50 protein-coding genes (2 of these 50 cut by a window edge) are annotated in these 57,160 nt (G+C 74.6%); 34 read left to right on the forward strand and 16 right to left on the reverse strand.

Annotation, left to right across the window (positions count from 1 at the left end; genetic code table 11):
- Together ACFYO8_RS14895 and pknB are read right to left on the reverse strand one after the other, a co-directional pair.
- A protein-coding gene (locus tag ACFYO8_RS14895) for a deoxyribonuclease IV (RefSeq protein WP_354870070.1) crosses the window boundary here: on the reverse strand, positions 1 to 752 show its 5' portion. Its footprint begins 118 nt before the window's first position; 752 of the gene's 870 nt are visible here — the first part of the coding sequence; it begins with the start codon at positions 750 to 752; its stop codon lies off the left edge, out of view.
- Positions 749 to 2,734: a Stk1 family PASTA domain-containing Ser/Thr kinase gene (gene pknB / locus ACFYO8_RS14900; RefSeq protein ID WP_354870072.1), complete on the reverse strand. Its 1,986-nt coding sequence runs from the start codon at positions 2,732 to 2,734 to the stop codon at positions 749 to 751. The genes ACFYO8_RS14895 and pknB overlap by 4 nt, the downstream gene beginning before the upstream one ends.
- A 141-nt stretch (positions 2,735 to 2,875) precedes the next feature.
- On the opposite strand from pknB, the gene ACFYO8_RS14905 reads away from it, so the two are divergent.
- On the forward strand, positions 2,876 to 3,256 hold the full coding sequence (locus ACFYO8_RS14905; RefSeq protein WP_354870075.1) for an Rv2175c family DNA-binding protein: 381 nt from the start codon (positions 2,876 to 2,878) through the stop codon (positions 3,254 to 3,256).
- 103 nt (positions 3,257 to 3,359) lie between these two features.
- Here the strand turns inward: ACFYO8_RS14905 and ACFYO8_RS14910 are convergent, their stop codons facing one another.
- On the reverse strand, positions 3,360 to 4,442 hold the full coding sequence (locus ACFYO8_RS14910; RefSeq protein WP_354870077.1) for a polyprenyl synthetase family protein: 1,083 nt from the start codon (positions 4,440 to 4,442) through the stop codon (positions 3,360 to 3,362).
- 63 nt (positions 4,443 to 4,505) lie between these two features.
- Positions 4,506 to 5,867, reverse strand: a complete 1,362-nt coding sequence (locus ACFYO8_RS14915) for a helix-turn-helix domain-containing protein (RefSeq protein ID WP_387189865.1) — start codon at positions 5,865 to 5,867, stop codon at positions 4,506 to 4,508.
- Between the two features lie 228 nt (positions 5,868 to 6,095).
- Between ACFYO8_RS14915 and metF the strand changes: the two genes are divergently transcribed.
- Positions 6,096 to 7,013 (forward strand): methylenetetrahydrofolate reductase [NAD(P)H], encoded by a 918-nt coding sequence (metF, locus tag ACFYO8_RS14920; protein ID WP_354870083.1) that lies wholly within the window; start codon positions 6,096 to 6,098, stop codon positions 7,011 to 7,013.
- Between the two features lie 44 nt (positions 7,014 to 7,057).
- On the forward strand, positions 7,058 to 7,747 hold the full coding sequence (locus ACFYO8_RS14925; protein ID WP_354870086.1) for a CDP-alcohol phosphatidyltransferase family protein: 690 nt from the start codon (positions 7,058 to 7,060) through the stop codon (positions 7,745 to 7,747).
- A 46-nt stretch (positions 7,748 to 7,793) separates the two neighbouring features.
- Here ACFYO8_RS14925 and ACFYO8_RS14930 read toward each other — a convergent pair whose 3' ends face one another.
- Genes ACFYO8_RS14930 through ACFYO8_RS14955 form a run of 6 tightly spaced genes read right to left on the reverse strand, consistent with a single transcriptional unit; the run spans position 7,794 to position 13,042 of the window.
- On the reverse strand, positions 7,794 to 9,281 hold the full coding sequence (locus tag ACFYO8_RS14930) for a phytoene desaturase family protein (protein WP_354870089.1): 1,488 nt from the start codon (positions 9,279 to 9,281) through the stop codon (positions 7,794 to 7,796).
- 12 nt (positions 9,282 to 9,293) lie between these two features.
- Positions 9,294 to 10,421 (reverse strand): glycosyltransferase family A protein, encoded by a 1,128-nt coding sequence (locus tag ACFYO8_RS14935; protein WP_354870091.1) that lies wholly within the window; start codon positions 10,419 to 10,421, stop codon positions 9,294 to 9,296.
- Positions 10,418 to 11,221: a carotenoid biosynthesis protein gene (locus ACFYO8_RS14940; RefSeq protein ID WP_354870092.1), complete on the reverse strand. Its 804-nt coding sequence runs from the start codon at positions 11,219 to 11,221 to the stop codon at positions 10,418 to 10,420. Before ACFYO8_RS14940 ends, ACFYO8_RS14935 begins: the two co-directional genes overlap by 4 nt.
- Before the next feature lie 56 nt (positions 11,222 to 11,277).
- On the reverse strand, positions 11,278 to 11,832 hold the full coding sequence (locus ACFYO8_RS14945) for a GNAT family N-acetyltransferase (RefSeq protein WP_354870095.1): 555 nt from the start codon (positions 11,830 to 11,832) through the stop codon (positions 11,278 to 11,280).
- A complete protein-coding gene (locus ACFYO8_RS14950) occupies positions 11,829 to 12,557 on the reverse strand; it encodes a monooxygenase (protein ID WP_354870098.1) in 729 nt (242 codons plus the stop codon). Before ACFYO8_RS14950 ends, ACFYO8_RS14945 begins: the two co-directional genes overlap by 4 nt.
- Positions 12,554 to 13,042 carry a YbaK/EbsC family protein gene (locus tag ACFYO8_RS14955; protein WP_354870101.1) on the reverse strand — a complete coding sequence of 163 codons (489 nt, stop codon included), beginning with the start codon at positions 13,040 to 13,042 and terminating at the stop codon, positions 12,554 to 12,556. Before ACFYO8_RS14955 ends, ACFYO8_RS14950 begins: the two co-directional genes overlap by 4 nt.
- A gap of 522 nt (positions 13,043 to 13,564) precedes the next feature.
- On the opposite strand from ACFYO8_RS14955, the gene ACFYO8_RS14960 reads away from it, so the two are divergent.
- The 9 genes from ACFYO8_RS14960 to ACFYO8_RS15000 all read left to right on the forward strand — a co-directional run bounded on the left by ACFYO8_RS14960 (position 13,565) and on the right by ACFYO8_RS15000 (position 24,065).
- Positions 13,565 to 14,068: an SAV_6107 family HEPN domain-containing protein gene (locus ACFYO8_RS14960; RefSeq protein WP_354870103.1), complete on the forward strand. Its 504-nt coding sequence runs from the start codon at positions 13,565 to 13,567 to the stop codon at positions 14,066 to 14,068.
- A 139-nt stretch (positions 14,069 to 14,207) separates the two neighbouring features.
- A complete protein-coding gene (locus ACFYO8_RS14965; protein WP_354870104.1) occupies positions 14,208 to 14,969 on the forward strand; it encodes a hypothetical protein in 762 nt (253 codons plus the stop codon).
- The gene (locus ACFYO8_RS14970; protein ID WP_354870107.1) at positions 14,966 to 16,636 is read left to right on the forward strand and encodes a DNA polymerase Y family protein; all 1,671 of its coding nucleotides are present in this window, start codon (positions 14,966 to 14,968) and stop codon (positions 16,634 to 16,636) included. The genes ACFYO8_RS14965 and ACFYO8_RS14970 overlap by 4 nt, the downstream gene beginning before the upstream one ends.
- 18 nt (positions 16,637 to 16,654) lie before the next feature.
- Complete coding sequence (locus ACFYO8_RS14975; protein WP_387257270.1) at positions 16,655 to 20,005, forward strand: error-prone DNA polymerase; 3,351 nt, start codon at positions 16,655 to 16,657, stop codon at positions 20,003 to 20,005.
- A gap of 96 nt (positions 20,006 to 20,101) precedes the next feature.
- Positions 20,102 to 20,281 (forward strand): hypothetical protein, encoded by a 180-nt coding sequence (locus tag ACFYO8_RS14980; RefSeq protein ID WP_355015114.1) that lies wholly within the window; start codon positions 20,102 to 20,104, stop codon positions 20,279 to 20,281.
- A 31-nt stretch (positions 20,282 to 20,312) separates the two neighbouring features.
- On the forward strand, positions 20,313 to 21,044 hold the full coding sequence (locus ACFYO8_RS14985; protein ID WP_354870115.1) for a methyltransferase domain-containing protein: 732 nt from the start codon (positions 20,313 to 20,315) through the stop codon (positions 21,042 to 21,044).
- Entirely contained in the window at positions 21,041 to 22,228 is a 1,188-nt protein-coding gene (locus tag ACFYO8_RS14990) for a nucleotide pyrophosphatase/phosphodiesterase family protein (protein WP_354870117.1), read from the forward strand. The genes ACFYO8_RS14985 and ACFYO8_RS14990 overlap by 4 nt, the downstream gene beginning before the upstream one ends.
- Positions 22,229 to 22,288: 60 nt before the next feature.
- On the forward strand, positions 22,289 to 23,548 hold the full coding sequence (locus ACFYO8_RS14995) for a DNA polymerase IV (protein ID WP_354870119.1): 1,260 nt from the start codon (positions 22,289 to 22,291) through the stop codon (positions 23,546 to 23,548).
- A 115-nt stretch (positions 23,549 to 23,663) separates the two neighbouring features.
- Positions 23,664 to 24,065, forward strand: coding sequence for a DUF3040 domain-containing protein (locus ACFYO8_RS15000; protein WP_354870122.1), 402 nt, complete (start codon positions 23,664 to 23,666; stop codon positions 24,063 to 24,065).
- 366 nt (positions 24,066 to 24,431) lie between these two features.
- Here the strand turns inward: ACFYO8_RS15000 and ACFYO8_RS15005 are convergent, their stop codons facing one another.
- The 3 genes from ACFYO8_RS15005 to ACFYO8_RS15015 are packed head-to-tail and all read right to left on the reverse strand — an operon-like array spanning position 24,432 to position 29,269.
- Positions 24,432 to 26,897, reverse strand: coding sequence for a DUF3488 and transglutaminase-like domain-containing protein (locus ACFYO8_RS15005; RefSeq protein WP_354870124.1), 2,466 nt, complete (start codon positions 26,895 to 26,897; stop codon positions 24,432 to 24,434).
- A gap of 16 nt (positions 26,898 to 26,913) precedes the next feature.
- The gene (locus tag ACFYO8_RS15010; RefSeq protein WP_355094826.1) at positions 26,914 to 28,212 is read right to left on the reverse strand and encodes a DUF58 domain-containing protein; all 1,299 of its coding nucleotides are present in this window, start codon (positions 28,210 to 28,212) and stop codon (positions 26,914 to 26,916) included.
- A 1-nt stretch (position 28,213) separates the two neighbouring features.
- Positions 28,214 to 29,269, reverse strand: a complete 1,056-nt coding sequence (locus tag ACFYO8_RS15015) for a MoxR family ATPase (protein ID WP_354870129.1) — start codon at positions 29,267 to 29,269, stop codon at positions 28,214 to 28,216.
- Positions 29,270 to 29,665: 396 nt separating this feature from the next.
- Between ACFYO8_RS15015 and leuS the strand changes: the two genes are divergently transcribed.
- Complete coding sequence (leuS, locus tag ACFYO8_RS15020) at positions 29,666 to 32,506, forward strand: leucine--tRNA ligase (RefSeq protein ID WP_357707353.1); 2,841 nt, start codon at positions 29,666 to 29,668, stop codon at positions 32,504 to 32,506.
- Between the two features lie 55 nt (positions 32,507 to 32,561).
- Here the strand turns inward: leuS and ACFYO8_RS15025 are convergent, their stop codons facing one another.
- From ACFYO8_RS15025 to ACFYO8_RS15035, 3 genes are read right to left on the reverse strand one after another with little or no spacing between them, the layout of a single operon-like run.
- The gene (locus tag ACFYO8_RS15025) at positions 32,562 to 33,245 is read right to left on the reverse strand and encodes a TVP38/TMEM64 family protein (protein ID WP_387188801.1); all 684 of its coding nucleotides are present in this window, start codon (positions 33,243 to 33,245) and stop codon (positions 32,562 to 32,564) included.
- Positions 33,246 to 33,274: 29 nt separating this feature from the next.
- The gene (locus tag ACFYO8_RS15030) at positions 33,275 to 33,997 is read right to left on the reverse strand and encodes a glutamine amidotransferase (RefSeq protein WP_354870138.1); all 723 of its coding nucleotides are present in this window, start codon (positions 33,995 to 33,997) and stop codon (positions 33,275 to 33,277) included.
- Positions 33,987 to 35,234, reverse strand: a complete 1,248-nt coding sequence (locus tag ACFYO8_RS15035) for a MurT ligase domain-containing protein (protein WP_387257294.1) — start codon at positions 35,232 to 35,234, stop codon at positions 33,987 to 33,989. Before ACFYO8_RS15035 ends, ACFYO8_RS15030 begins: the two co-directional genes overlap by 11 nt.
- Positions 35,235 to 35,589: 355 nt before the next feature.
- Between ACFYO8_RS15035 and mraZ the strand changes: the two genes are divergently transcribed.
- The 21 genes from mraZ to lspA form a co-directional block, all read left to right on the forward strand.
- On the forward strand, positions 35,590 to 36,021 hold the full coding sequence (mraZ, locus tag ACFYO8_RS15040) for a division/cell wall cluster transcriptional repressor MraZ (RefSeq protein ID WP_073831045.1): 432 nt from the start codon (positions 35,590 to 35,592) through the stop codon (positions 36,019 to 36,021).
- Positions 36,022 to 36,225: 204 nt separating this feature from the next.
- Positions 36,226 to 37,335 carry a 16S rRNA (cytosine(1402)-N(4))-methyltransferase RsmH gene (rsmH, locus tag ACFYO8_RS15045; protein ID WP_354870310.1) on the forward strand — a complete coding sequence of 370 codons (1,110 nt, stop codon included), beginning with the start codon at positions 36,226 to 36,228 and terminating at the stop codon, positions 37,333 to 37,335.
- Positions 37,332 to 37,916, forward strand: coding sequence for a hypothetical protein (locus ACFYO8_RS15050; protein ID WP_355094822.1), 585 nt, complete (start codon positions 37,332 to 37,334; stop codon positions 37,914 to 37,916). The genes rsmH and ACFYO8_RS15050 overlap by 4 nt, the downstream gene beginning before the upstream one ends.
- 3 nt (positions 37,917 to 37,919) lie before the next feature.
- On the forward strand, positions 37,920 to 40,133 hold the full coding sequence (locus ACFYO8_RS15055) for a penicillin-binding protein 2 (protein WP_357707356.1): 2,214 nt from the start codon (positions 37,920 to 37,922) through the stop codon (positions 40,131 to 40,133).
- Positions 40,134 to 40,185: 52 nt separating this feature from the next.
- Entirely contained in the window at positions 40,186 to 41,748 is a 1,563-nt protein-coding gene (locus ACFYO8_RS15060) for a UDP-N-acetylmuramoyl-L-alanyl-D-glutamate--2,6-diaminopimelate ligase (protein WP_357707358.1), read from the forward strand.
- Entirely contained in the window at positions 41,745 to 43,154 is a 1,410-nt protein-coding gene (gene murF, locus ACFYO8_RS15065; RefSeq protein ID WP_357707360.1) for a UDP-N-acetylmuramoyl-tripeptide--D-alanyl-D-alanine ligase, read from the forward strand. Before ACFYO8_RS15060 ends, murF begins: the two co-directional genes overlap by 4 nt.
- Positions 43,151 to 44,275 (forward strand): phospho-N-acetylmuramoyl-pentapeptide-transferase, encoded by a 1,125-nt coding sequence (mraY, locus tag ACFYO8_RS15070; RefSeq protein ID WP_354870151.1) that lies wholly within the window; start codon positions 43,151 to 43,153, stop codon positions 44,273 to 44,275. Before murF ends, mraY begins: the two co-directional genes overlap by 4 nt.
- An 88-nt stretch (positions 44,276 to 44,363) precedes the next feature.
- The gene (locus ACFYO8_RS15075) at positions 44,364 to 45,866 is read left to right on the forward strand and encodes an FtsW/RodA/SpoVE family cell cycle protein (protein ID WP_387188802.1); all 1,503 of its coding nucleotides are present in this window, start codon (positions 44,364 to 44,366) and stop codon (positions 45,864 to 45,866) included.
- The gene (murG, locus tag ACFYO8_RS15080; RefSeq protein ID WP_354870154.1) at positions 45,866 to 46,972 is read left to right on the forward strand and encodes an undecaprenyldiphospho-muramoylpentapeptide beta-N-acetylglucosaminyltransferase; all 1,107 of its coding nucleotides are present in this window, start codon (positions 45,866 to 45,868) and stop codon (positions 46,970 to 46,972) included. Before ACFYO8_RS15075 ends, murG begins: the two co-directional genes overlap by 1 nt.
- 31 nt (positions 46,973 to 47,003) lie before the next feature.
- Complete coding sequence (gene murC / locus ACFYO8_RS15085) at positions 47,004 to 48,485, forward strand: UDP-N-acetylmuramate--L-alanine ligase (RefSeq protein ID WP_355095553.1); 1,482 nt, start codon at positions 47,004 to 47,006, stop codon at positions 48,483 to 48,485.
- Positions 48,482 to 49,300 carry an FtsQ-type POTRA domain-containing protein gene (locus ACFYO8_RS15090; protein ID WP_355095551.1) on the forward strand — a complete coding sequence of 273 codons (819 nt, stop codon included), beginning with the start codon at positions 48,482 to 48,484 and terminating at the stop codon, positions 49,298 to 49,300. Before murC ends, ACFYO8_RS15090 begins: the two co-directional genes overlap by 4 nt.
- Positions 49,301 to 49,547: 247 nt before the next feature.
- A complete protein-coding gene (ftsZ, locus tag ACFYO8_RS15095) occupies positions 49,548 to 50,663 on the forward strand; it encodes a cell division protein FtsZ (RefSeq protein ID WP_354870162.1) in 1,116 nt (371 codons plus the stop codon).
- A 9-nt stretch (positions 50,664 to 50,672) separates the two neighbouring features.
- A complete protein-coding gene (locus ACFYO8_RS15100) occupies positions 50,673 to 51,419 on the forward strand; it encodes a YggS family pyridoxal phosphate-dependent enzyme (RefSeq protein ID WP_357707363.1) in 747 nt (248 codons plus the stop codon).
- A 193-nt stretch (positions 51,420 to 51,612) separates the two neighbouring features.
- Positions 51,613 to 52,311 carry a cell division protein SepF gene (locus tag ACFYO8_RS15105; RefSeq protein ID WP_354870167.1) on the forward strand — a complete coding sequence of 233 codons (699 nt, stop codon included), beginning with the start codon at positions 51,613 to 51,615 and terminating at the stop codon, positions 52,309 to 52,311.
- A 25-nt stretch (positions 52,312 to 52,336) separates the two neighbouring features.
- A complete protein-coding gene (locus ACFYO8_RS15110) occupies positions 52,337 to 52,642 on the forward strand; it encodes a YggT family protein (protein WP_354870170.1) in 306 nt (101 codons plus the stop codon).
- Between the two features lie 41 nt (positions 52,643 to 52,683).
- The gene (locus tag ACFYO8_RS15115) at positions 52,684 to 53,475 is read left to right on the forward strand and encodes a DivIVA domain-containing protein (RefSeq protein WP_354870173.1); all 792 of its coding nucleotides are present in this window, start codon (positions 52,684 to 52,686) and stop codon (positions 53,473 to 53,475) included.
- Between the two features lie 74 nt (positions 53,476 to 53,549).
- The gene (locus tag ACFYO8_RS15120; protein ID WP_354870176.1) at positions 53,550 to 54,308 is read left to right on the forward strand and encodes a hypothetical protein; all 759 of its coding nucleotides are present in this window, start codon (positions 53,550 to 53,552) and stop codon (positions 54,306 to 54,308) included.
- Between the two features lie 2 nt (positions 54,309 to 54,310).
- Positions 54,311 to 54,619: a DUF167 domain-containing protein gene (locus tag ACFYO8_RS15125; protein ID WP_354870179.1), complete on the forward strand. Its 309-nt coding sequence runs from the start codon at positions 54,311 to 54,313 to the stop codon at positions 54,617 to 54,619.
- Positions 54,620 to 54,641: 22 nt separating this feature from the next.
- On the forward strand, positions 54,642 to 56,147 hold the full coding sequence (locus ACFYO8_RS15130) for a potassium/proton antiporter (protein ID WP_387257272.1): 1,506 nt from the start codon (positions 54,642 to 54,644) through the stop codon (positions 56,145 to 56,147).
- A gap of 224 nt (positions 56,148 to 56,371) precedes the next feature.
- A complete protein-coding gene (locus ACFYO8_RS15135) occupies positions 56,372 to 56,791 on the forward strand; it encodes a TraR/DksA C4-type zinc finger protein (RefSeq protein WP_018785248.1) in 420 nt (139 codons plus the stop codon).
- 66 nt (positions 56,792 to 56,857) lie between these two features.
- Positions 56,858 to 57,160: the 5' portion of a signal peptidase II gene (gene lspA, locus ACFYO8_RS15140; RefSeq protein WP_354870183.1), read on the forward strand. 312 nt of this gene lie beyond the right edge of the window; the window shows 303 of its 615 coding nt (coding positions 1-303); it begins with the start codon at positions 56,858 to 56,860; its stop codon lies off the right edge, out of view.

Consider the following 57,160-nt stretch of genomic DNA (forward strand, 5'->3'; position numbering starts at 1 on the left):
AATGCCGGCTCGCCGATGGTGCCCTTGCCGATGTTCTCGTGCCGGTCCCGGGTGGAACCGCACAGGTCCTTCGAGTCGTTCGCGTGCACCAGCCGCAGCCGGTCCGCGCCCACCGTGGCGACAAGCGTGTCGAGCGCGGCGGTCATGCCACCCTCAGCGGCCAGGTCGTGTCCGGCCGCCCAGGCGTGACAGGTGTCGAAGCAGACGCCGAGCATCGGGTGCCGGTCGACCGCGTCCAGGTAGGGGCCGAGGTGCTCGACCCGGGACGCCAGCGACCGGCCGCCTCCGGCGCTCGGCTCGACCAGCAGCATCGGTCCGCCGATGGCCGCGACCTCGTCGAGCAGGGGGAGCAGCGCCTCGCGGACCTGCCGCAGGGCCGCCTCGGCGTGACCGGCGTCGACCGAGCTGCCGGCGTGGAAGACCACACCCTCGGCGCCGATCGCCCGCCCTCGCCGCACCGCGTGGGCGAGCGTCTCGGCCGACCGGGTGACAGTCGCCGGGGTGGGGGAGCCGAGGTTGACCAGCAGCGAGGCGTGGATGAACACGGGTAGGCCACGCTCGCCGCACCCGTCGCGGAACAACGCGTCCTGCGCCGGGTCGCCGGGCGGGAGCGCCCAGCCGCGCGAGTTCGAGACATAGACCTGCACCGCCTCGGACTCGGCCGCCTCCGCGTACGGCAGGGCCGCCCGGGCCAGGCCGCCGGAGGTGGGGGTGTGCGACCCCACCCGGCGGTGGCCGTCCGTCGCGCTCACAGGCACGTCACCGTCACAGTCGTACCCGGCGGCACCGGCGTGTTCTCGGCCGGGTTCTGGAGCCGGACGACGCCGTTCGGGTTGAGCTGGATGTTGACCGGGAAGCCCTGGCTCTCCAGCGTCTGCTTGGCCTGCTGGCAGGGCATGTCGATCACCCGGGGGACGGCCACCTGCGGCGGGCCCTTGCTGATCTCCAGCTTGACCTGGGTGCCCTTCTCCACGCCGGTGCCGTCGGCCGGGCTCTGGCCGAGGATCTCGTCCTTCGGCTTGTCGGAGTCCTTGACGGTCTCCACCGGCTTCAGCCCGAGCTGCGCGAGGATGGTCCGCGCCTCGGTGAGGCTCTTGCCGACCAGGTTGGGCACGGTGACCGGCGCACGGCCCTTGCTCAGGATCAACGTCACCTTCGCGCCGGGCTTGACCACGGTGCCCACCTTCGGGTCGGTGGCCAGCACCACGCCCGCCGGCAGGGCGTCGTCGTACCGGGAGGAGCCCTTGACCACGACCAGGTTGACGCCCTCCAACTCGGCCTGGGCCAGCGAGTAGTCCTTGCCCACCACGTCCGGCACCGGCAGCCGCTCCGGGCCGAGCGACAGGGTCAGCGTGATCGTGCCGCCCTTGACGATCCGCGCGGCCGACCCGGGCGCCTGCCCGAGCACCGTGTCCTTGGGGACCTTCTCGTCGTAGCGCGGGGCGGCGTACCGCAGCGTGAAGCCGCCGCGCTGGGCCTGCGCCTCCGCGTCGACCTTGGTCAGGCTCACGAGCTGCGGCGCGACCGTGTAGCGGCCCACCCCGAACCACCAGCCGCCGACCGCGGCGACCAGGCCGAGCACCACGACCGTCGCGGCGACGGCCAGCCGTCCGCGCGGCGAGCCCATGATCCGGGTACGCAGGGCGGCGAACCCGGTCCCCCCGGAGTCCTCCTCGGCGGCGCGGCGCCGGTGCGGGCGCGGGGTGGCGCCGCCCTCGGGCAGCCGGGCCCACGCCGGGCGCTCGACCGGCTGGAGCGCGGCCACCACCTGGGTCGGCTGGCTCAGGACCGCGGTCTCGTCGCTGAGCTGCGGCAGCACGGTGGTGTGCGCGTGCGGGTCGCCCAGTTGCTCGCGGGCGGCCTGCACCTCGCTCAGCAGCGCCGCGGCGTCGGCCGGCCGGCCGGCCGGATTCCGCCGGGTGGCCCGCGCGACGAGCGCGTCGAGAACCGGCGGCAGCGCCGGCACCAGCGTCGACGGCGCCGGTACGTCCCGGTCGACGTGCTGCCACGCGACCTCCACCGGGCGGTCGCCGTCGTAGGGGACCCGGCCGGTGAGCATCTCGAACAGCACGATGCCGGCGGAGTAGACGTCGGTGCGCGGGTCCGCCTGGCCGTGGGTGACCAGCTCCGGCGCCACGTACGCCACGGTCGCCATGAGCTGGTTGCCGTTCTCGTCCTCGGCGCTGGCCTCGACGGCCCGGGCCAGCCCGAAGTCGGCCACCTTGACCACGCTGTCGACCAGGTTGCGGCTGCCGCCGGTGGGCACCTCGGCGACGAGCACGTTCTCCGGCTTGACGTCGCGGTGCACCAGGCCGGCCCGGTGCGCGGCGGCGAGCGCGGCGAGCATCTGCTCGGTGATCGCGAGCGCCTCGTCCGGGTTCAGCCGGCGGCGCTCGGCGAGCACGTCGCGCAGCGTGCGGCCGCGGACGTACTCCATCACCAGGTACGGCAGGCCGGCGTGGATGCCCTGGTCGTAGACCGCCACCACGTTCGGGTGGGTCAGCCGGGCGATCGTCTTCGCCTCGTCGGTGAAGCGTTCGACGAAACCGGCCATCCGGGCCTGGGCCTGCGGCGCCTGGGTCGGGTGAATGATCTTGACCGCCACGGTGCGCTCCAGGCGCTCGTCGGTGGCGGTGTACACGGTCGCCATGCCGCCACGGGCGACGCGACCGCGAATGCGGTAGCGCCCCTCGATCAGCGAGCCCAGCAACGTGTCGGCGACCTGTGTGTCCATCGGCAGGCAGTCTATGTGTCGGAAGGGTGAAGGTAGAACAGGATGCTACCGCCGGGTTCCGACACGGGGGACCGCCGCGCTCCCGGCGGCGGCGCGGGGTGCCGTGCACCGGCCCCGGCGGTCACGTGGCAGGGTGGTCGGGTGACCGATTCCGTACCCACCGAGACCGGCCCCGACCTGGCCGGACCGGCCGACCCGGCCGGCTGGCTGACGCTGCCCGACGTGGCCGAGCACCTGGACCTGTCGATCAGCAAGGTGCACCAGATGATCCGCGATCGCGAGTTGCTCGCGGTGCGCCGCGACGGCGTCCGCCGAATCCCGGCCGACCTGGTGGCCAACGACACCGTGCTCAAGCACCTACCCGGCGTGCTCAACCTGCTCGCCGACGCCGGGTACGACGACGAGGAGGCGCTGCGCTGGCTCTACCGGGAGGACCCCGCGCTTCCCGGCACCCCCGCCGTGGCCCTCGGCGGCGACCTGGCCCGAGAGGTCAAACGCCGAGCCCAGGCAGCGGCCTTCTAGCCCACCACCCCGCCTGACCTCGTCGATCATGAAGTTGGCGGCACGATCGGAGATCGACTTCGCCGCCAACCTCATGATCGACGCCCAGAGGTCAGCCTCAGCCTCAGGCGGGGCGGCGGGTGGCGGCTATGGCGAGGTCGACCAGGGCCTGGTGCGCCTCGGTGTCCAGGTCGACAGCGGTGAGCGCGGCCAGGGCGCTCTCGGTGAGCGCGGTGATGTGCCGTTCGGCCCGCTCCAGCGCGCCGCTCGTGGTGATCAGCTCGCGCAGCCGGTCCACCCCGGCCGCGTCCAGGTCCGGTACGCCGAGCCCGGCCAGCAGCGCCTCCCGGCCGGCCGGGTCGAGCTTCTCCAGGGCCGCCGCCACCAGATACGTCCGCTTGCCCTCGCGCAGGTCGTCGCCGGCCGGCTTGCCGGTGCGCTCCGGGTCGCCGAACACCCCCAGCACGTCGTCGCGGAGCTGGAACGCCTCACCCAGCGGCAGCCCGTACGCCGAGTAGGCGGCGTGCACCTCGGCCGGCGCGCCGGCCAGCGCGGCGCCGAGCAGCAGCGGGCGCTCGACCGTGTACTTGGCCGACTTGTACCGGGCCACCTTGGCGGCCCGGTCCAGCGAGGTGTCCCCGGTGGCCTGGGTCAGCACGTCCAGGTACTGCCCGACGGTCACCTCGGTGCGCATCTCGTCGAAGACCGGCCGGGCCCGGGCCACGATGGCCGGCGGCAGGCCCGAGGAGTGCAGCAGCTCGTCGGACCAGACCAGGCAGAGGTCGCCCAGCAGGATCGCGGCGGCGTCGCCGAAGGAGTCCGCGTCGCCGCCCCAACCGGCCGCGCGGTGCCGGGCGGCGAACCGCCTGTGCATCGCCGGCTCGCCGCGCCGGGTGTCCGACCGGTCCATCAGGTCGTCGTGGATGAGCGCGCTGGCCTGCACGAACTCCAGCGCGGCAAGGGTGGCGACCACCTGGTCGGAGTCTACCCCGCCGGCGCCCCGGTAACCCCAGTAGCCGAACGCCGGGCGTAGCCGCTTGCCGCCGCCGAGCACGAACGCCTCGATGGCCTCGGCGACCGGCAGCAGGCCGTCGTCGACGGCGGTCAGCCAGCCGCGCTGGCCGGCGAGGAACTCGGTGAGCGCCTTGTCGATCCGTTGGCGCAGGCCGGCACGGTCGACGGGGGATACGGGAGCAGCGTCGGTCACGCCACGACGCTAGCGGTTCACACCCGATATCACCGCGCCCGGCGTCCCGGCGTGCCTCGTGGCTCACCGGCCCGGACGGTCCCGCCGGTGGCGCGGCACGCCGGCCGGCAGGTACGGGCGGGCCGCCGTGAGCAGTCGCGCGTACCCCCGGGTGGCCGGACCGGGCGCGGCGTGCGCCAGGCCGCGGCGGAACGCGGTGAGCTGGCCGACGGCCCGGGGGGAGCCGGACCGGACCGCGTCGAGCAGCGCCTCGCCGGCCACCGCGCACGCCTCGGGCACCGCACCCAGGCCCAGGTGCCCTCGGGCCAGCCAGGCGCCGTACACGGCGGCCCGGCGTGGACGGTCACGCGCGCCCACCACCGGCGTCAGCAGTGGCACGGCGGCGGCCGGACGGCCCTGCGCGACGAGCGTGCGACCGGTCATCGCCGCCAGCTCGGCCGCGTCGAGCCAGTAGAGCCAGGGCGGCTCCCGGCCGGGCTCCGGCGTACCGGCCCGATCCGCCCCGGCCAGCGCCCGCCCGGCGGCGCGGGGACGCCCGGCGAGCGCGGCGGCGAGCGCGACCCGGTGCAGCAGCAGCGCCCGCAGGCCGGGCGAGGCGGTGGCGCGGCCGGCGGCGTACCCGATCCGGGCCAGGACCAGCGCGCCGGCCGGGTCGCCGGCGCCGGCCAGCAGGTGACTGGCGGACGCGAGCACGTGCGCGGCCAGCGGCGGCTCCCCGGCGGCCACCGCCGCCCGCAGCGCCAGCCGGTACGCGACCAGGCCCCCGCCGAGGTCGCCCGCGTCGGCGGCCAGCCAGCCGGCGAGCTGCGCCGACTCGGCGAGCGCGGGGAGCATCGCGCGCCGGCCGGCGGGCCCGGCGCGACGGTAGCCGCGGACCGCCCGCCGCAGCCGGCGGGCGCCGTGCCCGGCGAGGTCCCCGCCGCCGAGCAGGTCGTCCCAGCGCCGCAGCGTGGCCAGCGTCACCCCGTCCGCCGGGTGCCACCCGTCCCCGGTGTGGCGGGCGTCGTCCGGCTCGGACGTCCCCGGTTCGCCGTCCGCCCCGGGCCCGGCGAACGGACCGGCCAGCGTGCGGCCGTCCGGGTCGGCGGCCCAGCGGTACGCGAGCGTGAGCAGGGCCAGCCGGGCGCGGGACCCGGCCGGGTCCACCGCCGCGGGCGCCACGCCCAGCCGACGGCTGCGGGCGGCGGCCTCGGCGATCAGCTCACCCGGCACCCCGAGGACGGTCGCCAGCCAGGCCGACCAGAAGTCGCCGGGAAGCCGGAGCTGGCGTTCCCAGCGGGACACCTCGTGCCGGGTCAGCGTGGGCACACCCGAGGCGGCGGAGAGTTCGGCGGCCATCCGCTGCTGGCTCCAGCCACGGGCGGCCCGCAACTGGGCCAGCAGCGGCCCGAGCAGGCGCGGGCCGGGCGGCGGGGACGGGATCATCGGAAACCTCCGGAGGCGACGGCGCGGATGGCGACGTGGACGCCCGGCCAGGTGGTGGCGCCGGCACGTCACCGTCGTGACGACCCCCGCGCGGGCCCCCGGGACGGCCGCCGGCGGCCCCTCCGCGCTGCCGTAGTTCTACCCCGGGGGTACGACGACGGGCCGGGCAGGTGTTCGCGGGCTGGGAAGATTTCCGGTACGGCGTGCCGTCCCGGTTACAGTCGGTCCGTGGCGCTCGGTCTTCCCTCGGTCCTTCCCAATCCCCAGCCGGCCATCGGGGAGCTGATCCGTGACGGCCGGCCCACCTTCTCCTTCGAGTTCTTCCCGCCGAAGACCCCGGCCGGGGAGAAGCTGCTCTGGCAGGCCATCCGCGAGCTGGAGTCGCTGCGTCCCTCGTTCGTGTCGATCACCTACGGCGCGGGCGGCTCGACCCGCGACACCACCGTTGCGGTGACCGAGCGGATCGCCACCGAGACGACGCTGCTGCCGATGGCGCACCTGACGGCGGTGAACCACTCCGTCGCCGAGCTGCGGCACGTGATCGGCCGACTCGCCTCGGCCGGGGTGCGCAACGTGCTGGCCGTGCGGGGTGACCCGCCGGGCGACCCGGGCGGCGAGTGGATCGCCCACCCCGAGGGCGTCCGGTACGCCGAGGACCTGGTCCGGCTGGTCCGCGACAGCGGCGACTTCAGCGTCGGCGTGGCCGCCTTCCCGTACAAGCACCCGCGCTCGCCGGACGTGGCGAGCGACACCGCGCACTTCGTCCGCAAGTGCCGGGCCGGCGCGGAGTTCGCGATCACCCAGATGTTCTTCGACGCCGACGACTACCTGCGGCTGCGTGACCGGGTGGCCGCGGCCGGCTGCGACACGCCGATCCTGGCCGGGGTGATGCCGGTGACCCAGATCGGCACCATCGAACGGTCGGTGCAGTTGTCCGGCGCGCCGTTCCCGCCGGCGCTGGCGCAGCGATTCGAGCGGGTGGCCGACGACCCGGAGGCGGTCCGCCGCCTCGGCGTCGAGCAGGCGAGCGAGATGTGCGAGAAGCTGCTCGACGAGGGTGTGCCGGGGATCCACTTCATCACGCTCAACCGGTCCACGGCCACCCGCGAGGTGTGGCAGCGGCTGCGCGACGCGGCACGGGTGTGACCACCGGCCACACGACACCCGCGCCGTGCTTCTACGGTTGATCCGTGGTGGGCACACAGCTGAACTGGGACCAGTACGCGACGGCATGGGCACGGCTGCACGGCGGCTTCGATCCGCGTACCGCCGCGCCGGTGGTGCGCGCCTGGCTGCGCTTCGCCTACCACGTGGGCTACGTGCTGGGCCGGCTGCGTGTCGGCCCGACCCCGGTGACCGTGTTCGGGGTGCTGCTCTGCTTCTGCGTACCGCTGCTTGTGGACCGGCCCGGCGACGGACCGTTCCTGGGCGCGTTGTTCGTGCTGCTGGCGGCGGTGGCCGACAGCGTCGACGGCGCGGTGGCGGTGGCCACCGGCCGCACCACCCGGCTGGGCTACGTGTACGACTCGGTCGCCGACCGGCTCGGCGAGGTGGCCTGGCTGATCGCGTTCTGGCTGCTCGGGGCGCCGGGCGCGCTGGTGGCCGCGGCCGGCGGCCTGTCCTGGCTGCACGAGTACGTACGGGCGCGGGCGGTCTCGGCCGGGATGCGGGAGATCGGCGCGGTGACGCTGGGGGAACGGCCGACCCGGGTCTCCGTGGCCCTGGTCGGGCTGCTGGTCGCCGGGCTCACCGGCCTGATCGACGTCGACCTGACCGCCGGCACCATCACCATGGCCACCACGGTCTGGGTGCTGCTGGCCGGATTCGGCCTCGGCCAGTTGCTCTCCGCCGTCCGCCGCGCCCTGGTCGACGCCGGCTGACCACCGCGCCCGCGCGGTGGTCAGCGGGTGTCAAGAAAGGGCCCCCTCACCAGGCCGGGCCGACCGCCTCGGCGACGATCTCCGCGGACAGCGTCACCATGGGCAGCCCGCCGCCCGGGTGGCTGGAACCGCCGACCAGCCAGAGCCCGGCCGCCGGACCCCGGTTGGCCGGGCGCAGCAGCCCGCCCGCGGTGCCGTAGATCGCCCCACCGGGCGCGCCGGTGGCCGCGTCCAAGTCGGCCGGGGTGCGGATCTCCCGGAACACCAGCCGGTCCCGCACGTCGGCGCCGCGCTCGGCCAGCACGTCGAGGATCCGGTCCGCGTACGCCTCGGCCAGGCCGGGCCGCCGCCAGTCCACGGCGCTCGGGGCGGTGCCGTGCCGGGGCGCGTTGACGAGCACGAACCACGCCTCGTGGCCGTCCGGGCGGACCGCCGGGTCGTCGGCGGCGGTGACGAACACGGTCGGGTCGGGCGCCGGGCGGGCCCGCACCCCGCGACCCGGGTCACCGAACACGGCGTCGAACTCGGCGTCGTAGTCGCGGGGGAAGAAGACGGTGTGGTGGGCCAGCCCGGAGTCGCCGCGTACGCCCAGCAGCAGCACGAACCCGGCCAGGCTGCGGTCGGTGAGCGCGGCCAGCCGGCGCGGGTCGGGCAGCAGGTCCCGGTAGACGGTGAGCGCGTCGACGTTGGCCACCACCACGTCGGCGGGTACCGGCACGGCCGACCCGGCCACGCGTACCCCGTGCACCCGCCCGCCCGCGGCGTCGATCCGGGTGACAGCGGCGTCGGTGCGCACCACCACGCCCAGGTCCAGACAGCGCGACAGCAGCGCGTCGGCGAGCGTGCCCAGCCCGCCGCGCAGGTACCAGCCGCCGTACGCCAGCTCGGCGTAGGGGACGGCGACGAGCGCGGCCGGGGCGCGGCGCGGGTCGGCGCCGGTGTACGTGGCGTACCGGTCCAGCAGCATCCGCAGCCGCGGGTCGGACAGGTGGCGGCGGCCCAGCCCGCGCAGGCTCCGGCCGGGGCCGATGGCGGCCAGGTCGCCCAGCCGCCAGGCCAGCGCGGCCAGGTCGCGGGGCGAGTCGACGGTACGGCGCAGGATGTCCCGGTGTGAGGCCGCCCACACCCGGTCGGCGCGCCGCCACAGGCCGCGCCAGTCGGCGGCGGACCGGTCGCCGAAGGCGGCGCCGATCCGGGCGGCGAACTCGTCCGGGTCGGCGCAGGAGTCGAGAGTGGGCCCGCCGCCGGGGAAGACGTGCCGCACGATCGGGTCCAGCGGGACCAGGTCCAGATATTCGTCGAGCTTCGCCCCGGTCGCCTCGAACAGGTCGTGGAAGACCTGCGGCAGGGTGAACAGACTCGGCCCGGTGTCGAAGTGCCACACCCCCTCCGGGGTGTGGTGGGTGTACCGGCCGAGCTTGCCCCCGACCGTGCCGGCCCGTTCGAGGACGGTGACCTCGTGCCCGGTGACCGCGAGCCGGGCGGCGGCGGCGAGCCCGCCCACCCCGGCGCCGATGACCACGATGCGCGCCATGGCGTGCCCCTCCTAGGTGACCGGGCGACCCCGCCAGGTGAGCCGGCGCCGCTTCCGCAGATGGTACGACCGGACGGTCAGCCAACCGAGGACCACGACCGACACGGGGTGGCCCAGCGCGTCGGGCCACGCCCGTCCGCCGGTGGCGCGGGCGCTGACCACCCGCCCGGCGACACCGGCCAGGTAGGCCAGGAACGCCACGGCCGCCACCGCCGGTGCGCCCGCGAGCAGCGCCCCGACGGCCAGCAGCGGCGGCGCGACGTAGAGCGCGAACAGCAGCGCCAGCACGGCCGCCGCGGCGGTGGGATGCCCGAACGTCGCCCACAGCGACTTGGTGTAGCCGTCGCGCAGCTGCGGCCAGGTGTCGTACATCCGGCAGGACGCCAGCTTGGATCCGTCGGCCAGCGCGATCCGCCCGCCGGCCCGTTTCACCGCCCGGGCCAGCTCGATGTCCTCCAGCACCTTGTCGGCCACCGCCGCGTGCCCGCCGGCCCGCAGGTAGCCGGCCCGGTCCACGACCAGGAACTGCCCGCCCGCAGCGGCCAGCGAGGGCCGCCGCGAGCGTTCCATCGCGCGCAGCGGCAGGAACGTCAGCCACAACCACTGCAACAGCGGCTGCACCAGCCGGTCGGCCGCCGTCCGCACCACGATCCGGGGGTACGGCGACAGCAGCGCCGCGTCGGCCGCGCGCAACTCGGTGACCGCCGCCGCCACCGCGTACGGGGTGAGCACCACGTCCGCGTCGACGAAGGCCAGCACCGTCGGCTCCGGGGCGGTCCGGGTGGCGAGCTGCCAGCAGGCGTGCGGCTTGCCCAGCCAGTCCGGCGGCGGGGCGACGCCGGTGAGCAGCGTGACCCGGGGATCGTCACCGGCCACCGCGCGGACCACGTCGGCGGTGCCGTCGGTGGAACCGTCGTCGAGCACCACGATCCGCAGGTCCGGCACCCCGCGCTGGGCCAGCAGCGCGCGCAGGCACGGGGTGACCCGCTCGGCCTCGTCGCGCAGCGGCAGCAGCACCGCCACCGGCTCGGTCACCTCGGCCGGGCCGGTGGCCGGGCGGCGCAGCCAGGCGAGCGCGTTGACGAGCGTGTGCGCGGTGAGCGCGGCGACCGCCACGGCCAGCGCGAGGGCGGCGATCATGCCGGGGCGTCGACGCGCGGCGCCGGCGCCGGCTCGGCGGCCCGGTCCCGGCGGGCCCGCCACAGCGTCACCGCCAGCGGCACCGCCGCCACCGCCATGCCGGCCGCGCCCCACAGCGCCGACGCCGGCAGCCGCAGGAACACCGCGTGCGCCAGCACGCTGGAGGCGTACGTCCAGAGGTAGAGCGCGAACATCGGGGCGTCCCGGCCGTCGACCCGGTCCACCGACGGCCCGGCGAGCGGGCGCAGCGCGACGGCCAGCAGCACAGCGAAGCCCAGCCAGCCCAGGTAGTTGCTGACCGGGATGCCGGGCAGCCCGGGCAGCGCCGGGGTGGCGTCGCGCCAGGTCCAGTAGCCCTCGGCCACCATCTGCGGGTCGAGGAACAGGTCCCAGGCGGCCAGCCCGACGGCCGAGAGCGCGATTCGCGCGACCCGGGAGCGGACCAGCCGGACCGCGGTGAGCCATGCCGGCCAGGCCATCCAGGTCCAGGCGAGCGGGATGATCAGCGGCACCCCGGCCAGCTTCGGGCCCAGCTCCCCGGAGTAGTCGTAGGTGCCGAACGGGAACCCGGTGGCCACGCCGATCGCCTCCACCGCGAACCCGCCGCCGGTGACGACCGCGACGAGCGCGGCGGCGGTACGGGCGCCCCGGGTGAGCAGCGCGTGGCCGACCGAGAGCAGCCAGCCGAGCACCACCGTGGCCACCGTGAGCCCGGCCCGGGTCGCGCCGCCGGTGAGCGGATAGCAGATCTGGGCGAGCACCAGCACGGCCAGCAGCGCCCAGGGCAGCCGAGCGCTCACGGTGCCCTCTTTCGTTCGCGACTGCGGGGCTCGCAGGCCCGGCTCACTCCTCGCGCTCACGGGGCGTCCGGCGGGGGCAGCGGCAGGTCCCGGCCGAGCACGCCGAACGGCCGCTCGTCGCCGGGGAAGTGGAAGTGGCGCAGGACGTCGACGAAGCCGAACCGGCGGTACAGCCGCCAGGCCCGGGACTTCTCCTCGTCGGCCTCCGGGGTGGAGAGCAGCGTGGTGTCGCCCTCGGCCACGGCGAGCAGCGCGCGCAACTGGCGGGCGCCCAGGCCGTGCCCCTGCGCGGGCGGGCGAACGTGCAGCTCCACCACCTCGAACGGGTGGGTCAGCCAGCGCTGCCGGGCCTGCGCGTTCAGCGCCCGGTGCACCTGGTCGTGCCACCACTGCCCGGTGGCGCCCCGGTAGCCGTACCCGAAACCGGCCAGGTGTCCCTCGTTGGTCAGGCTGGCGACGGCGCGGAAGCCGGGGCGGCGTACGTGGGTGGCGATGTAGCCGCGGCGGGCCTCCAGCAGATCGGGCCGGTAGCCCATCGCCTCGCCGTAGACGGCCACCACGTCGTCCAGCCGCCGGACCAGGTCGTCCGGGGTCCACCGCACCAGCCTCATGAGCGCCCTCTCACCGTCTCCGGGCCGCCCTCGGCGGCCCAGCCGAGCACCGTACGGTCGCCGACCACGTCGCCCACCGCGAACCGCGCGAACAGCTCCTCCGCGTACCAGCCCTCGGTGGGGGTGCGGGTGATCGCGGCGCGGTGCTCCGGGGAACGGTACGCGAACGCGACGAGGTCCGCCGGGTCGCGCCACACGCTCACCGTGCCCTGCCAGCCCAGCGGCGCCTCGCCGACGCCGAACCGGGCGAGCAGGCCGGGCGAGGTGTGCAGCGCGCCGGCGACCGGTGGGATCGCGCGCCAGAACGTGGCCGCCCGCCGGGCCCGCAGCCGGGCCCGGGTCAGCGCCAGCACCGGCCCGGTGACCCGCCCGCCGGACGGCGTGCCGAACGGCTCCCGGCCGGACCATCGGCCGCGGCTGGTCAGCGGGCGCAGGTCCACCCGTACCGCGGCGCGGGCGATCCGGGCCCAGGAGCGGGCGACCGGGGAGGCGTCGAAGCCGGCCGCGTCGGCGGGGGAGTCCCAGACCACGAGCGCGGCCCACCGGGTCAGGTCGGCGTCGCCGGGGCCGAAGCCGGTGCCGGTCCCGGTGCCGAGCAGCTTGGCGAAGCGGACGCCGGGTAGCCGGCGCAGCCGGGCCGGGTGGGTGGCCATCCGGGTCAGCACACCGGGTACGGCCCGCCGGGGCACACGCCACACGTGCAGCGTGACGAGTTCGGGGTTCACGCCACCTCGGCCGGGGTGCCGGTGGTGATCCGCAGCAGTTCCGCGTACGTGGTGGGGAACACCGCCCGGGGCACGCCGCCGGCCGCCCACACCTCGTCGTACCCGGCCAGCGCGGTGTCCACGACGGTGCGCAGCGGCGCGGGGTGGCCGACCGGGGCGACGCCGCCGATCACCTGCCCGGTGTGCCGCTTGACGAACTCCGGGGTGGCCCGGCGCAGGTGGGTCACGCCCAGCGTGGCGGCCAGCCCCGCGGTGTCCACCCGGTGCGCGCCGGAGGTGAGCACCAGCAGCGGCGCGTCGTCCGCGTCGAAGATCAGCGAGTTGGCGATGGCGCCGGCGGCGACGCCGAGCGCCTCGGCCGCCGCGGCGGCGGTGTGCACCGCGTCGGGCAGCAGTCGGACCAGGCTGGCCTCGCCCGATCCGTTCCGCGCGCCCGCCTCGTCGAGCGCGCGCTGCACCGCCTGCACGTTCGGGTGTGGCTGCATCCCCCCATTCTTCCCCCACCCGCGCGCGGGCCCGCCGGGGGCCGTTGTCCTCCCGTGCGTCGCGGCGCGTCACACGTTGCGTTTTCGTCGGTGGGGAGGTGTACTGTCAGGGTAGTTAGAACGAGTGTTCGATTCGGCTCGCAGTTTGATTCGGTTCAACGGCAAGCGGCTCAGCTCCCCGGCTGGCCCGGCCTGATCCGAGCCGGTCGCGCACCCGTCGAACGCTCCGGAAGCGGTGTTTCGCGGCACCGGCTTCCGGGAGGTGCGGCACCGCGGGCCGCACCGGGTCTCGGACAGTCGCGAGTCCGGGCCCGTCAGGCAGGTCGTCGTCCGCCGCCCACGACCCCCGGGCGGCGGACGACGGACCCGCCGGCACGCCGGCCGGGTGTGGGTGTGGGGAAGCGTCCACATCCGGCCGGCCGCCACAAGGTGCGTCTTCCTCCGCACCGACCGCTCCGGGCGACCGGGCGACGTTCCCCGTCGCCCGAGCGCCCGCCCCGGCCACACGCGGAGGAGAGACCCATGCCGACCAGTCCGGCCCAGGCGCCCACGGTGCCCGCGCACGTGCTGCCGCACCGCACCCCCACCCAGTTGCTCGCGGTGGCCCGCGACGGGCTGGCCGAGGCCGCCCGCACCCGTCCCGACGGCCTCCGGTACGCCGCCGCCCACCTCGCGGCGCTGCGCGCCGCCGCCGCCGTGCTCGCCGCCCGCGCCCGCCCCGCGCCCACCCGCCGGAACCGGATCACCAGCGTCTGGGTGCTGCTCGCCACCGTCGCCCCCGAACTGGACGAGTGGGCCGCCTACTTCGCCGCCGGCGCGAGCAAGCGGGCCGCCGCCGAGGCCGGCATCCCCCGCGTGGTGACCGCCCGGGAGGCCGACGACCTGCTGCGCGCCGCCGAGGAGTTCGTGACGGTGGTGGAGACCGCGCTCGGACAGGCCCACCAGCCGGTGCTCGACGGCCTGCCCCGCCCGCTGCGGCGCGGCGTCTCCGACACCCCGCCCCGGCCCGGAGCAGCAGCCGCCTGATTCGTGGCGCCCGGCCACCACCGGCGGGACTCCGGGTGGCCGGGCGCCACGCCCCGGCACACGCGTGCCGCGCACGACACGATCCACAGCACCATCCACGGGTGAGGCCCGTGGCGAAACACGACGGGGGGTTGGTCCGATGGCGGGCCGCATGGTGGTCGGTTCCGCCGCCCTGGCCGACCTGGTCCGTCCGGCGAGCACGCCCGACCCGGCCGGCGGCCACCGGGTACTGCCCGTCCGGGCCGAGCTGACCGGGCTGCTGCCCAACCGCGGCCTGCGGCGTGGCAGCACCGTAGCGGTCGGCGCCGGCCGGCCCCGGCGCAGCGGCGCCACCTCGCTGATCCTCGCGCTGCTCGCCGAGGCGTCCCGGGCCGGCTCGTGGTGCGCGGTGGTCGGCGTACCCACCTTCGGGGCCGGCGCGGCGGCCGAGGCGGGCATCGCCCTGGACCGGCTGGCCCTGGTGCCCGACCCCGGGCCGGAGTGGCCCACAGTGGTCGCCGCGCTCATCGACGGGGTCGACGTGGTGGTCACCGCCGTGCCGGCCACCGTCTCCGCCTCGGTCGCGACCCGGCTGGCCGCCCGCGCCCGGCAGCGCGGAAGCGTGCTCGTCCCGTACGGCAGGTGGGACGGCGCGGACGTCACGCTCCAGGTGGTCCGGGGCGTCTGGCAGGGGCTCGGCCCCGGTCGCGGGCGGCTGCGCCGCCGCGAGGTGACCGTCTCGGCCCGGGGCCGGGGCGCGGCCGCCCGCCCCAAGGAGATCAAGGTGTGGTTGCCCGGCGACGAGCTGACCCGGGTGATCCCCCACTCGGTCGGGCTCGGCGCCCCGTCCGCCGCGCCGTTGCGCCGGCTGCACGTGGTCGCCCCACCCGCCCGCACGCTCGCCGCTGCCGGTCCGGCGTGAGCGGCGTACCGCAGCGGACGCTGCTGCTCTGGTGCCCGGACTGGCCGGTCCTCGCCGCCGAGATCGTCGACGGGGTGCCCGCCACCGACCCGGTCGTGGTGCTGCACGCCAACCGGGTGATCGCCTGCTCCGAGCGGGCCCGCGCCGAGGGGATCCGGCGCGGGCTGCGCCGCCGCGAGGCGCAGGGGCGCTGCCCGCACCTCACAGTGGTCGACCACGACCCCGCCCGGGACGTGCGCGCGTTCGAGCCGGTGGTGGCCGCCGTGGAGGAGGTGGTCGCCGGCGTCGAGGTGATCCGGCCCGGCGTCTGCGCCACGGCGGCCCGGGGGCCGAGCCGCTACCTCGGCGGCGAGGAGGCGGCGGCCGAGCGGATCGTGGAGCACGTCGCGCAGAGTTGCGCGGTGGAGAGCCAGGCCGGCATCGCCGACGGGGTGTTCGCGGCCGGGCTGGCCGCCCGGGAGGGGCGGATCGTGCCCCCCGGCGGCACCCGCGAGTTCCTGGCCGGCCGCCCGGTCGAGGCGCTCGGCCGGCCCGCCCTGGCCGACCTGCTGCGCCGGCTCGGCGTACGCACGCTCGGCGACTTCGCGGCGCTGCCGGCCGGGGACGTGCTGGCCCGGTTCGGCTTCGACGGGGCGCTGGCGCACCGGCTCGCCGCCGGCCGGGACGACCGTCCGCTGGCGGTCCGGCAGCCGCCCGCCGACCTGACCGTCACCGCCGACCACGACGAGCCGATCGACCGGGTCGACGCGGCCGCGTTCGCCGCCCGCACGCTCGCCGAGCGGCTGCACGAGCGGCTGGCCGGCTACGGGCTGGCCTGCACCCGCCTCGGCATCGAGGCGGTCACCGCGCACGGCCAGGAACTGCACCGGGTCTGGCGGCACGATGGCCTGCTCACCGCCGCGGCCATCGCCGACCGGGTCCGCTGGCAGCTCGACGGCTGGCTCTCCGGCAGCAACGGCCGGGGCGGGACGCGTCCGGTCCGGCCCACCGCCGGGATCGTCCGCTTGCGGCTGGTGCCCGACGGGGTGCTCGCCCAGGCGGGCCTGCAACCCGGGCTGTGGGGGGAGACCGGAGAGGAGCGGGAGCGGGCGCACCGCGCGCTGAACCGGGTGCAGGGCATCCTCGGCCCCGAGGCGGTGGTCACCGCCGTGCTCGGCGGCGGACGTTCCCCGGCCGACCAGGTGCGCCTGGTCCCGTGGGGCGACGAGCGGGTGCCCGCGCGCCCCGGTCCGCCACCCCTGCCGCCCGCCGCACCGCCACCGGCACCGGCGTCCCCGGCCGTCGTACCCGCTGGGGGTGGTGCGGGGCGGCGGACCGGGCGGGGCCGGGCGGTGGCCGCGCCGCCGTGGCCGGGCCGGATCCCGCCACCGTCACCGGCCGTGGTGCTGCCCGCCCCGTTGCCGGCCGACGTGCGCGACGCGGCCGGGGAGCCGGTCGTGGTGAGCGCGCGGCTGGCGGTCAGCGCGGCGCCGGCCCGGTTGACGGTCGGTGACGGGCGCCCGGCCGAGATCACCGGCTGGGCCGGGCCGTGGCCGGTGGACGAGCGCTGGTGGGCGCCGGCCGAGGCGTGCCGCCGGGCCCGGTTCCAGGTGTGCCTGGCCGACGGCGCCGCGCTGCTGCTCGCGGTCGAGGGCGGGCAGTGGCTGGTGGAGGCGATCTATGACTGAGCGCCGGGGGAGCGCGGGATGAGCTTCCACAACCCGAAGATGCCGTGGTCGAAGCTGGAGCAGGTGCTCTCCGGGCGGGCCAAGGGCGAGCGGCACCTGCACGTGGTCGACCCGCTCGCGGTCGACGCCGACGGCGGCGACTCACCGGCGTGGAGCCGCAAGCGCCAGGAATACCGGTCGCCGGAGCTGGTCCGCCCGGACGACGTCGTGCCCTACGCGGAGCTGCACGCGCACTCCAACTTCAGCTTCCTCGACGGGGCCAGCCACCCGGAGGAGCTGGCCGAGGAGGCGGCCCGGCTCGGGCTGACCGCGCTCGCCGTCACCGACCACGACGGCTTCTACGGCGTGGTGCGCTTCGCCGAGGCGGCCCGCGCGCTGCGGCTGCCGACGATCTTCGGCGCGGAACTGTCCCTCGGGCTGCCCGGCCCGCAGAACGGCGAACCCGACCCGCTCGGCCGGCACCTGCTGGTGCTCGCGCACGGCCACGAGGGGTACGCGCGTCTGGCCGCCACCATCTCCCGGGCCCAGCTGCGCGGCGGGGAGAAGGGCCGCCCGGTCTACGGCGAGCTGGAGGAGATCGCCGCCGAGCTGCGCGACCACGTGCTGGTGCTCACCGGCTGCCGCAAGGGGCACGTGCCCGCGGCGCTGCTCACCGAGGGCGTCGACGCAGCGGCCCGGGAGCTGGACCGGCTCACCGCGTTGTTCGGCGCGGAGACGGTGGCGGTGGAGCTGACCGACCACGGCCACCCGGTCGACGCCGACCGCAACGACGCGCTCGCCGAGCTGGCCGCCACGGCCGGGCTGCCCACGGTCGCCACGAACAATGTGCACTACGCCACCCCGGGCCGGCGTCGGCTGGCCACCACCGTGGCAGCGGTCCGGGCCCGGCGCAGCCTCGACGAGATCGACGGCTGGCTGCCCGCCGCGGCCACCGCCCACCTGCGCAGCGGCGCGGAGATGGCGGCGCGGTTCGCCGCGTACCCGGGCGCGGTGGCGCGGGCCGCCGAGTACGGCGCGGAACTCGCCTTCGACCTTCAGCTCGTGGCGCCGAGGCTGCCGGCGTACCCGGTGCCGCCCGGGCACACCGAGATGAGCTGGCTGCGCCGGCTGACCATGGACGGCGCCCGCGAGCGCTACGGGCCGCCCGAGGCGCACCCGGAGGCGTACGCGCAACTGGAACACGAGCTGCGGATGATCTCCGACCTCGGTTTCCCCGGCTACTTCCTGGTGGTCTACGACATCGTCGCGTTCTGCCGCGCGCAGGACATCTACTGCCAGGGCCGGGGATCGGCGGCCAACTCGGCGGTCTGCTACGCGCTGCGCATCACCAACGTGGACGCGGTCCGGCACCGGCTGCTGTTCGAGCGGTTCCTCGCCCCGGAACGCGACGGCCCGCCCGACATCGACGTGGACATCGAGTCCGACCGCCGGGAGGAGGTGATCCAGCACGTCTACGCCCGCTACGGCCGGGAGCACACCGCCCAGGTCGCCAACGTCATCTCGTACCGGCCCCGGTCGGCGGTGCGGGACGTGGCGAAGGCGTTCGGTTTCTCGCCCGGCCAGCAGGACGCCTGGAGCAAGCAGATCGACAGGTGGGGCTCGGTCGCGGCGGTCGACGTGGCGGACATCCCGGAGCAGGTGGTCGCGTACGCGAACGAACTCCAGACGTTCCCCCGGCACCTGGGCATCCACTCCGGCGGCATGGTGATCTGCGACCGGCCGGTGATCGAGGTGTGCCCGGTGGAGTGGGGCCGGATGCCCGGGCGCAGCGTGCTCCAGTGGGACAAGGACGACTGCGCCGCCGTCGGCCTGGTCAAGTTCGACCTGCTCGGCCTCGGCATGCTGTCGGCGCTGCACTACGGCTACGACCTGATCGGGTCCCGCCTCGACCTGGGCGACATGGACCTGGACGACCCCGAGGTCTACGACATGCTCTGCCGGGCCGACTCGGTGGGCGTGTTCCAGGTGGAGAGCCGCGCCCAGATGGCCACTCTGCCCCGGCTCAAGCCGCGCGAGTTCTACGACCTGGTGGTGGAGGTGGCGCTGATCCGGCCCGGCCCGATCCAGGGCGGCTCGGTGCACCCGTACATCCGGCGCAAGAACGGCCAGGAGCCGGTCACGTACGCGCACCCGCTGATGCGCAACGCGCTGGAGAAGACGCTGGGCGTGCCGCTGTTCCAGGAGCAGCTCATGCAGCTCGCCATCGACCTGGCCGGGTTCGACGCGGCCGGCGCCGACCAGTTGCGCCGGGCCATGGGGGCGAAGCGCTCGGTGGAGCGGATGGCGCAGATCGCCGACCGGCTCTACGCCGGGATGGCCGAGCGGGGCATCAGCGGCGAGCTGGCCGACGACGTCTACCGCAAGCTCACCGCGTTCGCCAGCTACGGCTTCCCGGAGAGCCACGCGATGAGCTTCGCCTATCTGGTGTACGCCAGCTCGTGGCTCAAGCGCTACCACCCGGGCCCGTTCCTGGCCGCGCTGCTGAACGCCCAGCCGATGGGCTTCTACTCGCCGCAGACGCTCGCCGACGACGCCCGCCGGCACGGCGTCGAGGTGCGCCGGCCGGACATCAACGCCAGCGGCGCCAAGGCGGTGCTGGAATCCACGGCGGAAACCAGGTGGGGCAGCGTGCCCGGAGAGCCGCCGCACGCCTGGGGACTGGGCGGCCCGGCGGTACGGCTCGGGCTGGGCAGCGTCCGTACCCTCGGCGAGGACGTGGCCGAGCGGATCGAGGCGGAGCGGGCGGCGCACGGGCCGTACCGGGACATGCCGGACCTGGCCCGCCGCGTCGGTCTCACCGCCGCGCAGCTGGAGGCCCTGGCCACCGCCGATGCCTTCGCCTGTTTCGGGCTGACCCGGCGGCAGGCCCTCTGGGCCGCCGGCGCGGCGGCCCAGGACCGGCCCGGCCGGCTGCCCGGCACGGTGACCGGCGCGGACCCGCCCACCCTGCCCGGCATGGCCGCGGTGGACCGCCTGGTCGCCGACGTCTGGGCCACCGGCCTGTCCCCGGAGAGCCACCCGGCGCGGTTCATCAGGGATCGCCTCGACGCGCTGGGCGCGGTGCCGATCGCCCGGCTCGGCCAGGTGCCGCCCGGGCAGCGGATCCGGGTCGGCGGGATCGTCACCCACCGGCAGCGCCCGGCGACCGCCGGCGGCGTCACGTTCCTCAACCTGGAGGACGAGACCGGGATGCTGAATGTCACTTGCTCCCCGGGGCTGTGGCAGAGATACCGTCGAATCGCCCGTACCAGCGGAGCACTCGTGGTGCGGGGCCGGCTGCAGCGGCACGAGGGCGTCACGAACCTCACCGCGGACCGGCTGGACTCGATCGAGCCCCCCGTCACACCGGCATCCAGGGATTTCCGTTGATGGAGTGATCCACATTACGGTTTCTCCGAGCCGGAGACGGGAGACTCCCGACGCGGGTGGGCAGAGTGGCCCACCCGAGGTATGGGGGATGAACCGATGACCTTTCACCGCACGAACGCCAGTGGCGTAGCCAATGCCCGGCGGACCCGCCTCGGTGCCGACTGGGCGCCCACCCACGAGGCCGAGCCGCGGGAATACCAGGTGACCGATGGCCCGGTGGCAAACAACCAGCGCTCCCGCGCCGAGGACGACCCCGCCGGAGGCGGCGAGTCCTGAACCCGGGCCGGGGGGTGACTAGGCTCGGCGCGTGGAGCAGATCCGAACCCTCACCCCCCGCACCGCCGTCATCTGGTCGGTGCTCCGGGCCGAGCTGGACCGGCGGGCCGGCGAACGACTCTCCGTGCTCGACGTCGGCGGCGGGACCGGCGGCTTCGCCGTCCCGCTCGCCGAGGCCGGTCACCAGGTCACGGTGGTCGACGCCAGCCCCGACGCGCTCGCCGCGCTGACCCGCCGGGCCGCCGAGGCCGGGGTCGCCGATCGGGTACGCGCGACGCAGGGCGACGCCGACGCCCTCACCGGACTCGTCGAACCGGCCACCGTCGACCTGGTGCTCTGCCACTCCGTCCTCGAGGTGGTCGACGAGCCGGAACCGGTGATGTCCGCGTTGGTCGCCGCGTTGCGTCCGGGTGGCGCGGCGAGCGTGCTCGTCGCCGGCCGGGCCGCCGCCGTGCTCGGCCGGGCGATGAACGGGCAACTGGACGCCGCCGCCGCGCTCGCCGCCGACCCGAACGGCACCACCGGCGGCCGGGACACGCTGCGCCGCCGCTACGACGCCGCCGACGCGAGCGCCCTGCTCACCGCCGCCGGCCTCGTCGTGGAGGAGATCCACGGGGTACGGGTGCTCGCCGACCTGCTGCCGGCCGCGGTGGCCGACGGACAGCAGGCCGCCCTGGTGGAGCTGGAGCGCGCCCTGGCCGCCCGGTCCCCGTACCGCGACCTCGCCGCCCAGCTGCACCTGTTCGCCCGCCGCCCGGCATGACCGGTCCGGCTCCCGATCCGGCGCCCGTCCCGGATCCCGGCCCGCTGGACCGGGTGGCGCCGCGCTACGACGGCGGCGCCCTGACCGACGTGCTGCCCAGCGCGCTGGCGCTGCTCGGCGTACCGGGCGCGGCCGACCGGCTCGGCCTGGCCCCGGGCCTGACCGGGGTACGCCGGATCGCGGTGCTGCTCGTCGACGGCCTCGGCTGGTACCAGATCCCCGTCGCCGCCCCGTACGCCCCGACGCTCGCCGGCCTGGCCGCCACCGTCGGCCGGCCGATCACCACCGGCTTCCCGTCCACCACGCCGACCAGCCTGGTCAGCCTCGGCACCGGCACCCCGTCCGGCGCACACGGCGTACTCGGCTTCACGGTCCGGGTGCCCGGCACCGACCGGGTGCTCAACCACGTCGACTGGGCCGGCGACCCGGACCCGGCGAGCTGGCAGCCGGTGCCCACCTGGTACCAGCGAGCCCGCGCCGCCGGGGTCGCTGTCACAGTCGTCAGCCGCCCCGAGTTCGCCGGCAGCGGCCTGACGCTCGCCGCCAACCGGGGCGGCGACTACCGGGGCGCGGCGGGCGTCGACGCGCTCGCCGCCCGGATGCTGGCGGCGCTGGCCGCCGGGGACGGGCCCACGCTCGTCTCCGGCTACCACCCCGACCTGGACCGGCACGGGCACCTCAGCGGCGTTGACTCCGCGCCCTGGCGGACCGCCGCAGCCGACGTGGACGCACTGCTGGCCCGGCTCGTCGACGGGCTGCCGCCGGACGCCGCGCTGCTGGTCACCGCCGACCACGGCCAGCTCGACGTGCCCGCCGGGCACCGGATCGACCTGGACACCGACCCCCGGCTGCGGGCCGGGGTACGGGTGGTCGCCGGTGAGCCCCGGGTCCGCTACCTGCACGTCGAGCCGGGCGCCGAGGCCGACGTGACGGCCGCCTGGACCGAGGTGCTGGGCCCGGCCGCGCAGGTGCTGACCCGGGCCGAGGCGGTGGCGACCGGCTGGTTCGGGCCGGTGCCCGAGGCGCACCTGACCCGGATCGGCGACGTGGTGGTGGTCTGCCGGGACACGTACGCGGTGGTCGCCACCCGCTCCGAACCGCCGATGGCGTCGCGGCTGGTGGCGTACCACGGCGCGGACACCGCCGCCGAGATGACCGTCCCGCTGCTGGTGGTCCGCGGCTGAGCCCGGTTCGTCCGGGCCGGCGGGCGGTGGGTTGTCGGACCGGCGGGCTAGCCTGCTGGCATGGGCCGCAGCCAGTCGTTGCCCCGAGGCGGTGATCCGCGCTTCGGGCCGGACGCCGACGACACCGGCTGCACCGTCCTGCACGTCGACATGGACGCGTTCTACGCCTCGGTGGAGGTGCGCCGCCGCCCCGAGCTGCGCAACCGGCCGGTGGTGGTGGGCGGCGTCGGGCCGCGCGGCGTGGTCAGCTCCGCCAGCTACGAGGCCCGGCGATACGGCGTCCGCAGCGCGATGCCCACCGCCCGCGCCCGGGCGCTCTGCCCCGGCGCGGTCTACCTCCCGCCCGACTTCGCCGCCTACACCGAGGCCTCGCGGGCGGTCATGCAGATCTTCCGGGACGTCACCCCGCTGGTCGAGCCGCTGTCGCTGGACGAGGCGTTCCTCGACGTGGCGGGCGCCCGCCGACTGTTCGGCCGGCCCGCCGACATCGCCGCGCTGATCCGCCGCCGGGTCGCCGAGGAACAGCGACTGACCTGCTCGGTGGGGGTGGGGCCGAGCAAGTTCGTGGCCAAACTCGGTTCCACCCGGGCAAAACCCGACGGCCTGCTCGTGGTCCCGGCCGCCCGGGTGCTGGACTTCCTGCACCCGCTGCCGGTGTCCGCCCTGTGGGGCGTGGGGGAGCGCTCCGCGGACGCGCTGCGCCGCCTCGGCCTGCGCACCGTACGCGACCTGGCCGAGGCGCCGTCCGGCCTGCTGCGTCGAGCAGTGGGCGAGGCGTCCGCCACCCAACTGCACGAGCTGGCCCGGGGGCGTGACCCGCGCGCTGTCACGCCCGAGCAGGTGGAGAAGTCGATCGGCGCCGAGGTCACGTTCGACACCGACGTGAGCGACCCGGTCGAGATCCGGCGCTCCCTGCTCGCGCTCGCCGACAAGGCCGGCGCTCGCCTGCGCGCGGCCGGACAGGTCGGGCGCACCGTGTCGCTCAAGGTCCGCTTCGCCGACTTCCGGACGATCAGCCGCTCCCGCACCCTCGCCGTGCCCACCGACACCGCCCGGGAGATGTTCGACACGGCCTGGGCGCTGTGGACCGCGCTCGCCCCCGGCGAGCCGATTCGGCTGGTCGGTGTCCGGATGGAAGGTCTCGCCCCCGCCGGGGAGACGCCGCAGCAGCTCACCCTGGGCGCGCCGGAGCGCGGCTGGCGTGAGGCGGAGGCGGCGGCCGACGCGGCGGCCGCCCGATTCGGGCGGTCCGTCATAGGTCCGGCCAGTCTTCTCGGCCGTCGTGATACACGACAAGTCGAAAAACCGGCCCGGCCGTAGGTCGTCCCGCTTTCCGACGCGCGGGGGCCCTCGTAGACTTGCGGGTAAGCAGCCGGATGGCTGCCACGGTCTGTCGGCCCGCCCGGGCCGACCAACGTGACCGGGGAGGAGTGCCGTGCCGCTCTCGGAGCACGAGCAGCGGCTGTTCGAGCAGATCGAGCGGTCGCTTGCCGAGGACCCCAAATTCGCCTCGGCCGTGCGCGCCAGCGACCCGCGTTTCCACGCGCGGCGTCGCGTGCTCGTCGCTGCCGGCCTGGTCGTCGCTGGTCTGGCCCTGTTGATCTACGGTGCCGTGATCAAGATTCCCGTGGTGGCAGTGGCGGGTTTCGTCGTCATGCTGGCCTCGTTGATCTTCGCGGCGCAGTCGCACCGCAGATCTCAGTCGCCCGACCTGCACGTGGTCGGCGGCACAACGAGCCGGCGTCGTTCCCGTGGCCGCAGTGGCGGTGGCCGCCGGGGCTCCTTCCTCGACCGGATGGAGGACCGCTGGCGGCAGCGCCCGGAGGGCCACCGCTGACCACGTCCCGCCCCTGATCTCAGGGGGGCGGGAGACCGGCGGCACTCATCGCAGGCGCCGCCGGGGCGACCTGCTGCCGGTCGCCGTGGCGCACGCGGCTGAGGGCGCTCTCTCGGCCATGCCCGCTCCCGGCCCGTTCGCGGGGGTGAGCCGTCCCGCCGGTCGGCGTGCGCCGCCGCGTCCCCCTCTGCACCTGTTGTGCCTGGGCCGCGCGCGCCAGAGCTGACGCTGCTGCTGGTTAGGCCCGCCATCGGGCTGCTTCCCGCTCGCCCTCCGGGGGCGGGCCGGATGTGGACACAAACTCCTTGACCACCGCTGTGACGCACGGGCGGGGCGGACGGGGGAGCGGGCGGGGAGAGGACGGGGTCAGCGGGCGGCGCGGCCGGCCAACAGGCGGCGAGGGCTCCAGCGCGTCAGGTGCTGCCGGACCTGGCCGCTCGTGGTCACCACCCTTGCCGACCATTCGGCCAGGCCGGTACGCCAGCGCAGCAGCACCGACGGGGGCAGCAGCGCCGCCATCAGCCGGGTACGGCGGTCCGCGCCGGCCGCCAGCGCGCCCCGCACCGTACGCAGCGCCGGCTGCAGGTCCGCGTCGGTCAACGGGTCGCGGGCGTACCGGGCTCGCTCCTCGGCGCGGCCGAGCAGGCGTACCCCGGTCGCGGCGTCTCCGCCTTCGGTGAGCGCCTCCCGGGCCAGCCGCTCGGCGGTCGCCCGCGGGGTCTCCGTGCGGTCCACCCGGACCTGGAAGTCGACGAGCGTGTCGAGCAACTCGTCCCAGGCGGCATGCGCGTCGGCGCGGGCCGCTTCGGCGTCCACGCCGACGGCCACCTCCCGCGTCTCGCCGCGCTGGCCCGGCACCGGCAGCGCGGTGGCCGCGGGCGTGGCCGTCCGGACGCGCCGGCGGCGCAGGGCGGAACGGCGCAGGGCCGGTACGGCGAGCAGCGCCAGCAACGCCAGCAGACCGCCGGCCAGCCACCACGGCCAGACCGGGCTCTCCTCGGCCGGGCCGCCCTGGTTCAGGGTCAGGCCCTGGTCGGTCTCCTTGTCCAGCCGGTCCGCCTCGTTCGGTCCGGCCGACGGGCCAGCCGCGTCGGGAGCGGCGGTGCTGCCGGCCGAGGGGGTGACCTCCTCGGGGGCGTCGATGTCCGGCGCCCAGGCCGAGCGGACCGAGCCGGCCACCGCTGCCGCCGGGGTGGCGTCGAACGGCACCCAGCCGATCCCGCCGAAGTAGACCTCGCTCCAGGCGTGCAGGTTCTGGTTGGTCAGCACGTAGGTGCCGCCGTCTGCCCTGCTGCCGTTCGTGAACCCGACCGCCACCCGGGCGGGGATGCCGGCGGCCCGGACCAGCCAGGCCATCGCCGCGGCGTACTGCTGGCAGTAGCCGACCTTGGTGGCGAGGAAGTCGGTGATGTCCTCCCCGCTGCTGCCGTTGCGGGTGGACAGCGAGTAGGTGAAGCCGTTCTCCACCGAGAAGTAGTCGTAGATCGCCCGGACCTTGTCGTAGTCGTTCGGCTTGCCCTTCACCAACTGCGCGACCAGTTCCTCGACGGCCGGGACCGACGGCCGCTCGGTCTGCTGCCGCATCACCGGGCTGTCCGAGGGAAGCGACGGGGCCGCGCGCAGCGCCGTGGGGCTGAACGTGGACCGGACGTAGTCGAACGAGTAGCTCTTGCCGCGGGCGTTGTCCCGGTTGGAGAAGACGACCTGCTGGTTCGGGTCGTACAGCCAGTTGCCGTTGAGGTCGTCGGTGTCGACCGGCTCGGCGTAGACCGGCAGCAACGGCATGTTGAGGTTCTTCGTCACCTCGACCGTGGCGCGGTAGCGCCGCTGCTCCACGCCGCGCGTGGCGCGTTCCCCCGGGTCGGGCAGCGGGCGGCTGATCGGCCGCCCGGTAGGCACGCGTGCCTGGAAGCCGCTCGGCCGCAGGTCGTCCACCACGCCCAGGCGCAGGTAGAACGGGGTCGTCTCGTCGGTGCTGACCTTGACCAGCTCGACTTCCTGACTCTGGTTGAGCTGGCCGCTGAGCGCCGCGAACAGGTCGACCCGGCCCGAGGTGCCGCCCTGGCCCGGCCGCCCGCTGCCGTCGCCGGGCCCGTTGCCGACGTTGTTCATCAGCCCGCCGGTCATCCCGGGCACGGCCAGCGGCAGCGCCACCGCCACGATCACGCCGACCACTGCGAGCCGTCGTCCCGCCGCGGCCAGCGGGGACGCCTCCCAGACGTCCACGTCGCGCCCCTCACCGGTGAACCGGCGGCCGAACCGGCGTACCCGGTCGACGTTGTCGGTGACCAGCAGCCAGAGGTAACCGGCGGCGCCGAGCACGAACGGGGTGGCCGGGACGCTGTCCACGTACACCGCGACCGGCACCGAGTAGATGGCGAGCATCGGCAGCCCGGCCAGCGCGGGCCGGCGCAACCCGACCGCGAGCACGTCCACCACCACGGCCACCGCGCCGATGCCGAGCACCGCGAGGAACAGCAGCGAGTCGACGTCCGGCACCTCCACGCCGTACGAGCGCATGTCCTGCAACGAGGACTGGAGCAGGTCGCCGAAGTGGGTGAACGTGGCCGGGGTCGGCACGAAGGCGAGCAGTTCGGTGCCGCCGGGGAAGACCCACGTCAGGCCCAGGGTCAGCCCGGCCAGCATGGCCAGCACCTGCCCCCACAGCGGGAACCGGCCCAGGCGGCTCAACGCGGCCGAGCCGGCCACCACGGCGACCACGATGGCGGCCTGGATCAGCCAGGTCCAGCGTTCGAAGATCGCCGACAGCGGGGCCGCCGCCAGCAGCGTCGCCGCCGCGGCGACGAACCCGATGTTGCGGTGCGGGGTCACAGGGGCATCCTTCCGGTCATCGTCGTCCGCCGGCCACCGTCTCGGCCATGGCCGCCCGCAGTGCGAAACCCTGCGAGCCCCGCCCGGCCTGCGGCCACACCATCGGCAGCCGGGTGCCGTGCTCCACCCCGATGACCCGCCAGCCGCTCTGCAGCAGCGCGAGCGCGGCGGCGCCGTGTGCCCGCTCCGCCTCGGCCCGGGCGTTCGGTGGCAGGTTGAGCCAGGTGTTGCTGTCCAGCAGGAACGCCACGCAGGTGGCGCCGTTGCCGCGCAGCCCGGCCAGCAGCTCCGCCTCGGCGGCGCCGAGCGTGCCGAGCAACGCGATGATCAGACCGCCGTCGGCCCGCTGCCGGACCTGCTGCACCAGCGTGGTGATCTCACCGCGCCGGTCCAGGTGCACGTCGGCGAGATGGTCGAGCAGCAGTCCCTCGCCGCCGGCCTCGGTGGCCCCGACGTCGGCGCCGTTGCCGGTGACCAGCCGCAGCTTGTAGCCGGCCTCCCGCAGGTGCACGGTGATGCTGGCCGCGGCCGAGACCGCCCACTCGAAGCTGGCCGTCGGGCCCTCGCCCCGGTGCCCGCCGGCACGGGTGTCGAGCACCACGGTGGCGCGGCTCTCCCACGGCTGCTCCTCGCGGCGCACCATCAGCTCACCGGTGCGGGCGGTGGACTTCCAGTGCACCCGGCGCAGGTCGTCGCCCCTCCGGTACTCCCGGGTGGCGGCGTCGTCCTCGCCGTGCACGGCCACCGAGCGGGCCCGGCTGTCGCCACTGCCCGCGTACTCACCGGGGAGTCGCACCGACGGCAGCGGGGTGACCTGCGGGATCACCGTGAGGTGGTCGGTGCTGGGGAACGACCGGGTCAGTTCACACAGCCCGAACGGGTCGGTCAGCCGGATCACCAGCGGCCCGACCTCGTAGCGGCCCCGCACGTCCGCCCGGACCGTGTACGCCACGGAGCTGGCCTGGTGCGCGCCGAGCCGTTCCAGCACCACCCGGGGCCGGCTGCCCAGCGCGTACGGCAGGCGGTCCTCCAGCAGCAGCGTGCCGGTGGGCAGCCGGGACAGGTTCTGCAACCGCAGCACCACCCGGGAGCTGGCCCCGACCGGCACCCGGTGCGGCTCCAGCGACCGGTTGCAGGCCAGCTTGTACCGGCTGCGTCCGACGTACGCGGCGGCCAGCAGGGGCAGCACGGCGAGCAGGACCGCCACCCGGAGCAGGTCCTTCTCGCCGAGGATGCCGGCGGAGATCGCGGCGGCCACCGCGGCCGCCAGGAACGAGCGGCCGCGGGTGGTCAGCCCACGCAGGCCGTCGCGCACGTCACGGCCTCCGCGGCTCGTACGGCCCGCGGCCGTTGTTGCCGCCGCCGGGCCGGGTGTCGTACGGCGAGCGCTGCCGGTCGTGCGGGAGCGTCAGGCGGTGCACCAGCTCGGAGACGATCGCGTCGGTGGTGCGCCGGGCCAGTTGCGCGTCGGCGGTGGGGATGATCCGGTGCGCCAGCACCGGCACCGCGAGGACCTGGAGGTCGTCCGGCAGGACGTAGTCGCGGCCCTCCAGGGCGGCCACCGCGCGGGCGGTGCGCAGCAACTGGAGCGTGGCGCGCGGGGACGCGCCCAGGCGCAGGTCGGGCGCCTCCCGGGTGGCGGTGACCAGGTCGATCGCGTACTGCTTGACGGCGTCGGCGACGTGCACCTGCCGGACGTGGCCGATCAGCCGGCGGACGGTGGCCGCGTCGGAGACCGGCCGCAGCCCCGGCAGCGGGTCGGTGGCGGCGTGCCCGTCGAGCATCGCCAGCTCGGCCCGCGGGTCCGGGTAGCCCATGGCGATCCGGGCGGTGAACCGGTCCCGCTGCGCCTCGGGCAGCGGGTAGGTCCCCTCCATCTCGATCGGGTTCTGCGTCGCGATCACCATGAACGGCGTCTGCAACTGGTAGGTGACCCCGTCGACTGTGACCTGCCGCTCCTCCATGCACTCCAGCAGCGCCGACTGGGTCTTCGGGGAGGCCCGGTTGATCTCGTCGCCGACGACCAGGTTGGCGAAGACCGCGCCGGGGCGGAACTCGAAGTCGTGCGTCTCCTGGTTGTAGACGCTGACGCCGGTGACGTCGCTGGGAAGCAGGTCGGGGGTGAACTGGATCCGCCGGACCGAGCAGTCGATGGACCGGGCCATCGCCTTGGCGAGCTTGGTCTTGCCGACGCCGGGCACGTCCTCGATGAGCAGGTGACCCTCGGCCAGCAGCACCGCCAGGGCGAGCCGGACGGTGGCGGTCTTGCCCTCGATGACCTGCTCGATGTTGGCCACGATGGCCTCGCTGGCGGCGCGGAACTCGTCGTGCGGCAGCAGACCGCCCACCTCGTCCCAGGTCTGTTGTGTCACGGGCCTCCTCCTCGTCGCCTGGACGGCAGCTCTTTATAGAGCACCTGGACCCGCCGTTGGGTTCGCGACGCCGAGCCTCGTCTGCCGCAGTAATCTCACTGGCCTCTCAGGCTAACCATGTTTGTCGTTATCGCCGACTCCCGCAGGTGGTCGGTCGGTTACGCCCGGAATATTCGCCAGACCGGGGGACCGGACGACCGGCCGGAACGGGCGCGCCGACGCCGAGGGGGGCGAGGTACACTGCGTGCATGGCCGGGTTCTTCCTGCTTCTTACCGAGCCGTGTTGATGCGCTGAAAACGCGCGACAGCACGGCCGCCCCTCCTGCGCGAGGGGCTTTTTTGTGCCCGCAGCAGACCGCCCACATATTTCGTATCGATCCGCGCCGAGGAGACGCCATGAGTGAGGCAGCCGCACCGGCGACCGACATCCCCCCGTTCCGGTACACCGCCGCCCTGGCCGACGAGATCGAGCACCGCTGGCAGGACACCTGGGAGCGGGACGGCACCTTCCACGCGCCGAACCCGACCGGGCCGCTGGCCGACCCGGGTCACCCGCGCGCCGACGCCGAGAAGCTGTACGTGCTGGACATGTTCCCGTACCCGTCCGGCGCGGGCCTGCACGTCGGGCACCCGCTGGGCTACATCGGCACCGACTGCTACGCCCGCTACCAGCGGATGGCCGGGCGCAACGTGCTGCACGCGATGGGCTTCGACGCGTTCGGCCTGCCCGCCGAGCAGTACGCGGTGCAGACCGGCACCCACCCCCGGACCACCACGGTGGCCAACGTCGAGCGGTACCGGGAGCAGCTGCGCCGGCTGGGCCTGGGCCACGACGAGCGGCGCTCGGTGGCGACCATCGACACCGACTTCTACCGCTGGACCCAGTGGATCTTCCTGCAGGTCTTCAACTCCTGGTACGACGCCGAGGCCAGGAAGGCCCGCCCGATCGCCGAGCTGATCGCCGAGTTCGAGGGCGGCACCCGTGCCACCCCCGACGGGCGTCAGTGGGCCGAGCTGACAGTGGGGGAGCGGCGGCGGATCGTCGACGACCACCGCCTGGCGTACGTCTCGGAGGCGCCGGTGAACTGGTGCCCGGGGCTGGGCACCGTGCTGGCGAACGAGGAGGTCACCGCCGACGGCCGCTCCGAGCGCGGCAACTTCCCGGTCTTCAAGCGCAATCTGAAGCAGTGGATGATGCGGATCACCGCGTACGGGGACCGGCTGCTGGAGGACCTGGACACACTGGACTGGCCCGAGCCGATCAAGCTGCAGCAGCGCAACTGGATCGGCCGGTCGACCGGCGCGCACATCGACTTCCCGACCGGCGCGGCCCCGGTGCGGGTGTTCACGACCCGGCCGGACACCGTCTTCGGCGCCACCTACATGGTGCTGGCGCCCGAGCACGAGCTGGTCGACGTGCTGACGCCGGCCGCCTGGCCGGAGGGCACCCGGGACGCCTGGACCGGTGGGCACGCCGGCCCGCGCGAGGCCGTCGAGGCGTACCGGAAGGCCGCCGCGGCCAAGACGGACGTGGAGCGGCAGGCGGACAGCAAGGAGAAGACCGGCGTCTTCGTCGGCGCCTACGCCATCAACCCGGCGACCGGTGGGCAGATCCCGATCTTCATCGCCGACTACGTGCTGGCCGGGTACGGCACCGGCGCGATCATGGCAGTGCCCGCCCAGGACGAGCGGGACTGGGACTTCGCCGAGGTCTTCGAGCTGCCGATCGTGCGGACCGTGCAGCCGCCGGAGGGCTTCGACGGCAAGGCGTACACCGGGGACGGCCCGGCCGTCAACAGCGCCGCGCCGGAGCGCGGCATCGACCTGGACGGCCTGGGCGTGGCCGACGCCAAGGCGCGCATCATCGGGTGGCTGGAGGCGAACGGGCACGGGGCCGGCGCGGTCACCTGGCGGCTGCGCGACTGGCTGTTCTCCCGGCAGCGCTACTGGGGCGAGCCGTTCCCGATCGTGTACGACTCCACCGGCGCGCCGATCGCGCTGCCCGAGTCGATGCTGCCGGTCGAGCTGCCCGAGGTGGAGGACTTCTCGCCGAAGACGTTCGACCCGGAGGACGCCGGCAGCAACCCGGAGACCCCGCTGTCGCGGCGGCGCGACTGGGTGGAGGTGGAGCTGGACCTGGGTGACGGGCCCAAGCGCTACACCCGGGAGACCAACGTGATGCCGCAGTGGGCCGGCTCCTGCTGGTACGAGCTGCGTTACCTGGACCCGACCAACTCGCAACGCTTCGCCGACCCGGAGAACGAGGCGTACTGGATGGGGCCGCGCGGCGCGGGCGACTGCGGGGGCACCGACCTGTACGTCGGCGGCGCCGAGCACGCCGTGCTGCACCTGCTGTACGCCCGGTTCTGGCACAAGGTGCTGTACGACCTGGGCCACGTCTCGTCGTTCGAGCCGTTCCGCCGGCTGTTCAACCAGGGCATGATCCAGGCGTACGCGTTCGTCGACCCGCGCGGCGCCTACGTGCCCGCCGAGGAGGTCGTCGAGGTCGACGGCCGCTGGTTCCACGGCGAGACCGAGGTCCGGCGCGAGTACGGCAAGATGGGCAAGTCGCTGAAGAACGTGGTCACCCCGGACGACATGTGTGCGGCGTACGGGGCGGACACGTTCCGGGTGTACGAGATGTCGATGGGCCCGCTGGAGGTGTCCCGCCCGTGGGAGACCCGGGCGGTGGTCGGCTCGTACCGCTTCCTGCAGCGCGTCTGGCGCACCGTCGTCGACGAGCAGACCGGTGAGCTGCGGGTCACCGACGAGCCGGCCGACGACGCGACCCGGCGGCTGCTGCACAAGGCGATCGACGGGGTCCGCGCCGACATGGACGGGATCCGGTTCAACACCGCCATCGCCAAGCTGATCGAGCTGACGAACGGCCTGACCCGGCTGGCGCGTACCCCGCGTGAGGTGGCCGAGCCGCTGGTGCTGATGGTCGCGCCGTTCGCCCCGCACATGGCCGAGGAGCTGTGGCACAAGCTGGGCCACGAGGACTCGCTGGCGTACGCGGACTTCCCGGTCGCCGACCCGGCCCTGCTGGTGGCCGAGTCGGTCACGTACCCGGTGCAGGTCAACGGCAAGGTCCGCGGCCGGGTCGAGGTGCCGGCCGACGCGACCGAGGAGACCGTGCGCGCGGCGGCGCTGGAGGCGGTGGCCGGCGCGCTGGCCGGCAAGGAGCCGCGCAAGGTGATCGTGGTGAAGGGGCGGATGGTCTCCGTCGTCGCCTGAGACCGCGGCGTGGGCGTGCCGATCCGGGTGCGCCCCCGCCGGGTCGCCGGCCGGCTCAGCCCTGGTCGAGGCGGCGGCGCCGTTCCGCCCGCCACCAGCGGTGGATGAGCAGCGCGCTGGCGATCAGGCCGAGGCTGGCCGGCGCGGCCGCGTACCAGTTGATCGAACCGGGACTGGTGGCGGCCGCGCCGATCGCCGCGTAGCCGATCGCGGTCGGGGCGGAGGCGATCACGCTGCCGGCCAGGAACGGCAGCACCCGGGCGGCGGTGGTGCCGTAGCCGTAGCTGACCAGACCGAACCCGGCGATCGGCAGCAGCCGCACGGTGACCACGCCGACGACGCTCTGCCGGGCGAACCAGCCGTCGAGGCGGGCCAGCCGGCCGCGTACCCGCTCGGCGACGAAGTCGCGCCCGAGCACCCGGCCGACAGTGAAGCCGATGGCCGCCGCGAGCAGCGCCGCGCCGAGCGCGTACGCGGCGCCCTGCACCGGGCCGAAGATCGCGCCCGCGGCGAGCGTGACGAACGTCCGCGGCACCAGCGCCACCAGCAGCAGCGCACCGCCGATCACCGCCGCGGGCGGGCCGTAGCCGCCGAGCGAGTCGGCGAGCCGGGGCAGGGCGGCCGGATCCGGCCGGGGCGCCAGCAGCAGCGTCACGCCGAACCCGGCGAGCAGCAGCAGAAGCAGCCCGAACCGGCGCGCCGAGGGCTGCCGCAGCAACCCGGCGAGCCTGCGGGCCACCGGTCGCCGCCCCGGCCGGGCGGCGTCGGTCACGGCCTCGGTGCGGCGGCCACCGCTGCGCGGCGCTCGGAGCGGAGCCGGTCGGCCCAGGTGTCGTCGAGCGGGGGGAGCTGGTGGATGCCGGTCGCCCAGCGCAGCAGCAGGTCGGCCAGGTCCGGGTTGCGGGCCAGCGCCGGGCCGTGCGAGTAGGTGCCGAGCAGCTTGCCCCGCCACGCGCCCTCGGTGGCCCCGTCGTTGCCGACCCCGGCGGTGACCCGGGCCAGCGGGGACACGCCCGGGCCGAGGTGGGTGCGGCCGCCGTGGTTCTCGAAGCCGGACAGGTGCGGGATGCCCAGCCGCGGGTCGACCTCGCCGGCCAGCTCGCCCACCGCGCGGGTGGGGCCCCGGTCGGAGGAGAGGTCGAGCAGTTCCAGCCCGGTGCATCGGGTGCCCTTGGCGAAGAAGGAGGTGCCGAGAAGCTGGTAGCCGGCGCAGACGCCGAACACCACCGAACCCTGGGCCACCGCCCGGTGCAGGCCGCCGTCGGCGATCAGGCGCTGGGCGCCGAGCGCCTGCGGGCCGTCCTCGCCGCCGCCGATCAGGTAGATGTCGGCGGTGGCGGGCAGCCGCTGGTCGGAGCGGACCTCGAGCACCTCGACCGGCATGCCGCGCAGCTGGGCCCGGCGGGCCAGGATCAGCATGTTGCCCCGGTCGCCGTAGGTGGACAGCAGGTCGGGATAGATCCAGACGATGCGCAGGCTCTCAGTTGACACGGTCCAGCTCCGCTCGGATGTCCTGGAAGGCGGTGTAGTTGGCGATGACCTCCAGCCGGCCCGGCGGCACCGCGCGGACCGCCTCGTCGAAGCTGCGTACGTGCTGGAACGGCACGCCGTTCACCTCCAGCCGCACCGCCAGGTCGTACGCCCGGTCGCCGGTGATCAGCACCTGTCGGCCGATCAGTGGGGAGAAGTCCACGTCGAACAGCCAGGAGGTGTCCAGCCCGTCGGGGTCGCGGGCGTTTATGGACAGCAGTGTCGGCGCGACGTCGGCCATGTCGAACGCCTCCAGCCAGCTCGCCGGGTTCTTCGCCAGCAGCAGCCGGATGTTGCGCCCGTCGCGGTCCACCTGGGCGTAGCGGCCGGCCACCGAGGTGACGCTGCCGAGCCGGGAGACCGCGTCCACCGGGCGTACGCCGAACTCGGCGGCGACGGCCAGGGCGGTGGCCGCGTTGCCCAGGTTGACCTTGCCGGGGAGCTGGAGCTGGATCTTGTGCCAGGCCCCTGTGGGGTCGAGCACGCCGTCGTCCTCGACCGTCCAGTTCGGCTCGGGACGGCGCAGCGGGCAGCCGGTGCACCACCACTGCTCGCCGGAACGCTGGATGGTGGAGCCGCACTCGGGGCAGACCCAGGAGTCGTCGTGCCAGCGCTGCCCGGCGCTGAACCAGGTGACGTGCGGCGGCACGTGGCCCTGGGCCGGGTCGGCCGGCGGGCAGGCGGCCCACACCACCATCGGGTCGTCGGCGTTGGCGACCACCCGTACCCGCGGGTGCCGGACCAGGGCGGCGCGCCAGAGCTGCGCCATCATGGCGACCTCCTTGGCGCGGTCGAGCTGGTCGCGCGAGAGGTTGAGCAGCGCCACCACGTGCGGCTCGGTCGCCGCCAGCACCTGGGCGAGGTAGTGCTCGTCCACCTCCAGCACCGCGTACGGCGTGCTGCCGGCCTTGGCCAGCGCCGAGGTGTGGCCGGTGGGCATGTTCGCGCCGAAGGAGTTGGTGGCGACCCGGCCGAGCACGCCGACCGCGGCGGTGGTGAGCCGGGTCGTGGTGGTCTTGCCGTTGGTGCCGGACACCAGGGCGATCGCGCGCCCGGCCGAGAGGTGGGCGAGCAGGTCCGGGTCGATCTTGAGGCCGATCCAGCCGCCGATCACCGAGCCGTCGCCACGGCCCGCGGCCCGCGACAGCGCCGCGGCGGTGCGCGACACAGAGCTGGCCACCTTCGCCCGCAAGGGCATCTTCGCGTCCGTCACCCGAGCGAGGTTACCGGACCGCCACCTCCACCAGATCGCCGCCGACGGCGAACCGTTCGGCCGGGGACGGCGCGGCGGACGGCCGGAGCGCGTGGGGCCGGACGGCGGCGGTCGATGTCGGGTAGCGGACGGTGCGGCGGGCGCCCTGCCCCCTCCACTCCGCCCCACCCGGGTTGACGTGCGGTTTTGCGCGCGGAAACGCCACGCCGCGCGGGCGATTCTGGTTGCAGGTGGAGGGAAGTGGAGTAGAGTGGGGCGCGATGGTGAGGCCGGGAGGGCCGCACCGGCCCGGGGGGTCAGCGGCGCCGCGAACGCCGCTCAGGGCGAGGGGGTTGGGCCGATGTTCCTCGGCACCCACACTCCGCGCCTGGACGACAAAGGCCGGTTGATCCTTCCGGCGAAGTTCCGGGATGAGCTGGCGGGGGGTGTCGTGATCACCAAAGGGCAGGAGCGCTGCCTCTACGTCTTCCCGATGCCCGAGTTCCAGCGCATCGCCGACCAGTTGCGCGCGCAGCCGATGACGAGCAAGGCGGCCCGGGCCTACAGCCGGGTCTTCTTCGCCAGCGCGCACGACGAGGTGCCGGACAAGCAGGGGCGGGTCACGATTCCCGGCCACCTGCGGTCGTACGCGGCACTGGACCGGGATCTGGTCGTGATCGGAGCGAGCACCCGGGTGGAGATCTGGGACAGGGCGGCCTGGGAGGCCTACCTCGCGGAGAGCGAAGACGACTTCGCCGACATCGAGGAGGGGGTGCTGCCCGGCGGTCTGTAGGGCGTGACGGCGCCCGACGTACTGCGAGATCTCCAGCCGCTTTCGAGTTCCTGGCACCCCTTCCCCGGTGCCAGGCGCACGATCCGACACGGAGGGCCTCGGCCTCCGGCGGGCGGGAGCGGATGGGGATCTGGCGGTATGGCGAGGCGTCGTGGCGACGACGGACACGTGACCGAACGGCTGGCGAACGGGGTGGGGGTCGACATGGGGGAGCTACGCGGCACGCACGTGCCGGTGCTGCTCGAGCGGTGCCTCGAGCTGCTGGCCCCCGCACTGGGCCGGCCCGGTCGCACCGTGCACGTCGACGCCACGCTCGGCCTGGCCGGACACGCCGAGGCGGTGCTCACGGCGCACCCGGACACGGTGCTGATCGGCCTGGACCGGGACACCGAGGCGCTGGCCCACGCGCGGGTCCGCCTGGCCCGGTTCGCCGACCGGATCCACCTGGAGCACGCCGTCTACGACGAGCTGCCCGAGGTGCTCGACCGGCTCGGTTACCCGGCGATCGACGGGGTGCTGTTCGACCTCGGCGTCTCGTCCCTGCAACTCGACGCGCCCGACCGCGGGTTCGCGTACGCGCAGGACGCGCCGCTGGACATGCGGATGGACCAGACCCGGGGGGTGACCGCCGAGGAGGTGGTCAACACCTACTCCCACCCGGACCTGGCCCGCCTGCTGCGGGTGTACGGCGAGGAGAAGTTCGCCGGAAAGATCGCCTCGGCGATCATCCGGGAGCGGGAGCGGACCCGGATCACGTCCTCGGCCCGGCTGGCCGAGCTGGTCCGCGACGCCATTCCGGCCCCGGCCCGACGAACCGGTGGACACCCGGCGAAGAGAACGTTTCAGGCTTTACGGATCGAGGTAAACAGAGAGCTGGCAGCGCTGGAGACGGCGCTGCCGGCTGCTCTGGACAAGCTCACAGTGGGCGGCCGCATGGTGGTCCTGTCCTACCACTCGCTGGAGGACCGGCTCACCAAGCAGGCGCTCGCCGACCGGGTCCGCAGTAAGGGCCCGATCGACCTCCCGGTCGAGCTGCCCGGGTCGGGCCCGACGTTCCGGCTGTTGAGCCGGGGCGCCGAGCTGCCCGGGGAGACGGAGGTGGCCGCGAACCCGCGTGCCGCCTCGGTGCGGCTGCGAGCAGCGGAACGCCTCGACCCGGAGGCGGCCCGGCAGGGGCGTACCGACCGCGAACGGTACCGCCGCCGGGCGAAGGCGATGCACCAACCGGGGACGGGGTCACCGGGGTCCGGCGAGGACCCGCGGTCGGCCCCGGGAGACGCGAACGGGACGGACGAGGAGGGGGAGGGGACATGAACGTCGAGAAGCGCGACGGCCGGGGAGCCGTCGGGCAGCGCGCACCGCGGTCGGGGGGCCGGACCGCGGCGCAGCGCACCACGCGAGACACGACGGCGGCCGGCGGCCGGGAGGACACTCGCGCCCGGGGGGCGGCGCGCGAGTTCCCGACCCAGGGCAACGCCGCCCTGCGGCCGGCCGAGCGTACCCGGGTCACCGGCACGCCGGCGCCGCGCCTGCGGGTCGCCCCGCCGGCGCCGATCCGGGTTCCCCGGGCGCCCTTCGTCGCGTTGATCCTGGTGCTCGTGGTCGGCGGGGTGCTGGGCATCCTGGCCGTCAACACCAAGATCAACGAGAACGCCTTCAAGCTGGAGAAGCTCCAGCAGCAGCAGAACAAGCTCAACGTCGACGAGCAGGAGCTGAAGAAGGAGATCGCCGAGCAGAAGGCGCCCGGCAACCTGACCGCGAACGCCCGCAAGCTGGGCCTGGTCGAGTCCGAGGACCCGGCGTACATCCGGCTGCCGGACGGGCAGACCATCGGGGTGCCGCACCCCGCGCAGGGCGCCCCGTCGGTCACCAGCCAGCAGGGCAACGGAGGCTGAGCGATGCCGCCGAGATCGGAGGATCCGCGCCGGGACGCCACTGGCTCCCGGCGCGGATCGTCGCGGGGGTCGGAGCCGCGCGAGCCGGGCCTCGGCGGGATCTCCGACGCCCGCGCGTACACCCCGCGCGGGCGGACCGTGCGTGAGGGCGGTGGCGCCGAGCAACGGCGTACCCCCCGGAGCAACCGGTCCGGCGACCCGTTCCGACCCGCGTTGCAGGTGCTCGACGGCGGCCGGGCCGGGCGGGCCGGCACACGCGAGCCCGCCACCGACGGCGCCCGGTCCGGCCGCCGGTCCACCGCCGCGGGCAGCCGGGCCGGCGTGGTGCGGACTGTCTCGTCCCGGCCGGTGCGGGAACCGTTCGACGACGAGGACGACGCACCGCCGCCGCGCCGCCGGTCCCAGCCGCGCCGCCCGGCCGCCCAGCCCCGCCGCCCGGTCCGCAAGCCGCGCCGGCCGCCGCGGCTGGGCGACCCGCGCCGGCGCCTGCGGCTCGGCACCCTGCTGGCGCTGACGCTGTTCGCCAGCATCGGCGTGCGCCTGGTCTACCTCCAGACCGTGGACACCCCGGCATACGCCGACGGCGGCCTGCCCAACCGGCTCGCCGTGGTCGAGCTGCCCGCCGCGCGCGGGGCGATCCTCGACCGCAGCGGCGAGCCGCTGGCGCACAGCGTCGAGGCCCGGTACGTGTTCGCCGACCCGACCCGGGTCAAGGACCGGTTCGCCGCCGCGCGCCTGCTCTCCCCGCTGCTCGGGATGCCCGCCTCCGACCTGGCCGAGAAGATGCGCAAGCGCACCCTGCCCGGCACCGACACCCCGTTGCAGTTCGTCTACCTGGCCCGTGGCGTCGAGATCGGCACCGCCAAGCGGATCATGGCGCTCGAACTGGCCGGCATCAACGTGCACCGCGACGAGCGTCGTGAGGTGCCCGGCGGCGACCTGGCCGCCAACCTGATCGGCTTCGTCAGCCAGGACATGAACGGCCTGGAGGGCTTGGAGGCCAAGTACGACGACGTGCTGCGCGGGCAGGCGGGTAAGCGGACCTACGAGGTGGGCCTCGGAGACCTGGCCGCACCCATCCCGGGCGGCTACAGCCGCACCACCCAGCCGCAACCGGGCAGCTCGCTGAAGCTCACCGTCGACCGGGACCTGCAGTTCATGACGCAGCGGATCCTGGCCCGGCAGACGGCGAAGGTGAAGGGCAGCGTCGGCGCGGCGGTGATCATCGAGGTGCCGAGCGGTGAGGTGCTGGCGCAGGCCAGCCAGCCCACGTACGACGCGGCCAACCCCACGAAGGTCGGCTCGCCGGCCGACCGGGACGACGCGGCCACCACCTTCGTGGTCGACCCCGGCTCGATCCACAAGGCGATCACGTACGGCGCGGCGCTCCAGGAGGGCGTGATCACGCCGGACACCTCGTTCCCGGTGGCGAACACGATCGTGCGGGGCGGCATCACCTTCCGCGACACCCACCCGGTGGGCGGCCGCACCATGAGCATCCCCGGCATGCTCGCCTACTCGTCGAACGTCGGCACCATCGAGGTCGCCGAGAAACTGGGCAAGGAGCGGCTGTTCGACTACCAGAAGCGGTTCGGGCTGGGCCAGGCGACGGGCGAGGGCATGCCCGGTGAGGCGCCCGGCCGGCTGCTGCCGCCGGACCAGTGGAGCGGCTCGGCGTACGGGTCGGTGCCGATCGGGCACAGCGTGGACGCCACGCCGCTGCAGATGGCCGCCGCGTACGCCGCCATCGCCAACAACGGCACGTACGTGCAGCCGCACCTGGTCAAGGAGACCATCGGCGCGGACGGCGCGCGCAGCCCCGCCGCGGCGCCCACCACCCGTTCGGTGCTCAGCCCGGCCAACGCGGCGGCGCTGCGCCAGATGATGGAGGCGGTCACCACGGTCGACGGCCCGGAAGGCCCGGCGACCGGGCTGGCCGCGGCGGTGCCCGGCTACCGGGTGGCCGGCAAGACCGGCACCGGGCTGCGCTACGACGGCGGCAAGCTCCAGCCCGGCGAGGTCGGCTCGTTCATCGGCATGGCCCCGGCGGAGAACCCCCGGTACGTGGTGGCGGTCTTCGTGTGGAGCCCCGGCGGCGGTGGCGGCGCGGTCGCCGCGCCCGCGTTCCGGGAGATGATGGGCTTCACTCTCCGCCACTACCGGGTGCCGCCGTCGCTCACGAACAAGTCCCCGAAGTTCGAGGTCTTTCCGCGCTGAGCGGGGACGGCGGGACATCATCGGTGAGTGGCGACGAACCACCGGGGCGGCTGTGCGGTCGGAACCGGACGACCGGGTAGGGTCTGACGCCGTGCCCGGCAATCCACGTCCCACAACCGTGCGTCCCGTACGGCTCGGCGACCTCGCCGCCCGCCTGGCGGCGACCGTGCCGGAGGAGGCCGCCGAGCCGGCCGTCACCGGCGTGACCCACGCCAGCCAGGAGGTACGCCCCGGCGACCTGTACGCCGCCCTGCCCGGCGTCCGGCGCCACGGCGCGGAGTTCGCCGCCGCCGCCGCCGAGGCGGGCGCGGTGGCGCTGCTCACCGACCCGGCAGGCGTGGCGCTGGCGGCCGGCACGGACCTGCCCGTGCTCGTCGTCGACGACCCGCGCGACGCGCTCGGCGAGGTGGCCTCGACCATCTACGGCGACCCGACCGCCGGCCTGGCCGTGATCGGGGTGACCGGCACCGCCGGCAAGACCTCCACCAGCTACCTGGTGGAGTCCGGGCTGCGCGCCGCCGGGCACGTCACCGGACTCATCGGCACCGTGGAGACCCGCCTCGGGGACCTGGTGATCGACAGCGTCCGGACCACACCGGAGGCCACCGACCTGCATGCCATGCTCGCGGTGGCCCGCGAGCACGGGGTGGACACCGTGGTCATGGAGGTGTCCAGCCACGCCCTCGCCATGGGCCGGGTCGGCGGTGTCCGGTTCGACGTCGGCGGCTACACCAACTTCGGCTCCGACCACCTGGACTTCCACGCCGACGAGGCGGACTACTTCGCGGCCAAGGCCAGGCTGTTCGACGGCCGCTGCCGGGTCGAGGTGCTCAACCACGACGATCCGGCGCTGCGCCCGCTGTACAAGCCGGGCACCGTCACCTACTCGGCGGCCGGCGACCCGGACGCGACCTGGTGGGCCGACGGCGTCGACGGCGAGGGGTACGCGCAGCGCTTCACGCTGCACGGGCCGGACGGCCTGATGTTGCCCACCGGCGTGGCGCTGCCCGGCCGGCACAACGTCGCGAACGCGCTGCTGGCCGTCGCGCTGCTGGTCGCCGCCGGGGTGGACGCGGAGACGGCGGCGCGCGGCGTGGCCGCCTGCGGTGGCGTGCCGGGCCGGCTGGAACTGGTCAGCGGGGACGCCCCGGTGCGCGGGGTCGTCGACTACGCCCACAAGGCCAACGCGATCGAGGCGGTGCTGACCGCGCTGCGCGGCCTGACCACCGGCCGGCTGATCTGCGTGCTCGGCGCCGGCGGCGACCGGGACCGGGGCAAGCGGCCGGTGATGGGCGGCGTGGCCGCGCGCGGCGCCGACGTGGTGCTGGTGACCGACGACAACCCGCGGACCGAGGACCCGGCCGCGATCCGGGCCGAGGTGCTGGCCGGCGCGTACGCCGCCGCGACCCCGGCCCGCGTCATCGAGGTGCCCGGACGGCGGGCGGCGATCGAGGAGGCGGTCCGGGTGGCCGAACCGGGTGACGTGGTGGCCGTGCTGGGTAAGGGCCAGGAACGCGGACAGGAGATCGGCGGCGAGGTGCTGCCGTTCGACGACCGGGTGGAGCTGGCGGCGGCGCTGCGCGCCCGCTTCGGTGACCTGGTGGGTCAGCGGTGATCCCGCTGACGCTGGCCGAGGTGGCCGCCGCTGTCGACGGCCGGCTGGCCGGTGCCGACCCGGACGCCCGGATCACCGGCACCGTCGAGTTCGACTCCCGCAAGGTGAGCCCGGGCGGGCTGTTCGTCGCCTTCCCCGGGGAGCAGGTGGACGGCCACGACTACGCGGCCGGCGCAATCTCCGCCGGCGCGGTGGCGGTGCTCGGCACCCGGGAGGTGCCGGGCGTGCCGATGGTGCTGGTCGGCGACGCGCTCGACGCGATGGGCCGGTTGGCCCGCACGGTGGTCGACCGGCTGCCCGGGCTGACGGTGATCGGGCTGACCGGATCGTCCGGCAAGACCACCACCAAGGACCTGATCGCCCAGATCGCGGTCCGGCTCGGCGCGACGGTGGCGCCGCCCGGCTCGTTCAACAACGAGCTGGGGCACCCGTACACGGCGTTGCAGGCCACCTCCCAGACCCGCTACCTGGTGATGGAGAAGGGCGCCCGCGGGGTCGGGCACGTCCGCTACCTGTGCGACGTGGTGCCGCCGCGGATCTCGGTGGTGCTCAACGTCGGCGTGGCGCACCTGGGCGAGTTCGGCTCGGTGGAGGCCATCGCGCTCGCCAAGGGGGAGCTGGTCGAGGCGCTGCCGGAAGACGGGCTGGCCGTGCTCAACGCCGACGACCCGCGGGTCGACGCGATGGCGACGCGTACCCGGGCCCGGGTGATCCGCTACGGCGAGTCGGAGCGCGCCGACGTGCGGGCCGTGGAGGTGACGCTCGACGGCCGGGGACGGCCGTCGTACACCCTTGTCACCCCGGAGGGCAGCGCGCCGGTGCGGCTCGGGCTGACCGGCCGGCACCAGGTCTCCAACTCGCTCGCCGCCGCGGCGGTCGGCCGGGAGCTGGGCCTGCCGCTGCCCGACCTGGCGGCGGCGCTGAACGAGCTGGGCCTGGTCTCCACCCGGCGGATGGACGTCTTCGAGCGTCCCGACGGGGTGACCGTGATCGACGACTCGTACAACGCCAACCCGGCCTCCACCGGCGTGGCGCTGCGGGCGTTGGCCAGCATGCGCGGGGAGGGGCGTACCGTCGCGGTGCTCGGCTACATGGCCGAGCTGGGCGACTTCGAACGCGAGGGGCATCAGCAGGTCGGCCGGCTCGCGGCCGAGCTGGGAGTGGACCGGCTGCTCGTGGTGGGCGAGCCGGCGGCGCCGATCCACGAGGGCGCGACAGCGGTAGGTAACTGGGGAGGAGAGTCGGTGCTGCTCACCGATCAGGCGGCGGCCGTCGAGGTGCTGCGGAGCGAGCTGCGTCCGGGAGACGTGGTGCTGGTTAAGGGCTCCCGGTACCGGACCTGGGAGGTGGCCGACGCGCTGCGCGCGGACGCCCCCGAGGGCGCGACGGAGGGCGGCGCCGTATGAGGGCGGTCATCGTCGCCATCGGCGTCGCGTTCCTGATCTCGCTGTTCGGCACCCCGATCGCGATCAAGGTGTTCACCCGGCTCAAGGCCGGGCAGCCGATCCGGGCCGAGGGCCCGGCCATGCACCAGGGCAAGAAGGGCACGCCGACGATGGGCGGCGTGGTGTTCATCCTGGCCACCGTCATCGCGTACGTCGCCGGGCACCTGGCGCTGACCACGCTGCCAGACAAGCAGATCGCGCAGGTCGAGCCGACCATCACGGCGCTGGTGCTGCTGGGGCTGATGGTGTTCTCCGGTGCGGTCGGCTTCATCGACGACTTCCTGAAGGTGCGCAAGCGGCACAGCGGCGGCCTCAACAAGCGCGGCAAGCTGGCCGGGCAGATCCTTGTCGGCGCGGCGTTCGGCGCGGTGGCGGTCTACTTCCCGTCGAGCATGACCGACGTCAGCGGCAACGCGACGAACACCGAGACGGTCGGCAGCACCACGCTGAGCTTCATCCGGGACATCACGGCGCTGGAGATCGGCAAGGTCGGCGCGGTGATCGTGATCATCATGGTGGTGATGGCGGCCACGAACGGCGTCAACCTCACCGACGGCCTGGACGGACTGGCCACCGGCGCCTCGGTGATGGTGCTCGCGGCGTACGCGCTCATCGCGTTCTGGCAGTACCGGCACTGGTGCGCCGACCCGAACTACACCGAGTCGTACTGCTACGCCGTGCGTGACCCGCTGGAGATCGCGCTGATCGCCGGTGCGGCGGCCGGGGCGTGTGTGGGCTTCCTGTGGTGGAACACGTCCCCGGCGCGGATCTTCATGGGTGACACCGGCGCGCTCGGCCTGGGTGGTCTGATCGCCGGCATGGCGATGTCCACCCGGACCATCCTGCTGCTGCCGATCCTGGGCGGCCTGTTCGTGATCGTCACGATGTCCGTGGTCATCCAGATCATCTCCTTCCGTACCACCGGCAAGCGGGTGTTCCGGATGTCGCCGCTGCAGCACCACTTCGAGCTGGCCGGCTGGAGCGAGGTAAACATCGTGGTCCGCTTCTGGATCATCGCCGGCATCGGCGTGGCCATCGCGCTGGGGCTGTTCTACAGCGAGTTCCTCGCCGCCGTGAGCTGACGGCCGACACGCCGACCGGGCCGTTGCGCCACGGGCGGGCGGGTCGAGCGGCCATGATGGGCCTGTGGGGGAGGGACGAGACATCCAGGTGACCAGCGACCCGCCGGCCCGCCGTGCCCCGGCGGCCACGCCACCGGCCGACCCGCCCGGGGCGCGCTGGGATCCGGCCGGCGGCCTGGCCGCGCTGCGCGGTCTGCTGGCCCGGCCGCTGGCCTCGTACTACCTGCTGCTGTCCAGCGCCGGCCTGCTGCTGCTCATCGGCCTCACCATGGTCTTCTCCGCCACCAGCGTGAAGGACTTCGCCGAGGGCGGCGACGCGTCCGCGTCGCTGACCAAACAGGCCGTGTTCGCGGTGATCGGCATCGGCGCGTTCTGGGCCTGCCAGCGGCTGCCCGCGCGCACGTTCCGGGCGGTGAGCCGCCCGGCGCTCGGCGTGGCGGTGGCGCTGCTGCTCACACTCAACCTGCTCGTCGCGTTGAACTCGCTGTTCGGGGTGACGTCGATCGGGCCGTTGAAGGCCGAGCTCCTCTGGCTGTCCCTCGGCCCGATCTCGCTGCAACCGGTCGAGGTGGCGAAGTTCGCGCTGGTGCTGTGGGCGGCGCACGTGCTGGCCCGCAAGGGCGCGGCGCTGGGCTGGTGGAAGGAACTGGCCACGCCGCTGTTCCCGGTGGTGGGCCTGCTGTTCGTCCTGGTCGGCTACAACGACCTGGGCAGCATGCTCTGCCTGCTCGCGCTGGTGGTCGGCATGCTCTGGGCGGCGGGGGTGCGGGCCCGGGTGTTCGCCGCGCTGTCCGCGATCGGCCTGGCCGGCGTCGGCCTGCTGGTGGCCGCCGCCTCACTCGGCGCGGGCTCCGGCTCCCGGGACGCCGACAACTACCGGCTCGGCCGCCTCACCATGTGGCTCGACCCGCCGGACCCGAAGACCTGCTTCGAGCAGCAGCTCGACTACTGCTACCAGCTCGTGCAGGCGCGCTACGCGATCGGCAACGGCGGCTGGTTCGGCGTCGGCCTGGGGCAGAGCTCGCTGAAGTGGAACTACCTGCCCGAGGCGCACAACGACTTCATCTTCGCCATCGTCGCCGAGGAACTGGGCGTGGTGGGCTGCACGGTGGTCCTGACGCTGTTCGCCGTGCTCGCGTACACCGGGATGCGGATCGCCCGCCGGGTCGAGGACCCGTTCCGCCGGCTCGCCGCCGCCGGGGTGACCGCCTGGCTGGTCGGCCAGGCCGTCATCAACGTCGGCGGCGTGACCGGGCTGCTGCCACTGACCGGCGTGCCGCTGCCGTTCATCTCCGACGGCGGCAGCGCCCTCGTGGTGACGCTCGCCGCGATCGGCATGCTCGCCTCGTTCGCCCGCGCGGAGCCGGACGCGGCGCGAGCGCTGCACGCCCGTCCGCCCGCCCGATGGGTCCGACTAGTGTGGGCCCCGTTGCCGCCGCTTCCCGGCCGGCGCCGCCGACCGGCGCCGCCTCCGGCCGACCGAGGGTCCGTGCCCCGGTCCCGGCAGCGGCGGCAGGACGACCAGGCCGCGCCGCGCGGCGCCCGGTCCGACCGGGCGCGCGCCGGAACGGCGAACGAGAGGAGACGCTGATGGGTCCGCTGCGTTCGGTGGTGCTCTGCGGAGGGGGTACGGGCGGGCACATCTACCCGCTGCTCGCCTTCGCCGACTGCCTGCGCCGACACGACCCGAGCGTCCGGATCACCTGTCTGGGCACGCCGAAAGGGCTGGAGAACGAGCTGATCCCGCCGGCCGGCTACGACCTGCGGCAGATCCCGGCCTACCAGCTTCCCCGGTCGGTGAACATGAGCCTGGTGCGTACCCCGGACCGGATGTGGAAGGCGGCGCGCGCGGCGGGCAAGGTGATCGACGAGGTCCAGGCCGACGCCGTGGTCGGCTTCGGCGGGTACGTCTCGGTGCCCGGCTACCTGGCCGCGTGGCGGCGGGAACTGCCCATCGTCATCCACGAGGTGAACGTGCCGCCGGGCGTGGCGAACCGGCTCGGGATGAAGTTCACCAAGAACGTCGCGGTGGGCTTCCCGCACCAGCCGGCTCAGGCCGAGGCGTTGCGTGACGCCCGCGTGGTGGGTGTGCCGCTGCGCCGGGGCATCGCCGGGCTGGACCGGGCCGCCCTGCGCGACGCCGCCCGCGCCCACTTCGGACTCCGTCCCGACCTGCCGGTGCTGTTCGTCGCCGGTGGTTCGCAGGGCGCCCGCTCGATCAACCTGGCCGTCTCCGGCGCGGCGAAGGAGCTGGCCCGCAACGGCGTTCAGGTGCTGCACGTCATCGGCGCCCGCAACGAGCCGGTCTCGGTCCCCACCGACCTGCCGGTGCCGTACGTCACGCTGCCGTACCTGTCCGAGATGGAACTGGGCTACGCCGCCGCCGACCTGATGCTGGCCCGGGGCGGCGCGATGACCTGCGCCGAGGTGGCCGCGATCGGCCTCCCGGCCGTCTACGTGCCCTACCCGCACAGCAACCAGGAGCAGAAGCGCAACGCGCTGCCGGTGGTGGAGGCCGGCGGCGGGCTGCTGGTCGACGACGCCGAGATGACCCCGGCGTGGCTGGAGCGGACGGTGATCCCGCTGATCCGGGACCCGCAGCGGCTGCACGCGATGGGCGCCGCCGCGGCCGGGTACGGCCGCCGGGACGGCGACGTGGCGCTGCTGAACTTCGTCTACGAGGCGGTGGCCCGCTGATGAAGGGCGCCGCGACGGGAAGGTACGTCTGATGAACACCGCGCAGTTCACGCCCGCCGGCACCATGACGGCGGAGGACCTGGGCCGGATCCACCTGATCGGGGTGGGCGGCGTCGGGATGGCCGGGCTGGCCCGGCTCTTCCTCACCCGGGGCCTGCCGGTCTCCGGCAGCGAGCTGCGGGAGTGGCCGTCACTGGCCGGCCTGCGGGCGCTGGGCGGCACCATCCACTCCAGCCACGAGGCGTCCAACCTCGACGGGGTGGACACGGTGGTCTACTCCTCCGCCATCCCGCAGGACCACCTGGAGATGGTCGAGGCGCGTCGGCGGGGCCTGCGGGTGCTGCACCGCTCCGAGGCGCTCGCCGCCGCGATGACCGGCCGCCGCACGGTGGCGGTGGCCGGCACCCACGGCAAGACGTCCACCACCTCGATGGTCACCATGGTGCTCCAGCAGGCCGGCACCGACCCGTCGTTCGTGATCGGCGGCGAGATCTCCGAGGTGGGTTCCGGCGCGCACCACGGCACCGGCGAGCACTTCGTGGTCGAGGCGGACGAGAGCGACCGTTCCTTCCTCATCTACCGGCCGTTCGTGTCGATCATCACGAACGTCGAGGCGGACCACCTCAACACCTACGGCGACCTGGCCACCCTGGAGGCGGCGTTCGCCGAGTTCGCCCGGCTCACCGACCCGGCCGGGTTCGTGATCACCTGCGCCGACGACGCGGGCGGGCGCCGGCTGGCCGAGACGCTGCGCGCCGAGGGCCGCCGGGTCTGGACCTACGGCGAGTCCGCCGACGCGGACCTGCGGATGAGCGAGGTCGTCTCCTCCGCGCACGGGGTGCGCTTCCAGGCCGAGATCGAGGGCCGGCCGCTGGGCGAGATCCGGCTGCCCGTACCGGGCCGGCACATGGCGCTCAACAGCGCCGCCGCGGTGCTCGTCGCGTACCTGCTGGAACTGCCGGTGGCCGCCGCGGAGGCCGCGCTCGGCGCGTTCCCCGGCGTGCGGCGCCGCTTCGAGCGCAAGGGCGCGGCGGACGGCGTGCTGGTCTACGACGAGTACGCCTACCACCCGACCTCGATGACGCTGGCGTTGCAGACGTTGCGCGAGGTCGCCGGCGACGGCCGGCTGATCGTGGTTTTCCAGCCGTACCGGCTCTACCGCACGCGCGACAACCAGGCGGAGATCGCCGCCGCGCTCGGCATCGCCGACGAGGTGGTGCTGCTGGAGGTCTTCGGTCCCGGCGAGACACGCCGCCCCGGCGAGGGCTCGGCCGCGCTGATCGAGGTGGTGCCGCTGCCGGCCGAGCGCAAGGTGTTCGTGGAGGCGTGGGACGACGTGCCGGGCGAGGTGGCCCGGCGGGCGCGTGCCGGCGACGTCGTGGTGACCATGGGGGCGCCGCCGATCTCGCTGATGGGTGACCAGTTGCTCGACGGCCTGCTCGCCCGCTCCGGCGAGGGCGCGGGGCTCGGCGCCGGCGTCGACCCGGACGGCGCGGCGACCCCCGCCGGATGAGTCCCGGTCCGGCCCGCGGCCGTACCCCCGGACCGGACGGCGGCGCCGGGCGGCGAAGCCCGGCCCGGCGCTGGCAGCTCGTGCGGGCCAACGCGGACGCCGTGCCGCCGTCGACCCGCCGGTTCATGGCCCGGGCCCGGCAGCGGCGGATGCGGGCCGCGCTGCCCTGGGCGGTGGCCGCCGCGGTGATGGCCGTCGCGGGCCTGGTCGCGTGGACGGTGCTGGGCACCGGACTGTTCGGCGTGCGCGAGGTACGGGTGGTCGGCGCGCGGCTGGTCACTCCGGTGCAGATCCGCGACGCGGCGGCGGTGCCGGACGACGAGCCGCTGGCCCGGGTGGACCTGGACGCGACCGCGCGCCGGGTCGGCACGCTGCCGCCGGTGGCCCGTGCCACTGTGGAGCGGGAGTGGCCGGGCACGCTGGTGATCCGGGTGCAGGAGCGCACGCCGGTGGCGGCGGTGCCACAGGGTGACGGTTTCGTGGTCGTCGACGGCTCCGGCGTGGTGTTCCAGCGCCTGGACCGGGCGCCGGACGGGTTGCCGCAGGTCCGGGTCGCCCGGCCCGGCCCCGACGACCCGGGTACGCGGGCCGGCCTGGCGGTGCTCGCCGCGCTGGGCGAGAAGCTGCGTGCGGAGCTGGTCGCGGTGGACGTGGCCGGGTTGGCGCGGATCACGCTGCTGCTGCGCGGCGAGCGTCAGGTCTTCTGGGGCGACGCCTCCCGGGGCGCGGACAAGTCGACGGTGGCCACCGCCCTGCTGAGCCGCAAGGCGGACCGGATCGACGTCAGCGCGCCGGACGTGGTCACGTTCGAGTGACCCTCGGCTCAGCGGGCAGGTGATGTGTCCCCTGTCGCTCGGTCGGCGACACGCCGGAACAGGTCCTTGGCTCCTGGCGCGGCGGCGCATACGTTGCCCGGAAGAGATCAGTGGTTGACATAACTGTAAGCCTCTAGTAGAGGGTGAGAGTTCAGCCGTCGGAGGCGACGAGGGACATGTTCGACCGCTGATCCGGCCAAGCCGTGTGGGGTCGGCCCATGCCAATCTCGAAGGGAAAGGACCGGAGATGACACCTCCGCACAACTACCTGGCGGTCATCAAGGTCGTCGGCATCGGGGGCGGCGGCGTCAACGCCGTCAACCGGATGATCGAGGTTGGGCTCAAGGGCGTCGAGTTCATCGCGATCAACACCGACGCGCAGGCGCTGCTGATGAGTGACGCCGACGTCAAGCTCGACGTGGGCCGGGAGCTGACCCGGGGACTGGGCGCGGGCGCCAACCCGGACGTCGGCAAGAACGCCGCCGAGGACCACCGCGACGAGATCGAGGAGGTCCTCAAGGGCGCGGACATGGTGTTCGTGACCTGCGGCGAGGGCGGCGGCACCGGCACCGGCGGCGCGCCGGTGGTGGCGAACATCGCCCGCAAGCTCGGCGCGCTCACCATCGGCGTGGTCACCCGGCCGTTCTCGTTCGAGGGCAAGCGCCGGCAGGTCCAGGCCGAGGCGGGCATCGAGGAGCTGCGCAACCAGTGCGACACGCTCATCGTGATCCCGAACGACCGGCTGCTCGCGCTCGGCGACCGCAACATCTCCATGATGGACGCGTTCCGGACCGCGGACCAGGTGCTCCTCTCCGGTGTCCAGGGCATCACCGACCTGATCACCACGCCGGGCCTGATCAACCTGGACTTCGCCGACGTCAAGAGCGTGATGAGCGGCGCCGGCAGCGCGCTGATGGGCATCGGTAGCGCCCGCGGCGAGAACCGCGCCGTGGAGGCGGCCGAGGCGGCCATCTCCAGCCCGCTGCTGGAGCAGAGCATGGACGGCGCGCGCGGCGTGCTGCTGTCCATCGCCGGCGGGTCGGACCTCGGCCTGTTCGAGATCAACGACGCGGCGCAACTGGTCACCGACGCGGCCCACCCGGACGCGAACATCATCTTCGGCGCCGTCATCGACGACGCGCTCGGCGACGAGGTGCGGGTCACCGTGATCGCGGCCGGCTTCGACGGGGGCACGCCGGCGTACAAGGCGGTGGAGCCGCCGCGCAAGAGCAACCAGAACCCGCCGGCCCAGCCGAACGCGCCGGTGAGCCCGCCGTCCACCATGCCGGCGCCGCAGCAGCCGTCGCGCCGGGTGCTCTTCGACGACGTCGACGTGCCCGACTTCCTCAAGAACGGGTCCTGAGCCGCGCCGATGACGGAGTCACAGACGGCGGTGCGTCCCGAGCGGCGCGCCGAACTCGCGGCCGGACTGGCCCGGGTCCGGGCCCGCATCGCCGACGCCTGCGCGGCGGCCGGACGGCAGCGCGACGAGGTCACCCTGGTCGCGGTGACCAAGACGTACCCGGCGGCGGACGTGGTCGCGCTGGCCGGTCTGGGCGTGACCGACGTCGGCGAGAACCGCGACCAGGAGGCGGCGCCGAAGGCCGAGACGGTGGCCGCCGCCGGGGTGGCGCCGCGCTGGCACTTCATCGGCCAGCTGCAGCGCAACAAGGCCCGTTCGGTGGTCCGGTACGCCGACGTGGTCCAGTCGGTGGACAGCGTCCGGCTGGCCGCCGCGCTGGACGCCGCGGCCGGCGCCCTCCGGGACCGGCCGCTGGACGTGCTGGTGCAGGTGAGCATCGACGGCGACGCGGCCCGGGGCGGGGCGCTGCCGGGCGCGGCCGATCCGCAGCGCGGGCTCGGCCCGGTGGCCGCGGCGGTGGCCGGCGCCGACGGGCTGCGGCTGGCCGGCCTGATGGCGGTGGCGCCGCTGGGCTGGGAGCCGGACCGGGCGTTCGCCCGGCTGGCCGAGGTGGCGGCGGCGCTGCGGGCCGACCATCCGGGCGCCACGGCGCTGTCGGCGGGCATGAGCGGAGACCTGGAGAGCGCAATCGGGTACGGCGCGACACATGTCCGTGTCGGCAGCGCGTTGCTCGGAATGCGCCCTGCGCTGCGGTAGCCTCACGAAGACGGAAGCAAATTACATCAGTGTTGTTCAGGACGGCGTTCCCGTAGCCGGGGGCCGTGACGGGCGGACCGCGAACCGCGCGTCAGGGGATTGCCGATCCGGTCCGGTGGGCATGATCGTCCACTTGTGATCAAGCGACACGGCACGGGGGCGCGTGCCGCACGGCGGACGGAAGGGCGCGGGGATGGGTGCACTGCGCAAGGCGGGGGTCTGGCTCGGTCTCGTCGAGGAGGACGACGAGCGGGCGTACGAGGACGGTGGCTACGACAAGGGCAGCTACCGGGACTCGTCGCGCTACCGGTCGAGCCGGTACGCCGAGGAGTTCGCCGACGAGGACGACGACGAGGCCGAGGAGCCGCCGACGACGCGCAGCCGGCTCGGCGACCGCGGCCGGCTGTCCGAGCGCGCCTCCAGCCGCTCGGTCGACACCGACCGGGGCGAGTCCGAGCGCCCGGAGCGGGTCGAGCGCTCCAGCGTGCGGTCGATCACCCGGTCCTCCGGCGGTGACACGTCGGGCGCCCTGTCGTACCACACCCGGGACAATCTCGCCCTCGCGCCGCAGGTCCAGCCGCGCGAGCGGGCGGTGGCGCCGGAGGACGAGCAGCGGTATCAGATCACCACGCTGCACCCGACCACGTACCGCGAGGCGCGGACCATCGGCGAGCACTTCCGCGACGGCGTACCGGTGATCATCAATCTCACCGAGATGGACGAGGCGGACGCCCGCCGGCTGGTCGACTTCGCCGCCGGGCTCGCGTTCGGTCTGCGCGGTACGATCGAGCGCGTGACCAACCGGGTGTTCCTGCTCTCACCGGCCAACGTCCAGGTCACCGCGGAGGACAAGGCCAAGATCGCTGAGGGCGGCTTCTTCAGCCTGAGCTGACCATGACCGAGGGACGTCGCCTGCCGTGTTGTCGATCCTGTTCCAGGTGCTCTACCTGCTGCTGTATATCTTCCTAATTGTCCTTTTGGGGCGATTCGTTCTGGGCGCGGTACTGGCCTACGGTCGCCGCTGGCAACCGGGCCGGGGAGCGTCGGCGGGGCTGGAAGTCGTGTGGAGCGTCACTGATCCGCCCCTGCGAGCGTTGAGGCGTGTGATCCCGCCACTGCGAATTGGTACCGTGAGCATCGACCTGGCCTCCCTTGTGCTCCTGGTTATCCTGTTCGTGCTGATGGAGTTCGTGTTTAGGCGCCTGATCTTCGCGTTTGCCTGACCAGAGCGCTTTCGCGGCCGCAACTGACCCGAGGAGTTTCGATGCCGCTGACCCCGGCCGACGTTCACAACGTCGCCTTCAAAAAGCCGCCGATCGGCAAGCGGGGGTATGACGAGGAGGAGGTCGACGCCTTCCTGGACGAGGTCGAGCGCGAGCTGGCCCGTCTGATCGAGGAGAACAACGAGCTGCGCGCCCAGGTGGAGCGCGGCGGTCGGGGTGGCGCTCCCGCCGGCCCCGGCGGTGACGCCCGCCTCGCGGCGGAGCTCAACGACGTCAAGGCCCAGCTCGACCGGGTGCAGCGCGACAAGGCGGCCGCCGAGCAGGCGGCCCGTGCGATGCAGGCCGAGCTGGAGCAGGTGCGCACGCAGGGTGGCCCGGCCGGGGTGACCGGCGACGGCGAGCAGCAGGCGCTGCGGGTGCTCATGATGGCCCAGCGCACCGCCGACGACCACGTCTCCGACGCCCGTCGCGAGGCCGACCAGCTGCTCTCCGAGGCCCGTTCCAAGGCCGAGGAGGTCACCCGGGAGGCGCGCGCCAAGGCCGACGCCCTGGAGCGGGACGCCCGCCAGCGGCACCAGGAGGCCATGGGCGGCCTGGACGCCAAGCGCACCGCGCTGCAGAAGCACATCGAGGAGCTCAAGCAGTTCGAGCGCGAGTACCGCACCCGCCTCAAGGCGTACCTGGAGAGCCAGCTGCGTGACCTCGACGGTCGCGGTCAGGGTCTCGAGGTCGAGATGAACCGCGAGGGCAACCGCGCCACCGGCAGCAACGGTCTCGCCACGGCCGGCTCCTACGGCGGTGGCCGCGCGGGCTCGCTCGAGTCCGGCCGCTGATCCCGCATCGGTGGCCGTCCCCCCGGGACGGCCACCGACCGCCCAGACCGACACGACGCGGCCGGGGGTGAGCCGTGGTAGCCGCCAGCATCCTGCTCATCCTCGTCGCGGTCGTGCTGCTGATCGCCGGCCTCGTCGGCGGATCCAGCCTCCTGCTCATCGTCTCGATCGCGGCCAGTCTGCTGTCCGCCGTCGCCTTCGTCGCGTTCGCCCGCCAGGCCGCCGCGGCGCGGGCCACGGCCGGCCGGGAGACCGGGCCGCGGCTGCGGACCCCGCACACCGTCTCGTCCCCTGACGAAACGGTGAGCCCGGTCCCGCACCACACGTCCACCGCCGGCACCGGCGGATCCGGGTGGCGGCAACCGCCCGGGTCGCCGGTGACCGAGCCGGACGACGCACCGCCGCCGGCCGCGTACTCGCCGCCAGCCGAGCCGTTCGAAACCGACCCGTACGAGCCCGCCGCCACCGCGCCGTACCCGCCGCCGTCCGACGCCGGAGCCGCCGCCGGGCCGTACGAGGAACCCGCGCCCTACTCGCCGCCCGGCCCGCGCGTTCCGCAGGCCCCCCGCCCCACCTCGCCCGCACCCGGCGAGGCGTTCGACGGCGATCCGCCGGCCGAGTTCCTCTCCGCCGGGGAGGTCGCCCGGCTGGTCCGGTTGCCCGCCGACGTCCTGGTGGTCGACGGGCACCCCCGCTTCCATCTGCCCGACTGCCCGCACCTGGTGGGCCGCGACGACGAGCCGCTGCCGGTGGCCGAGGCGGTCGGGCTGGGCTTCACCCCGTGCGCGCACTGCGCCGCCGCCACCACCCTGCTCGCCGAGGCTCCGCGCTGACCATGGCGATCGCGGACGACACGCTCACCGTCGCGGTGCGGGTGAAGCCCGGCGCGGCCCGTGCCCGGGTGGGCGGACGGTTCGACGGCCCGTACGGTCCCGCGCTCGTCGTCGCGGTGCACGCGCCCGCGGTGGACGGCCGCGCCACCGAGGCGGCCCGCCGGGCGCTCGCCGACGCGCTCGGCGTCCGGCCGGCGACCGTGTCGCTGCGCTCCGGCGCGGCCAGTCGGGACAAGCTCTTCCTGGTGGAGCGCCCGCACGACGGGCTGCCCGAGGTGCTGCGCCGGCTGCGCGACGGCAGCACGGCGTGAGATCCGGTCCGGCCGGCCGGCGATGACCCCGGGGCTCGACGTCGCGTTGCTCGTGGGCGCCGCCGTGCTGCTGGTCGCGGTGGGCGCGGTGCGGTTCTCCACCCGGCTCGGCGTACCGAGTCTCCTGGTCTACCTGGCGCTCGGCGTGCTGCTCGGCGAGGCCGGCCTGGGTATCCGGTTCGACGACGTCGATCTGACCCGGGTGCTCGGCTTCTGCGCGCTCATCGTGATCATCGCGGAGGGGGGCCTGACCGCGCGGTGGAGCACGTTGCGGCCGGTGCTCGGCCTGGCCGCGGCGCTGTCCACGGTCGGCGTCGTGGTCAGCATCGTGGTCGTCGGCGTGGTGGTGCACCTGCTGCTCGGCCTGGACTGGCGGCTGGCGCTGCTCTACGGCGCGGTGCTCTCCTCCACCGACGCGGCGGCCGTGTTCGCCACGCTGCGCCGGCTGCGCCTGCCGCCCCGGCTGGTGGCCGCGCTGGAGGCCGAGTCCGGGGTGAACGACGCCCCGGTCGTGCTGCTGGTGCTGCTGCTCTCCCGCGCCGGCGCCGAGTCGTCCCACGCCTGGTGGTACGAGGTGCTGCTGGTCGGCTACGAGCTGAGCGCGGGCGTGGCGGTCGGGGTCGGTGCCGGGCTGGCCGGCCGGTACGCGCTGCGCCGGGCCGCGCTGCCGTCGGCCGGCCTGTACCCGATCGCTGTGGTCGGCTTCACCGTGCTGGCGTACGCGGCCGGGTCGGTGCTGCACGCCTCGGGTTTCCTCGCCGTCTACGTCGCGGGCGTGCTGCTCGGCAACTCCAGGCTGCCGCACCGGCAGGCCATCCTCGGCTTCGCCGACGGGCTGGCCTGGCTGGCCCAGATCGGCCTGTTCGTGCTGCTCGGCCTGCTGGTGTCGCCGAGCCGGCTGGATGCGGCGGTGCTGCCGGCCGTGATCACCGGGCTGGCGCTGCTGCTGCTCGCCCGGCCGCTGTCGGTGGCGATCTCCGCGCTGCCGTTCCGGGTGAACCTGCGTGAGCAGCTCTTCCTGTCCTGGGCCGGGCTGCGCGGCGCGGTGCCGGTGGTGCTGGCGACCATCCCGTTGTCGCTGCACGTGCCGGGGGCGGGCCGGCTGTTCGACGCGGTCTTCGTCCTGGTGGTGATCTTCACGTTGCTCCAAGCGGGCACGCTGGCGTCGGCGGCCCGCCGGCTGGGCGTGACCGCGCCGGCCGAGGCGAGCGAGATCCTGCTGGAGACCGCCCCGCTGGAACGGATGCGCGCCGACCTGCTCCAGCTGGAGGTGCCGGCCGGGTCGCGGATGGCCGGGGTGCACGTGGACGAGCTGCGGCTGCCGGTCGGTGCCGCCGTCACCCTGGTGCTGCGCGACGGCGTCGGTTTCGTGCCCGGCCCGGACACCCGGCTCAAGATCGGGGACAGCCTGCTCATCGTCGCCACGGCGGGCGTGCGGGACGAGACCGAGCGGCGGCTGCGGGCGGTGAGCCGCCGGGGCCGGCTGGCGAGGTGGTTCGGGGAGTACGGCGAGGAATCGACCCCCTGATCTGCTACCGTTCCTTTTGCCCCGATTGATGGCAGTCCGGGGCGGATACGTGGGATGACGGTGCGGCACATTGTCGGACGCCTGTACGTTCCGTATTCTTGCCAACCTCCGGAGTGCACGGCGGTCCCGTTCGCCGTGCACCCTTCCGTACGCGGAGACGCCGACGAGGGCGTCCCCGCCCACGTACCGCTGACCGCCGCGCCATGCGGCTGAGGGAGCTGACGATGGCGAAGCCAGCCGACACCAGGACCGCCGGTCGCAAGCCGGTGGCGAAGGCCACCCGCAGCGCGGCGGAGACCGAGAAGATCCGGGCCGCCCTGGCGGCGCGGCGGGACGAGCTCAACGCCGAGTACGATCAGACGCTGAGCGAGATCACCGAGCTGCAGCGCGACCGGCTGACCGACTCGGCCGGGGACGACCAGGCCGACACCGGGACCAAGACGTTCGAGCGTGAGCAGGAGATCTCTCTCGCCAACAGCATCAAGGAACGGATCACGCAGGTCGAGCGCGCGCTGGAGCGCCTCGACGAGGGTGGCTACGGCTGGTGCGAGCGGTGCGGCAACCCGATCCCGGTGGAGCGGCTCGCCGCGTTCCCGTCGGCCACCCTCTGCGTGACGTGCAAGCAGCTGGAGGAGCGGCGCTGATCACCGCTCCCCGGCGGCCGTACGGCAGACGGTGACCACGCCGTCGCGAACGTCGATGGGGAGCAGATGACCGCAGCACCGCCCGCCGGGGCCGGCACCACCGAGTCGGGCGCCGGCGCGCCCCGCCGCAGGGCCGTCGGCCTGCTGCTGGGCGTGTCCGTGCTCTCGCTGCTGGCGGATCTCGGCACGAAGCAGCTCGCGCTCGCCGAGCTGACCGGCCGGGAGCCGGTGTCGGTGCTCGGCGGCGCGGTCTACTTCAGCCTCACCCGCAACAGCGGCGCGGCCTGGAGCATCGGCTCCGACCACACCTGGGTCTTCCCGATCATCACGTTCGTGGTGATCGGGTGGATCGCCTGGATGGCGGTGCGG

The sequence above is a fragment of the Micromonospora sp. NPDC005257 genome (genome assembly GCF_042872445.1).
Lineage (GTDB): Bacteria > Actinomycetota > Actinomycetes > Mycobacteriales > Micromonosporaceae > Micromonospora.

Coding starts and splice junctions, on each gene's coding strand:
- ACFYO8_RS15115 (WP_354870173.1), top strand. CDS start 52,684: ATGCCGCTGACCCCGGCCGACGTTCACAACGTCGCCTTCAAAAAGCCG.
- ACFYO8_RS15035 (WP_387257294.1), bottom strand. CDS start 35,234: ATGCCCTTGCGGGCGAAGGTGGCCAGCTCTGTGTCGCGCACCGCCGCG.
- ACFYO8_RS14960 (WP_354870103.1), top strand. CDS start 13,565: ATGCCGACCAGTCCGGCCCAGGCGCCCACGGTGCCCGCGCACGTGCTG.
- ACFYO8_RS14935 (WP_354870091.1), bottom strand. CDS start 10,421: ATGATCGCCGCCCTCGCGCTGGCCGTGGCGGTCGCCGCGCTCACCGCG.
- rsmH (WP_354870310.1), top strand. CDS start 36,226: ATGGGGGAGCTACGCGGCACGCACGTGCCGGTGCTGCTCGAGCGGTGC.
- ftsZ (WP_354870162.1), top strand. CDS start 49,548: ATGACACCTCCGCACAACTACCTGGCGGTCATCAAGGTCGTCGGCATC.
- ACFYO8_RS14965 (WP_354870104.1), top strand. CDS start 14,208: ATGGCGGGCCGCATGGTGGTCGGTTCCGCCGCCCTGGCCGACCTGGTC.
- ACFYO8_RS15055 (WP_357707356.1), top strand. CDS start 37,920: ATGCCGCCGAGATCGGAGGATCCGCGCCGGGACGCCACTGGCTCCCGG.
- ACFYO8_RS15090 (WP_355095551.1), top strand. CDS start 48,482: ATGAGTCCCGGTCCGGCCCGCGGCCGTACCCCCGGACCGGACGGCGGC.
- ACFYO8_RS15105 (WP_354870167.1), top strand. CDS start 51,613: ATGGGTGCACTGCGCAAGGCGGGGGTCTGGCTCGGTCTCGTCGAGGAG.
- ACFYO8_RS14980 (WP_355015114.1), top strand. CDS start 20,102: ATGACCTTTCACCGCACGAACGCCAGTGGCGTAGCCAATGCCCGGCGG.
- ACFYO8_RS14955 (WP_354870101.1), bottom strand. CDS start 13,042: ATGCAGCCACACCCGAACGTGCAGGCGGTGCAGCGCGCGCTCGACGAG.
- ACFYO8_RS14915 (WP_387189865.1), bottom strand. CDS start 5,867: ATGATCCCGTCCCCGCCGCCCGGCCCGCGCCTGCTCGGGCCGCTGCTG.
- murG (WP_354870154.1), top strand. CDS start 45,866: ATGGGTCCGCTGCGTTCGGTGGTGCTCTGCGGAGGGGGTACGGGCGGG.
- ACFYO8_RS14930 (WP_354870089.1), bottom strand. CDS start 9,281: ATGGCGCGCATCGTGGTCATCGGCGCCGGGGTGGGCGGGCTCGCCGCC.
- ACFYO8_RS15100 (WP_357707363.1), top strand. CDS start 50,673: ATGACGGAGTCACAGACGGCGGTGCGTCCCGAGCGGCGCGCCGAACTC.
- pknB (WP_354870072.1), bottom strand. CDS start 2,734: ATGGACACACAGGTCGCCGACACGTTGCTGGGCTCGCTGATCGAGGGG.
- ACFYO8_RS15135 (WP_018785248.1), top strand. CDS start 56,372: ATGGCGAAGCCAGCCGACACCAGGACCGCCGGTCGCAAGCCGGTGGCG.
- ACFYO8_RS15125 (WP_354870179.1), top strand. CDS start 54,311: ATGGCGATCGCGGACGACACGCTCACCGTCGCGGTGCGGGTGAAGCCC.
- ACFYO8_RS14995 (WP_354870119.1), top strand. CDS start 22,289: ATGGGCCGCAGCCAGTCGTTGCCCCGAGGCGGTGATCCGCGCTTCGGG.
- mraZ (WP_073831045.1), top strand. CDS start 35,590: ATGTTCCTCGGCACCCACACTCCGCGCCTGGACGACAAAGGCCGGTTG.
- ACFYO8_RS15130 (WP_387257272.1), top strand. CDS start 54,642: ATGACCCCGGGGCTCGACGTCGCGTTGCTCGTGGGCGCCGCCGTGCTG.
- murC (WP_355095553.1), top strand. CDS start 47,004: ATGAACACCGCGCAGTTCACGCCCGCCGGCACCATGACGGCGGAGGAC.
- ACFYO8_RS15050 (WP_355094822.1), top strand. CDS start 37,332: ATGAACGTCGAGAAGCGCGACGGCCGGGGAGCCGTCGGGCAGCGCGCA.
- ACFYO8_RS14990 (WP_354870117.1), top strand. CDS start 21,041: ATGACCGGTCCGGCTCCCGATCCGGCGCCCGTCCCGGATCCCGGCCCG.
- leuS (WP_357707353.1), top strand. CDS start 29,666: ATGAGTGAGGCAGCCGCACCGGCGACCGACATCCCCCCGTTCCGGTAC.
- ACFYO8_RS14945 (WP_354870095.1), bottom strand. CDS start 11,832: ATGAGGCTGGTGCGGTGGACCCCGGACGACCTGGTCCGGCGGCTGGAC.
- mraY (WP_354870151.1), top strand. CDS start 43,151: ATGAGGGCGGTCATCGTCGCCATCGGCGTCGCGTTCCTGATCTCGCTG.
- ACFYO8_RS14975 (WP_387257270.1), top strand. CDS start 16,655: ATGAGCTTCCACAACCCGAAGATGCCGTGGTCGAAGCTGGAGCAGGTG.